The organism is Streptomyces sp. NPDC107522, from assembly GCF_055657525.1.
Map to the genome: position 1 here is coordinate 57,672 of NZ_JBVKAU010000022.1, position 54,229 is coordinate 111,900.

58 protein-coding genes and 1 pseudogene (1 of these 59 running past the window's edge) are annotated in these 54,229 nt (G+C 71.0%); 26 read left to right on the top strand and 33 right to left on the bottom strand.

Features of this window, described 5'->3' with window-relative positions:
* Positions 1–735, top strand: partial view of an EamA family transporter gene (locus ACZ7L6_RS39210; protein WP_471932563.1) — the 3' portion only. The gene continues 123 nt to the left of window position 1, outside the view; only the last 735 of its 858 coding nucleotides appear in the window; the start codon falls outside the window, past its left edge; its stop codon occupies positions 733–735.
* 1 nt (position 736) lies between these two features.
* Here the strand turns inward: ACZ7L6_RS39210 and ACZ7L6_RS39215 are convergent, their stop codons facing one another.
* A complete protein-coding gene (locus ACZ7L6_RS39215; RefSeq protein ID WP_471932565.1) occupies positions 737–1,534 on the bottom strand; it encodes an acyltransferase in 798 nt (265 codons plus the stop codon).
* A gap of 158 nt (positions 1,535–1,692) precedes the next feature.
* Here ACZ7L6_RS39215 and ACZ7L6_RS39220 point away from each other — a divergent pair, with 158 nt between their 5' ends.
* From ACZ7L6_RS39220 to ACZ7L6_RS39230, 3 genes are all read left to right on the top strand, one after another.
* Positions 1,693–2,304 carry a hypothetical protein gene (locus tag ACZ7L6_RS39220; protein WP_471932567.1) on the top strand — a complete coding sequence of 204 codons (612 nt, stop codon included), beginning with the start codon at positions 1,693–1,695 and terminating at the stop codon, positions 2,302–2,304.
* Positions 2,305–2,308: 4 nt separating this feature from the next.
* Positions 2,309–2,758, top strand: a complete 450-nt coding sequence (locus tag ACZ7L6_RS39225) for an RDD family protein (protein ID WP_471932569.1) — start codon at positions 2,309–2,311, stop codon at positions 2,756–2,758.
* Between the two features lie 198 nt (positions 2,759–2,956).
* A complete protein-coding gene (locus tag ACZ7L6_RS39230) occupies positions 2,957–3,484 on the top strand; it encodes a gamma carbonic anhydrase family protein (RefSeq protein ID WP_471932571.1) in 528 nt (175 codons plus the stop codon).
* Between the two features lie 58 nt (positions 3,485–3,542).
* On the opposite strand, the gene ACZ7L6_RS39235 is transcribed toward ACZ7L6_RS39230, so the two are convergent.
* Together ACZ7L6_RS39235 and ACZ7L6_RS39240 are read right to left on the bottom strand one after the other, a co-directional pair.
* Entirely contained in the window at positions 3,543–4,193 is a 651-nt protein-coding gene (locus ACZ7L6_RS39235) for a DedA family protein (protein ID WP_471932573.1), read from the bottom strand.
* Positions 4,194–4,551: 358 nt separating this feature from the next.
* Complete coding sequence (locus ACZ7L6_RS39240) at positions 4,552–6,387, bottom strand: ricin-type beta-trefoil lectin domain protein (RefSeq protein ID WP_471932575.1); 1,836 nt, start codon at positions 6,385–6,387, stop codon at positions 4,552–4,554.
* A gap of 361 nt (positions 6,388–6,748) precedes the next feature.
* On the opposite strand from ACZ7L6_RS39240, the gene galU reads away from it, so the two are divergent.
* Positions 6,749–7,696 (top strand): UTP--glucose-1-phosphate uridylyltransferase GalU, encoded by a 948-nt coding sequence (gene galU / locus ACZ7L6_RS39245; protein ID WP_471932577.1) that lies wholly within the window; start codon positions 6,749–6,751, stop codon positions 7,694–7,696.
* Positions 7,697–7,763: 67 nt separating this feature from the next.
* Here the strand turns inward: galU and ACZ7L6_RS39250 are convergent, their stop codons facing one another.
* A complete protein-coding gene (locus ACZ7L6_RS39250) occupies positions 7,764–8,225 on the bottom strand; it encodes a DUF4442 domain-containing protein (RefSeq protein ID WP_471932579.1) in 462 nt (153 codons plus the stop codon).
* A 244-nt stretch (positions 8,226–8,469) separates the two neighbouring features.
* Between ACZ7L6_RS39250 and ACZ7L6_RS39255 the strand changes: the two are divergent.
* A pseudogene (locus ACZ7L6_RS39255) lies at positions 8,470–8,745 on the top strand (MFS transporter); the annotation flags it as partial.
* Here the strand turns inward: ACZ7L6_RS39255 and ACZ7L6_RS39260 are convergent.
* The 3 genes from ACZ7L6_RS39260 to ACZ7L6_RS39270 all read right to left on the bottom strand — a co-directional run bounded on the left by ACZ7L6_RS39260 (position 8,707) and on the right by ACZ7L6_RS39270 (position 11,826).
* Complete coding sequence (locus ACZ7L6_RS39260; RefSeq protein ID WP_471932581.1) at positions 8,707–9,552, bottom strand: spermidine synthase; 846 nt, start codon at positions 9,550–9,552, stop codon at positions 8,707–8,709. The pseudogene ACZ7L6_RS39255 and the gene ACZ7L6_RS39260 overlap by 39 nt on opposite strands.
* 114 nt (positions 9,553–9,666) lie before the next feature.
* On the bottom strand, positions 9,667–10,836 hold the full coding sequence (gene tuf / locus ACZ7L6_RS39265; RefSeq protein ID WP_471932583.1) for an elongation factor Tu: 1,170 nt from the start codon (positions 10,834–10,836) through the stop codon (positions 9,667–9,669).
* Between the two features lie 267 nt (positions 10,837–11,103).
* Positions 11,104–11,826: a DNA alkylation repair protein gene (locus tag ACZ7L6_RS39270; RefSeq protein ID WP_471932585.1), complete on the bottom strand. Its 723-nt coding sequence runs from the start codon at positions 11,824–11,826 to the stop codon at positions 11,104–11,106.
* 49 nt (positions 11,827–11,875) lie between these two features.
* On the opposite strand from ACZ7L6_RS39270, the gene ACZ7L6_RS39275 reads away from it, so the two are divergent.
* Entirely contained in the window at positions 11,876–12,649 is a 774-nt protein-coding gene (locus ACZ7L6_RS39275) for a TVP38/TMEM64 family protein (protein ID WP_471932587.1), read from the top strand.
* A 4-nt stretch (positions 12,650–12,653) separates the two neighbouring features.
* Here the strand turns inward: ACZ7L6_RS39275 and ACZ7L6_RS39280 are convergent, their stop codons facing one another.
* Positions 12,654–13,823 carry a thiolase family protein gene (locus ACZ7L6_RS39280; protein WP_471932589.1) on the bottom strand — a complete coding sequence of 390 codons (1,170 nt, stop codon included), beginning with the start codon at positions 13,821–13,823 and terminating at the stop codon, positions 12,654–12,656.
* A gap of 164 nt (positions 13,824–13,987) precedes the next feature.
* Here ACZ7L6_RS39280 and ACZ7L6_RS39285 point away from each other — a divergent pair, with 164 nt between their 5' ends.
* Complete coding sequence (locus tag ACZ7L6_RS39285) at positions 13,988–14,458, top strand: winged helix-turn-helix transcriptional regulator (RefSeq protein WP_471932591.1); 471 nt, start codon at positions 13,988–13,990, stop codon at positions 14,456–14,458.
* A gap of 69 nt (positions 14,459–14,527) precedes the next feature.
* Here ACZ7L6_RS39285 and ACZ7L6_RS39290 read toward each other — a convergent pair whose 3' ends face one another.
* Both ACZ7L6_RS39290 and ACZ7L6_RS39295 read right to left on the bottom strand, forming a co-directional pair.
* The gene (locus ACZ7L6_RS39290; RefSeq protein WP_471932593.1) at positions 14,528–15,454 is read right to left on the bottom strand and encodes a DUF6807 domain-containing protein; all 927 of its coding nucleotides are present in this window, start codon (positions 15,452–15,454) and stop codon (positions 14,528–14,530) included.
* Positions 15,451–16,692 (bottom strand): Gfo/Idh/MocA family protein, encoded by a 1,242-nt coding sequence (locus ACZ7L6_RS39295; protein WP_471932595.1) that lies wholly within the window; start codon positions 16,690–16,692, stop codon positions 15,451–15,453. The genes ACZ7L6_RS39290 and ACZ7L6_RS39295 overlap by 4 nt, the downstream gene beginning before the upstream one ends.
* Positions 16,693–16,969: 277 nt before the next feature.
* Here ACZ7L6_RS39295 and ACZ7L6_RS39300 point away from each other — a divergent pair, with 277 nt between their 5' ends.
* Positions 16,970–17,845, top strand: coding sequence for an undecaprenyl-diphosphate phosphatase (locus tag ACZ7L6_RS39300; protein WP_471932597.1), 876 nt, complete (start codon positions 16,970–16,972; stop codon positions 17,843–17,845).
* 10 nt (positions 17,846–17,855) lie between these two features.
* Here ACZ7L6_RS39300 and ACZ7L6_RS39305 read toward each other — a convergent pair whose 3' ends face one another.
* Entirely contained in the window at positions 17,856–18,518 is a 663-nt protein-coding gene (locus ACZ7L6_RS39305) for a hypothetical protein (RefSeq protein WP_471932599.1), read from the bottom strand.
* A 270-nt stretch (positions 18,519–18,788) separates the two neighbouring features.
* On the opposite strand from ACZ7L6_RS39305, the gene ACZ7L6_RS39310 reads away from it, so the two are divergent.
* A complete protein-coding gene (locus ACZ7L6_RS39310; RefSeq protein ID WP_078504336.1) occupies positions 18,789–18,968 on the top strand; it encodes a hypothetical protein in 180 nt (59 codons plus the stop codon).
* A 42-nt stretch (positions 18,969–19,010) separates the two neighbouring features.
* On the opposite strand, the gene ACZ7L6_RS39315 is transcribed toward ACZ7L6_RS39310, so the two are convergent.
* On the bottom strand, positions 19,011–19,664 hold the full coding sequence (locus ACZ7L6_RS39315; protein WP_471932601.1) for a DUF4291 domain-containing protein: 654 nt from the start codon (positions 19,662–19,664) through the stop codon (positions 19,011–19,013).
* Positions 19,665–19,724: 60 nt separating this feature from the next.
* Here ACZ7L6_RS39315 and ACZ7L6_RS39320 point away from each other — a divergent pair, with 60 nt between their 5' ends.
* Together ACZ7L6_RS39320 and lnt are read left to right on the top strand one after the other, a co-directional pair.
* Positions 19,725–20,210 carry a nuclear transport factor 2 family protein gene (locus ACZ7L6_RS39320; RefSeq protein ID WP_471932603.1) on the top strand — a complete coding sequence of 162 codons (486 nt, stop codon included), beginning with the start codon at positions 19,725–19,727 and terminating at the stop codon, positions 20,208–20,210.
* A 94-nt stretch (positions 20,211–20,304) separates the two neighbouring features.
* Positions 20,305–21,876, top strand: a complete 1,572-nt coding sequence (gene lnt, locus ACZ7L6_RS39325; protein ID WP_471932605.1) for an apolipoprotein N-acyltransferase — start codon at positions 20,305–20,307, stop codon at positions 21,874–21,876.
* Here lnt and ACZ7L6_RS39330 read toward each other — a convergent pair.
* Together ACZ7L6_RS39330 and ACZ7L6_RS39335 are read right to left on the bottom strand one after the other, a co-directional pair.
* Positions 21,800–22,705, bottom strand: a complete 906-nt coding sequence (locus ACZ7L6_RS39330) for a Gfo/Idh/MocA family protein (protein WP_471932607.1) — start codon at positions 22,703–22,705, stop codon at positions 21,800–21,802. The two genes, lnt and ACZ7L6_RS39330, sit on opposite strands and share 77 nt — an antisense overlap.
* Before the next feature lie 13 nt (positions 22,706–22,718).
* Positions 22,719–23,966 (bottom strand): FAD-dependent monooxygenase, encoded by a 1,248-nt coding sequence (locus tag ACZ7L6_RS39335; protein ID WP_471932609.1) that lies wholly within the window; start codon positions 23,964–23,966, stop codon positions 22,719–22,721.
* Positions 23,967–24,077: 111 nt separating this feature from the next.
* Here ACZ7L6_RS39335 and ACZ7L6_RS39340 point away from each other — a divergent pair, with 111 nt between their 5' ends.
* The 3 genes from ACZ7L6_RS39340 to ACZ7L6_RS39350 all read left to right on the top strand — a co-directional run bounded on the left by ACZ7L6_RS39340 (position 24,078) and on the right by ACZ7L6_RS39350 (position 25,934).
* Complete coding sequence (locus ACZ7L6_RS39340) at positions 24,078–24,668, top strand: TetR/AcrR family transcriptional regulator (RefSeq protein WP_471932611.1); 591 nt, start codon at positions 24,078–24,080, stop codon at positions 24,666–24,668.
* A gap of 138 nt (positions 24,669–24,806) precedes the next feature.
* Entirely contained in the window at positions 24,807–25,325 is a 519-nt protein-coding gene (locus tag ACZ7L6_RS39345; protein ID WP_471932613.1) for a DinB family protein, read from the top strand.
* Between the two features lie 111 nt (positions 25,326–25,436).
* Complete coding sequence (locus ACZ7L6_RS39350) at positions 25,437–25,934, top strand: hypothetical protein (RefSeq protein WP_471932615.1); 498 nt, start codon at positions 25,437–25,439, stop codon at positions 25,932–25,934.
* A 312-nt stretch (positions 25,935–26,246) separates the two neighbouring features.
* Here the strand turns inward: ACZ7L6_RS39350 and ACZ7L6_RS39355 are convergent, their stop codons facing one another.
* The 7 genes from ACZ7L6_RS39355 to ACZ7L6_RS39385 form a co-directional block, all read right to left on the bottom strand.
* Positions 26,247–26,702: a hypothetical protein gene (locus ACZ7L6_RS39355; protein WP_471932617.1), complete on the bottom strand. Its 456-nt coding sequence runs from the start codon at positions 26,700–26,702 to the stop codon at positions 26,247–26,249.
* 187 nt (positions 26,703–26,889) lie between these two features.
* Positions 26,890–27,573, bottom strand: coding sequence for a uracil-DNA glycosylase (gene ung / locus ACZ7L6_RS39360; RefSeq protein ID WP_471932619.1), 684 nt, complete (start codon positions 27,571–27,573; stop codon positions 26,890–26,892).
* Between the two features lie 200 nt (positions 27,574–27,773).
* Positions 27,774–29,354: an ABC transporter substrate-binding protein gene (locus ACZ7L6_RS39365; protein ID WP_471932621.1), complete on the bottom strand. Its 1,581-nt coding sequence runs from the start codon at positions 29,352–29,354 to the stop codon at positions 27,774–27,776.
* A 204-nt stretch (positions 29,355–29,558) separates the two neighbouring features.
* The gene (locus ACZ7L6_RS39370; protein ID WP_471932623.1) at positions 29,559–30,320 is read right to left on the bottom strand and encodes an SDR family oxidoreductase; all 762 of its coding nucleotides are present in this window, start codon (positions 30,318–30,320) and stop codon (positions 29,559–29,561) included.
* Between the two features lie 20 nt (positions 30,321–30,340).
* Complete coding sequence (gene fabG / locus ACZ7L6_RS39375) at positions 30,341–31,102, bottom strand: 3-oxoacyl-ACP reductase FabG (RefSeq protein ID WP_471932625.1); 762 nt, start codon at positions 31,100–31,102, stop codon at positions 30,341–30,343.
* A 114-nt stretch (positions 31,103–31,216) separates the two neighbouring features.
* Positions 31,217–31,666 carry a DUF3037 domain-containing protein gene (locus ACZ7L6_RS39380; RefSeq protein ID WP_471932627.1) on the bottom strand — a complete coding sequence of 150 codons (450 nt, stop codon included), beginning with the start codon at positions 31,664–31,666 and terminating at the stop codon, positions 31,217–31,219.
* Positions 31,663–32,427, bottom strand: a complete 765-nt coding sequence (locus ACZ7L6_RS39385; protein WP_471932629.1) for a HipA family kinase — start codon at positions 32,425–32,427, stop codon at positions 31,663–31,665. The genes ACZ7L6_RS39380 and ACZ7L6_RS39385 overlap by 4 nt, the downstream gene beginning before the upstream one ends.
* Positions 32,428–32,648: 221 nt before the next feature.
* Between ACZ7L6_RS39385 and ACZ7L6_RS39390 the strand changes: the two genes are divergently transcribed.
* Positions 32,649–33,125, top strand: a complete 477-nt coding sequence (locus ACZ7L6_RS39390) for a Rieske (2Fe-2S) protein (RefSeq protein WP_471932631.1) — start codon at positions 32,649–32,651, stop codon at positions 33,123–33,125.
* Here ACZ7L6_RS39390 and ACZ7L6_RS39395 read toward each other — a convergent pair.
* Positions 33,112–33,762, bottom strand: coding sequence for a cysteine hydrolase family protein (locus tag ACZ7L6_RS39395; protein ID WP_471932634.1), 651 nt, complete (start codon positions 33,760–33,762; stop codon positions 33,112–33,114). The genes ACZ7L6_RS39390 and ACZ7L6_RS39395 overlap by 14 nt on opposite strands.
* 182 nt (positions 33,763–33,944) lie before the next feature.
* Between ACZ7L6_RS39395 and ACZ7L6_RS39400 the strand changes: the two genes are divergently transcribed.
* On the top strand, positions 33,945–34,415 hold the full coding sequence (locus tag ACZ7L6_RS39400; protein WP_471932636.1) for a pyridoxamine 5'-phosphate oxidase family protein: 471 nt from the start codon (positions 33,945–33,947) through the stop codon (positions 34,413–34,415).
* Between the two features lie 6 nt (positions 34,416–34,421).
* Here the strand turns inward: ACZ7L6_RS39400 and ACZ7L6_RS39405 are convergent, their stop codons facing one another.
* A complete protein-coding gene (locus ACZ7L6_RS39405) occupies positions 34,422–35,324 on the bottom strand; it encodes a LysR family transcriptional regulator (protein WP_471932638.1) in 903 nt (300 codons plus the stop codon).
* Positions 35,325–35,398: 74 nt separating this feature from the next.
* Between ACZ7L6_RS39405 and ACZ7L6_RS39410 the strand changes: the two genes are divergently transcribed.
* Entirely contained in the window at positions 35,399–36,334 is a 936-nt protein-coding gene (locus ACZ7L6_RS39410) for a DMT family transporter (RefSeq protein ID WP_471932640.1), read from the top strand.
* A gap of 119 nt (positions 36,335–36,453) precedes the next feature.
* Here ACZ7L6_RS39410 and ACZ7L6_RS39415 read toward each other — a convergent pair whose 3' ends face one another.
* The gene (locus ACZ7L6_RS39415) at positions 36,454–37,788 is read right to left on the bottom strand and encodes an aminotransferase class I/II-fold pyridoxal phosphate-dependent enzyme (protein ID WP_471932642.1); all 1,335 of its coding nucleotides are present in this window, start codon (positions 37,786–37,788) and stop codon (positions 36,454–36,456) included.
* Positions 37,789–37,835: 47 nt separating this feature from the next.
* Here ACZ7L6_RS39415 and ACZ7L6_RS39420 point away from each other — a divergent pair, with 47 nt between their 5' ends.
* Both ACZ7L6_RS39420 and ACZ7L6_RS39425 read left to right on the top strand, forming a co-directional pair.
* A complete protein-coding gene (locus tag ACZ7L6_RS39420) occupies positions 37,836–38,519 on the top strand; it encodes a pyridoxamine 5'-phosphate oxidase family protein (RefSeq protein ID WP_471932644.1) in 684 nt (227 codons plus the stop codon).
* Entirely contained in the window at positions 38,519–39,151 is a 633-nt protein-coding gene (locus ACZ7L6_RS39425; protein WP_471932646.1) for an FMN-binding negative transcriptional regulator, read from the top strand. Before ACZ7L6_RS39420 ends, ACZ7L6_RS39425 begins: the two co-directional genes overlap by 1 nt.
* 155 nt (positions 39,152–39,306) lie before the next feature.
* On the opposite strand, the gene ACZ7L6_RS39430 is transcribed toward ACZ7L6_RS39425, so the two are convergent.
* A complete protein-coding gene (locus ACZ7L6_RS39430) occupies positions 39,307–40,311 on the bottom strand; it encodes an EamA family transporter (RefSeq protein WP_471932648.1) in 1,005 nt (334 codons plus the stop codon).
* 387 nt (positions 40,312–40,698) lie between these two features.
* Positions 40,699–41,256 carry a Clp protease N-terminal domain-containing protein gene (locus tag ACZ7L6_RS39435; protein ID WP_471932650.1) on the bottom strand — a complete coding sequence of 186 codons (558 nt, stop codon included), beginning with the start codon at positions 41,254–41,256 and terminating at the stop codon, positions 40,699–40,701.
* A 198-nt stretch (positions 41,257–41,454) separates the two neighbouring features.
* On the opposite strand from ACZ7L6_RS39435, the gene ACZ7L6_RS39440 reads away from it, so the two are divergent.
* Both ACZ7L6_RS39440 and ACZ7L6_RS39445 read left to right on the top strand, forming a co-directional pair.
* Positions 41,455–41,643, top strand: coding sequence for a hypothetical protein (locus ACZ7L6_RS39440; RefSeq protein ID WP_471932652.1), 189 nt, complete (start codon positions 41,455–41,457; stop codon positions 41,641–41,643).
* A 177-nt stretch (positions 41,644–41,820) separates the two neighbouring features.
* Positions 41,821–42,252: a type II toxin-antitoxin system Rv0910 family toxin gene (locus ACZ7L6_RS39445; protein ID WP_471932654.1), complete on the top strand. Its 432-nt coding sequence runs from the start codon at positions 41,821–41,823 to the stop codon at positions 42,250–42,252.
* 153 nt (positions 42,253–42,405) lie between these two features.
* On the opposite strand, the gene ACZ7L6_RS39450 is transcribed toward ACZ7L6_RS39445, so the two are convergent.
* On the bottom strand, positions 42,406–43,020 hold the full coding sequence (locus tag ACZ7L6_RS39450) for a PadR family transcriptional regulator (protein ID WP_471932656.1): 615 nt from the start codon (positions 43,018–43,020) through the stop codon (positions 42,406–42,408).
* Between the two features lie 300 nt (positions 43,021–43,320).
* Between ACZ7L6_RS39450 and ACZ7L6_RS39455 the strand changes: the two genes are divergently transcribed.
* Both ACZ7L6_RS39455 and ACZ7L6_RS39460 read left to right on the top strand, forming a co-directional pair.
* Positions 43,321–43,776 carry an HAD family hydrolase gene (locus ACZ7L6_RS39455; protein ID WP_471932658.1) on the top strand — a complete coding sequence of 152 codons (456 nt, stop codon included), beginning with the start codon at positions 43,321–43,323 and terminating at the stop codon, positions 43,774–43,776.
* A 573-nt stretch (positions 43,777–44,349) separates the two neighbouring features.
* The gene (locus tag ACZ7L6_RS39460; protein WP_471932660.1) at positions 44,350–45,159 is read left to right on the top strand and encodes a PhzF family phenazine biosynthesis protein; all 810 of its coding nucleotides are present in this window, start codon (positions 44,350–44,352) and stop codon (positions 45,157–45,159) included.
* Between the two features lie 105 nt (positions 45,160–45,264).
* On the opposite strand, the gene ACZ7L6_RS39465 is transcribed toward ACZ7L6_RS39460, so the two are convergent.
* Together ACZ7L6_RS39465 and ACZ7L6_RS39470 are read right to left on the bottom strand one after the other, a co-directional pair.
* A complete protein-coding gene (locus tag ACZ7L6_RS39465; protein WP_471932662.1) occupies positions 45,265–46,065 on the bottom strand; it encodes a CPBP family intramembrane glutamic endopeptidase in 801 nt (266 codons plus the stop codon).
* Positions 46,066–46,260: 195 nt separating this feature from the next.
* Positions 46,261–47,778 carry a glutamate-cysteine ligase family protein gene (locus ACZ7L6_RS39470; RefSeq protein ID WP_471932664.1) on the bottom strand — a complete coding sequence of 506 codons (1,518 nt, stop codon included), beginning with the start codon at positions 47,776–47,778 and terminating at the stop codon, positions 46,261–46,263.
* Positions 47,779–48,338: 560 nt separating this feature from the next.
* On the opposite strand from ACZ7L6_RS39470, the gene ACZ7L6_RS39475 reads away from it, so the two are divergent.
* Together ACZ7L6_RS39475 and ACZ7L6_RS39480 are read left to right on the top strand one after the other, a co-directional pair.
* Positions 48,339–48,950: a hypothetical protein gene (locus tag ACZ7L6_RS39475; RefSeq protein ID WP_471932666.1), complete on the top strand. Its 612-nt coding sequence runs from the start codon at positions 48,339–48,341 to the stop codon at positions 48,948–48,950.
* 504 nt (positions 48,951–49,454) lie between these two features.
* The gene (locus tag ACZ7L6_RS39480) at positions 49,455–49,661 is read left to right on the top strand and encodes a DUF5999 family protein (RefSeq protein ID WP_398824564.1); all 207 of its coding nucleotides are present in this window, start codon (positions 49,455–49,457) and stop codon (positions 49,659–49,661) included.
* Positions 49,662–49,872: 211 nt separating this feature from the next.
* On the opposite strand, the gene ACZ7L6_RS39485 is transcribed toward ACZ7L6_RS39480, so the two are convergent.
* The 4 genes from ACZ7L6_RS39485 to ACZ7L6_RS39500 all read right to left on the bottom strand — a co-directional run bounded on the left by ACZ7L6_RS39485 (position 49,873) and on the right by ACZ7L6_RS39500 (position 54,111).
* Positions 49,873–50,922, bottom strand: a complete 1,050-nt coding sequence (locus ACZ7L6_RS39485) for an endo-1,4-beta-xylanase (protein ID WP_471932669.1) — start codon at positions 50,920–50,922, stop codon at positions 49,873–49,875.
* A 55-nt stretch (positions 50,923–50,977) separates the two neighbouring features.
* Positions 50,978–51,742, bottom strand: coding sequence for a carbohydrate ABC transporter permease (locus tag ACZ7L6_RS39490; RefSeq protein WP_471932705.1), 765 nt, complete (start codon positions 51,740–51,742; stop codon positions 50,978–50,980).
* 62 nt (positions 51,743–51,804) lie between these two features.
* A complete protein-coding gene (locus tag ACZ7L6_RS39495) occupies positions 51,805–52,809 on the bottom strand; it encodes a carbohydrate ABC transporter permease (RefSeq protein ID WP_471932671.1) in 1,005 nt (334 codons plus the stop codon).
* 6 nt (positions 52,810–52,815) lie between these two features.
* Complete coding sequence (locus tag ACZ7L6_RS39500) at positions 52,816–54,111, bottom strand: extracellular solute-binding protein (protein WP_471932707.1); 1,296 nt, start codon at positions 54,109–54,111, stop codon at positions 52,816–52,818.
* Positions 54,112–54,229 lie beyond the last annotated feature (118 nt).

The window sequence follows — 54,229 nt, forward strand, 5'->3', positions numbered from 1 at the left end:
GGCGTGCTCGGCGTGATCGTGGTGGCCACCGGCGGCTGGAGCGAGGCCGGCTCCCAGCTGTGGTTCGCGGTCGCCGCCGGTGTGGTGGGCCCGGTCGCCCTGCTCTGCTTCTACAAGGCGCTCGCGCTGGGCCCGATGGGCGTGGTCTCTCCGCTCGGCACCGTGGGGGTGGCCGTCCCGGTCGGCATCGGCCTCCTCGTCGGCGAGCGGCCCGGCCTGGTGCAGGTCGCGGGCATCGCGGTCGCCGTGTTCGGTGTCGTACTCGCGGGCGGACCGCAGCTGCGGGGTGCCCCCGTCCAGCGGCAGGCCATCCTGCTCACGCTGGTCGCGGCCTTCGGCTTCGGCACGGTGTTCGCGCTGATCGCGGAGGCGTCGACCACCGTCACCGGTCTGTTCCTCGCGCTCTTCGTCCAGCGCGTGGTCAACGTCGCGGCGGGCGGCCTCGCGTTGTACGCCGCCGTGCGGCGGGGCCGCGCGGCCCTCCCCGACGACGGTTTCCCCTGGCGCTCGCTGCCGGCGCTCGCCTTCGTCGGCCTCGCCGATGTCGCGGCGAACGGCACGTACGTGGTCGCCGCCCATCACGGCCCGGTCACCGTGGCCGCCGTCCTGGCGTCGCTCTACCCCGTGGTGACCGCCCTGGCCGCGCGCGGTTTCCTCAGGGAGCGGCTGCGGGCGGTGCAGGCGGCGGGTGCGGGGCTCGCGCTGGTGGGCACGGTGCTGCTGGCGGCCGGCTGACTCAGGACTCCGCCGCCGGCTCGGCGAGTTCCACGGCCGCCTTCCCGTCCAGCTCCGCCAGCTTCGCCGCCGTCTCCTCGTCCAGCTCGGCCAGCGCCTGGAGCTGCTCGGGGGTGATCCCGTCGGGGATCGGCACCGGCGCCGGCGTCCGCAGCGGCGGCTGCCAGCCGTCGTCGGGCGTCCAGCGCCGTACGACCCGGGCGGGCGCCCCCGCCACCACGGCATGGTCGGGCACCGGGCCCCGCACCACCGCACCGGCCGCCACCACCACGTTCCGCCCGATCCGCGCCCCCGGCAGGATCACGGCCCCGGTGCCGATCCAGCAGCCCGGGCCGATCTCGACCGGCTCCATGCGCGGCCACTGCTTGCCGATGGGCTCGTGCGGATCGTCGTACGAGTGGTTGGTGGACGTGACGTAGACGTACGGCCCGAAGTAGCAGTCGCTGCCGATGGTGACCGTCGTGTCCGCGATGACATGGCTGCCGCGGCCCAGCACGACGCCGTCCCCTATGCGCAGGATCGGCTCCGGGCCGAGGTCGAGGTCGGGCATCAGACCCGCGGTCAGCGTCACCTGCTCGCCGACGATGCAGTGGGAGCCGAGGTGGATCCAGGGTTCGCCGAAGACCGTGCCGAGCGGGAAGGCGAGGCGGGTGGCTTCGCCGATCGAGCCGAAGTGGAAGCGGCCGGGGCTCTCGGCCGTCACCGAACCCGTGCGCTGCGCCCAGGCCCAGCCCGCGTGGACGGCGCGTTGCGCCAGTCGGCGTCGCCAGGATGAGAACGTGTTCTTGCGCTTGGGCACGCGCTCACCGTACTGAGCATTCGGTGCCCATATGAGGTCGTGGATCTGTGATCTTCGCCCCACGGAGGTACCTGTAGCCGCCCCGCGCTTCACCCGCGACGGGTGATCCGACCGGGTCGGCGCCGTGGTGGGCTGGTGAGATGACCTGGAGCGCCACCATGAACCCCCTCAATGTCGTGGGGCGCCTGACGCGGTATGCGCTGGGATCCGCCGGCTCCGTCGCCGACCTTGTCCTTCGCAGTCTGACGGCCGCGGTCGTGGACCGTCTGGACCTGGACGGCCTGGCCGCTCGGATCGATGTCAACCGGGTCGCCGACCGCGTGGACGTGATGCGCGTCGCCGGTCGCGTCGACGTCGACACGATCGTCGAGCAGGTGGACGTGAACCGCGTCGCCGATCGGTTGGACGTGAACCGGGTCGCCGATCGGCTGGACGTGGCTCAGGTCGCACGGCGCATCGATGTGGACGCCATCGCGGCACGCATCGACCTGGACGCCATCGCGGCGCGCGTCGACATCGACCGCATCGCCGCGCGCGTGGACGTCGATGCCGTGATCGCCCGCGTCGACCTGGTGACGCTCACCAGGGCTGTGCTGGAGGAGATCGACCTGGGACGGATCGTGCGGGAGACGAGCGGCGGGATGGCCGAGGAGACGGTCGACGCGCTCCGGTCGCGGAGCATGCAGGCCGACCGGGTGGTCAACCGCGTCGCCGACCGGCTGATGCACAGACCCGTCGCCGCCCCGGCGCGGCACGACGCCACGGACTGACACCGTGGCACGGGAGGACCGGGCACAGGGCCGCGAGGGCGAAGCCGCCGGGCTCGTGTCGCGGTGCCTCGCGGGGGTGATCGACGCCTTCGTGCTGTTCGGGATCGGCATCGCCGTCCAGCTCGCGATCGGCGGTCTGCGGCTGGCCGTCGCCGGGCCGCCGTATCGCTTTCCCGATCCTCCCGTCTGGCTGACGGGTGTCGGGGGCTGGGCCCTCGCCGTGCTGTATCTGGGCATCAGTTGGGCCGTGACCGGAGGGACCGTCGGCGACCGAGTGCTTGGTCTGCGGGTCGCCCGGCTCGGCGGGCGGCTGCTCGGCGTCCTGCGCGCGCTGCTGCGTGCCGCGCTGTGCGTGGTCTTCCCGGTGGGACTGCTGTGGGTCCCGCTCAGCCGACGCCGTGCGTCGCTCCAGGACCTCGTCTTCTCCAGCGCCGTCCGGTATCACCGGTTCTGACGTACGGGATCGTCCCGGTGTCAGGGAGGACAGCCCGGACATCTCTCCCTGCCCCCTGCAGCGCCCGCACCCTCTCGCCGGACCTGGCGTCCTTGCTGCGCCCGGAGCGGGTGACGCGCCGCCCCGGCGGGCGGCTCGCCGGGTTCATCGCCTACGGTGCCCGGTGTACCGAATGCAGATGGGGTTGGTGAGTTCGCGATGACACACAAGGCGCTGATCAAGGGCATCGGCGGCAGAGAGCCGAAGATCGACGGGGACGCCTTCGTGGCGCCCACGTCCACGGTGATCGGGGACGTGACGCTGGAGGCGGGGGCGAGCGTCTGGTACGGCGCGGTGGTGCGCGGGGATGTGGAGCGGATCTCCGTCGGGGCTCGGTCGAATATCCAGGACAACTGCACGCTGCATGCCGATCCCGGTTATCCCGTGAGTATCGGGGAGCGGGTGTCGGTCGGCCATAACGCCGTGGTGCATGGGGCGACCGTTGGGGACGACTGTCTGATCGGGATGGGAGCGACCGTGTTGAACGGTGCGGTCATCGGGGCGGGGTCCCTGGTCGCCGCTCAGGCTTTGGTGCCGCAGGGGATGCAGGTGCCGCCGGGTTCGCTGGTGGCCGGGGTGCCGGCGAAGGTGAAGCGGCCACTGACGGAAGAGGAGCGTCAGGGCGTCACGCTGAACGGAACGATGTACGCAGAATTGGCCAAAGCCCACCGGCAAACCCACGGATAGTGCAACGCCCCAGGGGCGCGGGGAACTGCGCGACCGCCCCACCGGCCCGCGGCCGAAACTACTCGGCAGCGACCACGGTCTCCGTCTCGACCTCCCGCGCAGCGCCCTGCGCCTTCTTGGCCTTGCGCTTGATGATCAGCATCGACGTCAGGCCGATCAGGACCGCTGCCACCAGGCCCAGCCACGAGAAGCGCTTCAGCCAGGACTCGGCGACCACGCCCACGTAGTAGATGACCGCCGTCGTACCGCCCGCCCAGAGGATGCCGCCGAGGACGTTGGCCGTCAGGAACTTCCAGTACGGCATCCGCAGCACGCCCGCGAGGGGGCCCGCGAAGATGCGCAGGAGGGCGACGAAGCGGCCGAAGAAGACGGCCCACATGCCCCACTTCTGGAAGGACCGCTCGGCCGTGGCGATGTGGCCCTCGCTGAAGTGCTTGGGGAACTTCTTGCCGAGCCATGCCAGCAGCGGACGGCCGCCCTTGCGGCCGATGGCGTAGCCGATCGAATCGCCGATGATCGCGCCCGCGGTCGCGCAGGCACCGAGCACAACGGGGTCGATCTCACCGTGCTGCGAGGCGAGCAGCGCCGAGGAGACCAGGATGATCTCGCCGGGCAGCGGGATGCCCAGGCTCTCCAGGCCGATGACCACGCCGACCAGCAGATAGATGGCGAGCGGGGGCACCGTTTCGAGCCATTCCTGGACGTGCAACGCCGCTTCCTCCCAAGTCCTGCACCGTGCGTTCCCGGCGCGCGCTCGGCTGCGAGCGTGCGCCGGGGAAGCCTACCTGCTCTGAGTGACGGTCCCGGAGTCCCAGAGGTTGCACTGGTGCTCACTGTGCACGGTGGTACTCAGGGCATTCCCTCCGGCGGATGGGGTGCGGAGGGCCAGCACCGTCCCGGAGCCGCCGGGCATCGCCGGCTGTCCCGCGGCGCGCGGCACACCGTCCCGGACGAAGGAGCCCCAGTACTGGACCATCTCTGTGCCGGCCTCCGCTGCTCGCAGCGGTGACTCCAGGCCGAAGTACGCACGCCTTCCCAGAGGGGACCGGCCGTGCGGTGGTCCCTGACTAGGGGAGGGCGGAGTCGAGTGTCGTCGTGGCGGCGCCGAGGACCGTGGACACGGTGGCCGGCACCCCCGCCGGGAGGGCGACGGCGGCGGCGACAGAGGTGGCGGGCTCGGTTTCGGCGCCGGAGTCGTCCTGGACGTATCGCGTCTCGTACTGCGGCTCCGCAGGGTCCGGCGGCCGGTTCGGCTCGTCCCTCGGGGAGTGCCCCTCGGGCGGCTCGGGGACGGCGGCGTCCGGCGCGTCGTGTTCCGGCGCGGGGCCGGGGTCCGCGGTCGTGCCACGCTTCCCCTTCTCGTCCCGGCGCTCCCCTTCCTTCTGCCCGGGCTTCGCCTCGCCCGTGTCCGTGAGCCCGCCGTCGAGCAGCCAGCGCTGCGCCTGGGAGCCGTCCCGTTCGGCTAGCACCACGCTCTCACCGTCGGCACATGCGACCGCCAGCCCGCCCGACCTGCGTGGGAGAAGCTCTCCGTGGACGGTGAGGTCGTAGCGCACCTCGCCGGCGTGCGCGAGACAGTTCGCCAGGACGACCGTGCCCTCGGCGGCGTCCGAGTCGAGGCAGAGGGTCGGGTCGGCGGCGCTGCGCAGCAGGCCGCTGCCCTGGTACGACCACTGCTGGGAGGCGGCGGACGAGCACTCCGCCAGCTCGGCCGGCGAGCCGGTGCGCAGCTCGCCGTCTCGGAGGTCCAGGCACAGGCCGTGGTCGAGGTTGCGGAGTCTGCCCTGGGCGATCTCGACGGGGTCCTCGGCCGAGGCCGCCGACGGCGAGCCGCCGGACGAGGGGCGGGTCACGCCGCCCGGGCCGAGGGACTTGCCGCTGGGCGCGCCCCAGGTGGCCCGCGCGCCCGGAACGCCGTTCTCCTCGGACCAGCCCTTGGCGGTGAGCACGGTCACGAGCAGGGCGAGCGCGGCCACACCGACGCCCACGGCGACGGCCTTCGCGCGTGCGCTCGGCGCGGCGGGACGCGCCGGGCGGTGCCGGCCGCCGCGTCCCGGGCGGGCACCCGGCGCCGCCCCTGAACCGCCTCGTCCGGGCCGGGAGTCGAGATAGCGCCGGGCGCCCCAGCCGAGCACGGTCTCGGCGAGCAGCACTTCGAGGCCGCCCTCGAAATGGCTCAGCTGCTCGGCGGCGTGACGGCAGTAGCGGCACTCCGTCAGATGCTGCTGGACATCGGGCAGCAGGGCGCCGCCCCGGCGAATGGGAACATCGAGGAGACGGTTGTAGAAGCGGCATTCCCGGGTGGGCGCGAGTTCGCGATGGGCACGCACACAACCCGACCGGAATTGCTCACGCACTCCCTCCCGCGCCGCCGACGCGGTGCCCGTGTCCACCCCCAGCAGACCAGCGGGTACGGTTATCGGTTCCGCCTCGACCTCGGTGTGCCACAGGAGACATTGCGAGGCGCCCGGGAGAGCCCGGAATGCGCGCTCGGCGATGTGACGTCTTTCGGGTGTCACGGACCGCGCGGCACGCAGGCCGCGCCCTCCGGTCGGTTTGTCGAGTTCCGGCAGCAGGGCGGAAATACGTCCGTCGGCCGCCCACTCCTTCACCAGGTCCCTGACGGCGGTGAGGAGTTGGGGACGCAGGGCGCCGCCGGCCGGGCGGTCGAGCACGCGATGGAACGCCGCGGCGGCCACCATCGAGGCCGAACTCGCCGTGGAAACCAAACAGATGGCCGCGTAGTCGTAGGTGGCGCGCCAGTGCCGCGCCATGAGCAGCGCGACGGCCTGGCCGTCCGCACCGGCCTTGCCCAGGCTCGCGAGGAGCTCGCGGTCGGATGTGCCGGGGCTCGCCCCGGGTCGTGGCGGATACGGCGGGCGTGGGGGGTAAGGGGATTGCACTGAACCATTTCCTTCCCAGCCGACGGACGCGCCGGGGAATGCGCGTCCGTCGGAAAGCAGGTGCGTGATTGGTGCATACCTAGGCCGTGTCGCCTGTGGACCGGCTCTCGGGGCCGCTCACTTTCGCACAAGCGACGCACAGGAAACAAGAAGTTCGAGTGACCGATGTTCAAAGAGCGGCGAATTCAGAAAAGTTACCGCCGGTATCCGCAGCCGCATTCGACATCGCGGTCGCAACGGGCGCCAAGTTGTGTGCAGCCAAAGACCATTGGTCCACGGAACCTTCAATTCCGCATGCCGCACAGCGAGCTCCGAGGTTTCTCTCGGTGCGCTCTCATCCCCGTGCGCCAGCATGAGCCGCATGATCGTCCCCCACACGACACCCACCCCCGATGCGCCCCGTACCGTCCGCAAGGCGGTCGTACCGGCCGCGGGACTCGGCACACGGTTCCTGCCGGCGACGAAGGCGACACCGAAGGAGATGCTGCCGGTCGTCGACAAGCCGGCCATCCAGTACGTCGTCGAGGAGGCCGCGGCGGCGGGGCTCGGCGACGTCCTCATGATCACAGGCCGACACAAGCGGGCCATCGAGGACCACTTCGACCACGCTTTCGAACTGGAGCAGGCGCTCGCCGCGAAGGGCGACACCGTACGGCTGGACGCGGTGCGCGACCCGGCCCGCCTCGCCGACATCCACCACATCCGCCAGGGCGACCCGCTCGGCCTCGGCCACGCGGTCCTGTGCGCCCGCCACCACGTCGGCGACCAGCCGTTCGCCGTCCTTCTCGGCGACGACCTCATCGACCCGCGCGAGACCCTGCTGAGCTGGATGCTGGAGGTCCGCGACCGCTACGAGGGCAGCGCGGTCGCCCTGATGGAGGTCCCGCCGGAGCAGATCCATCTCTACGGCTGCGCGGCCGTCGAACCCTCCGGCGAGGACGGGGTGGTCCGCGTCACGGGCCTGGTGGAGAAGCCGTCGCGCGAGGACGCGCCGAGCCACTACGCGGTCATCGGCCGCTACGTCCTCGACCCTGCCGTCTTCGGCATCCTGGAGCGCACTCCGCCGGGCCGCGGCGGCGAGATCCAGCTGACCGACGCGCTGCAGGAGATGGCGACCGGCGGGACCGTCCACGGAGTCGTGTTCGACGGGTTGCGGTACGACACCGGCGACAAGGCGGACTATCTGCGCACGGTGGTGCGGCTGGCGTGCGACCGGGCCGACCTGGGGCCGGAGTTCGTGGCGTGGCTGAAGGAGTTCGTGACGGAGCTGGAGGACGCCGGGCAGGAACGGAACCGGCTCGCGGCCTGAGCACGCACGGCCGGGACACGGAACAGGGGCCCCGGTCGGGGCCCCTGCCTGCTTCCGTACGGCCGGTTCAGCCGTTCGGCCGCAGCGTCCAGACGACAGTCATCTCCCCGGTGACGGCCCCGTCCGCGCGCCGGATCTCGATGGCGACCGGGAACTCGGGCCGCTCCCCCGCGTCCAGCTCCGCGACGACCTCGGCGGCCGGGCGGCCCAGGGTCGCGGTGGCGGTGACCGGGCCCATGGCGAGCTTCTTGTAGGCGATGTCGGCGCGCACGGCGAGCGGCACGGCACGCGAGAGCTGCTCGCCGAACGCGGCGAGCACGATCGCCCCGCTGGCGGACTCCCCGAGCGTGAACATCGCACCGGCGTGCGGCCCGCCCACGTGGTTGTGGTACTCGCTCTGGTCCGGCAGAGCCACCACGGCCTTCTCCGGCGTGGTCTCCAGGAACTCGAGGTTCAGGGTCCGGGCCATGGGCACGGTGGCGGCGAGCATCTCGCCGATGGACATCTGGTCTGCGCTCATGGCAGTCATGTTACCCATGAGTAGGGTGCAGGGACAGGTAGATGTGACGAGCGTCGTACCGCCTGCTGAGCAAAGTGGCGCCACCTACCGGGCAAAGTGCTGCACCCGGCCCCTGACCTGCAGAGATTTTGGACAAGACATGGTCCGGCGGCGATAGTCGCCCGGTGACTCCCGCCGCCGATCCACACCGCCCCGCCGGGGCAGGCCGCAACTACAGCCTGCTGACCGCCGCGGCCTTCGTCACCAACCTCGTCAGGAGATACCGGAGGACAAGCTGTCCCGGGTCGCAGCGTACGACCCGGCTCGGTCGCCCTGGTCCCGCCGGCGACGGCCCCTGGCGGGCCCGGCGGCGGCCTCGTTCGGGTGCACCTCGGCGCTGTGGGGCTGCGCCACGCTGGTCGTGGTCGTCCCTGTGGCGGTCCTGTGCGTACCGGACGTGCGGAACCTCCGCCGCCGCACCAGGAAGGTGACCGCACGAAGCCCGGCCGGCTCAGCCGATGCCGAAAGCCCCGTCGGGGGGCTCGGGTGACGGCACGGCATCCTCGTCCCGCACCGGCCGCGCCCTGCCGATGAACTCCAGCAGCCCCGGCCCGTGTTCGACGCGGGCCGGGAAGACGTCGGAGGCGGTCAGCCGGGCCAGGGCGGCCGTGTCGACCGGGTGGTGCGCGGCGACGAGTACCGCGTTGCCGAAGCGGCGTCCCCGCAGCACGCCCGGCTCGGCGATCAGCAGGAGCTCCTCGAACAGCGTGGCGCAGGTGGCGAGTTGGGAGCGCAGGAAGGCGAACGGTGCCGCATCGGCAAGGTTGGCCAGGTAGACGCCGTCGCGCCGCAGCACCCGCTCGGCCTGACGCACGTACGCGACCGACGTCAGATGCGCCGGCACCCGTGACCCGCCGAAGACATCGGCGACGAGCACGTCGACCGAGTCGTCCGGGGCCTCCTCCAGCCAGGCCCGGGCGTCCCCGGCATGCAGCCGGATGCCGTCCCCGTCCGCAACCGGCAGATGCTCGACGACCAGCTCCATCAGCCCCCGGTCGGCCTCCACGACGTCCTGCCGCGAACCGGGCCGGGTCGCCGCCAGATACCGCGGCAGCGTGAGCGCCCCGCCCCCGAGATGCAGCACGTCCAACGGCCGCCCCGGCTCGGCCACGGTGTCCAGCACATGCCCGAGCCGCCGCGCGTACTCGAACTCGAGGTGCGTGGGCTCGTCGAGATCGACGTACGACTGAGGCGCCCCGTCGACGGTCAGCAGCCACGCCCGCTTCCGATCGATGTCCGGCATCAGCTTGGCGGTGCCGTAGTCGACGGACCGGGTGACGGGTATGGGGTCATTCACCTGCTCATTGTGCCGGGGACTCTCCACGAGGGGCACGGGAGCGCCCCGACAGGGGCGCGGGGAACTGCGCGACCAGCCACAACGGCCCCGCAGTCCCCTCGAACCGCACCACCCTCACACGACGACAGTCACGGTCCCCGCCCCGACGGTCCTGCCACCCTCACGGATGGCGAATCCGAGCCCGGGCTCCAGTGGAACGTCCCGCCCCAGCTCAACGGTCATCGTGACCGTCTCCCCAGGCCGCGCGACACCCACCTCACCGAGGTCGATGTCCCCCACCACATCCGCCGTACGGATGTAGAACTGCGGCCGGTACCCACTGGAGACCGCCGTCGTACGACCGCCCTCACGCCCGGACAGCACATACACCTGCGCGGTGAAGCGGCGGCGAGGCACGACGCTGCCCGGCGCGGCAACGACGTGCCCCCGCCGGACGGCGTCCCGCGGAACCCCGCGCAGCAGCAGCGCCACGTTGTCCCCGGCCTGCGCCTCGTCCATCGGCTTGCCGAAGGTCTCCAGGCCGGTGACCACGGTCTCCAGCCCGGCCCCGAGCACTTCGATCCGGTCACCGACCCGCACGGTGCCCCTTTCCACGGCCCCGGTCACCACGGTTCCCCGCCCGGTGATGGTGAGCACGTTCTCGACCGGCAGCAGGAAGGGCGCGTCCACATACCGCTCCGGCATCGGAACGTACGTGTCCACCGCGTCCAGCAGCGCCTCGATCGACGCCGTCCACTTCGGGTCCCCCTCCAGGGCCTTCAGCCCCGAGACCCGTACGACGGGCGCGGCGTCGCCGCCGTAGCCGTGCTCGCTGAGCAGGTCGCGGACCTCCAGCTCGACGAGGTCGATGAGCTCCTCGTCACCCGCGTCGGCCTTGTTGAGGGCGACGACGATGTGGTCGACGCCCACCTGCCGGGCGAGCAGCACGTGTTCGGCGGTCTGCGGCATGATCCCGTCGAGCGCGGAGACGACGAGGATGGCCCCGTCGAGCTGCGCGGCCCCGGTGACCATGTTCTTGACGTAGTCGGCGTGGCCCGGCATGTCGACGTGCGCGTAGTGACGGGTGTCGGTCTCGTACTCGACGTGCGCGATGTTGATGGTGATGCCGCGCGCGGCCTCCTCCGGCGCCCGGTCGATGCGGTCGAACGGCACGAACGTGCCGGATCCGCGCTCGGCGAGCACCTTGGTGATGGCGGCGGTCAACGTGGTCTTGCCGTGGTCGACATGACCCATCGTGCCGATGTTCAGATGCGGTTTGGTGCGCACGTATGCCGTCTTGGACATGGCTGTACCTCGAAGTCTCTGCGTCGGAGATCTCACGTGGGAGATGGGGACCCCAAGGACTCGCCGACCCTCCCCCTGCGGGGTCCGCCGGAGTGTCCGGAGAGGGTCAGCTTCGGGCGCCGTCGACTGCGGCCAGGAAGATCGCGACGGCAGCCTTCGGAGCATCCGCGACTGCGGATGCTGCAACGACGAAGGCGTACCGGAACATGGCGTCGATCATTGCCGACGCTTTGCCCGACGTCGAATGGTTTTTCGCAGTACGGGACTTCAGGCCCCGATGTTCTTCAACGCCTCCCGCACCGACAGCGGCGCGAACCGCCCCCGCTCCCGCTCCAGGAAGTCCCGTACGGCGTCCGGGTCGGTCTTGGCGTACTCGCGCAGGCACCAGCCGATCGCCTTGCGGATGAAGAAGTCGGTGTGCCCGGACTGGCGCAGGCAGTAGGCGAAGAGGCGCCCGGTGTCGGTGCGTTCCTTGTAGCGCAGCTGGTGGAGGAGGGCGGTGCGGGCGACCCACAGGTCGTCGTCCACGATCCAGGCGTCCATGTCCGCCTTGAGCTTCGCATCGGCCGCGACGAGCCCGCCGACCACGTGCGCGGCGAGTGCGTCGACGGTGTCCCACCAGGAGACGGTGGTCACCAGGTGCCGGGCCACCGGAAGGAAGCCGGAGGAAAGGCGCCCCACGTGCCGGCGCAGATAGTCGACGGCGAAGTAGTGGTACTCCCGCTCGGGCAGCTGCCAGCAGCGCAGGGCGACGGCGGTGCAGTCGGCCTCGTCGGGGCGGGGTGCGCCCTGGACGACGATGCGGGAGAGGGCGCGGCGCGCGGGTGTGGCGATGCCGAGGAAGGGGGCCACGTCCTTCATGTACGCCTGGGCGACGACGGCCCGCTCGGGGTCCGCCGCGGCGGCGTACGTGGTGGTGAGCCGCTCCATGACCGTGTCGGCCAGGGCACTGGACGGAACTCCCGGTGTTCCCTCACCTGTGACGCGCATGAGACGAACCATACGGCGATCACACATCTTTGTCGGTTACTGTCGCCGAATGCCCGATGCCACCACCCGCTCTGGGGGCACCGCAACGGCCTCTCCCCGGGCCGCCGCCACGGAGCTCACCGTCCCCGCACCGCCGCCCGCCCCTGCGGGCCTCGCAGTGCGCTGCACGAGAGTGCTCCTGTCGCCGTGGTCGCGGCTGTCCCTGCTCGTGGTCCTGCTCGCGGCGGCCGCGTCCTGCGTCCTGCTCTTCGAGCCGCACAAGCTCCTGGCGCACGGCTGGCCGCCGCAGGTCGCGGGCCCGGCCGCGGTGGTGTTGTTCGCGCTGGCGTACGGGCTGGTGACGGTGGCGTTCGTGCCGCGGCCGCTGCTGAACCTCGCGGCGGGCGCGCTCTTCGGCTCCGAGTGGGGCATCGGCGCGGCCCTCGCGGGCACCGTGCTGGGGGCCGGGATCGCCTTCGGGCTGGGCCGGTTGCTCGGCCAGGACGCGCTGCGCCCACTGCTGCGCGGCCGGTGGCTGAAGGCGGCGGACGGCCAGTTCAGCCGGCACGGTTTCCGCTCGATGCTGGCGGTGCGGCTGTTCCCCGGGGTGCCGTTCTGGGCGGCGAACTACTGCGCCGCCGTCTCCCGCATGGGCTACGTCCCGTTCCTGCTCGCGACGGCGCTCGGGTCGATCCCGAACACCGCCGCGTACGTCGTCGCCGGCGCTCGTGCCTCCGCGCCGACCTCGCCCGCCTTCCTGATCGCGCTGGCCTGTATCGCCGTACCGGCGCTGGCGGGCGTGGTGGTGGCCTGGCGCAAGCGCCACCACCTGCGCCTCAAGTGATCTCTCAGGCCGCTTCCAGCACCATCGCGTTGGCGAGGCCGCCCGCCTCGCACATCGTCTGCAGCGCGTAGCGGGCGCCGCGCTCGCGCATCGCGTGCACCAGGGTCGTCGTCAGACGGGTTCCGCTGGCCCCGAGCGGATGGCCGATCGCGATCGCGCCGCCGTGCACATTGACCTTGGCGAGGTCGGCGCCGGTCTCCTGCTGCCAGGCCAGGACGACGCTGGAGAAGGCCTCGTTGACCTCGAAGAGGTCGATGTCGTCGAGGCGCAGGCCCGCCCTGCGCAGCACCTTCTCGGTCGCCGGGATGACTCCCGTGAGCATGAGCAGCGGGTCGGAGCCGGTGACGGCGAAGCTGTGCAGCCTCGCGAGGGGGCGCAGGCCCAGGCGGGCCGCGGTCTCGCTGGAGGTGATGAGCACGGCGGAGGCGCCGTCGTTGATGGGGCTGGCGTTGCCCGGGGTGACGTTCCACTCGATCTGCGGGAAGCGCTCGGCGAACGCCGGGTCGTAGTAGGCGGGCTTGAGGCCGGCGAGGATCTCGGGGGTGCTGCCAGGTCGTACGCACTCATCACGCGCGACGCCCTCCAGGGGCGCGACCTCGGCGTCGAAGAGGCCCTTGTCCCAGGCCTCGGCCGCCTTGCGGTGCGAGGAGACGGCGAAGGCGTCCATCTGCTCGCGCGTGATCGACCACTTGGCGGCGATCAGCTCGGCACTGATGCCCTGCGGGACGAGGCCCTCCGGGTAGCGCTCTGCGATACCGGGGCCGAAGGGGTCCTTGCCGGGCGGCACGTTCGACCACATCGGCACCCGGCTCATCGACTCGACACCGCAGGCGACGACCAGGTCGTACGCGCCGGCGACGACACCCTGGGCGGCGAAGTGCACGGCCTGCTGGGAGGAGCCGCACTGCCGGTCCACGGTGGTCGCCGGGACCGTCTCCGGGAAGCCCGCCGACAGGGCGGCGTAGCGGGTGGTGTTCATGGCCTGCTCGCCGACCTGGTCGACGGTGCCGCCGATGACGTCGTCGATCAGCGCCGGATCGACGCCGGAGCGCTCGACGAGGGTGCGCAGGGTGTGGGCGAGGAGCTCGACGGGATGGACGTGTGCCAGGGAGCCGTTCGGCTTGCCCTTGCCTATCGGGGTGCGTACGGCTTCGACGATGACTGCGTCTCGCATGGTGCGGGCCTCCTTGGCCGGCGGGCGACGACCGGCACGTCGGCCGGTGTGGCGACCGGCGCGATTACCGGTGAGTAGGAAATCCAAACTCACCATAGCCTGATGGGTTGGAAAATCAAACCCGTCAAGTTGGAAAGTCGAACGCTCCCCCTACACTGAGCGTCATGGCCGCCACCAAGGACCCGCGCCCCTGTTCCATCGCCGACGCCCTGGCGCTCGTCGGCGAGAAGTACTCGCTGCTCGTCCTGCGCGAGGTGTGCCTCGGCAACGGCCGCTTCGACCAGCTCGTGCGCAACATCGGCGCCCCGCGCGACATCCTGGCCACGCGGCTGCGCCGCCTCGTCGACGCCGGCATCCTGACCAAGCGCACCTACAGCGAGCGCCCGCAACGCTTCGAGTACCGGCCCACACAGGCGGGACTGGAGCTGGAGCCGGTCCTGATGACCCTCATGGCGTGGGGCGACCGCCATCTCCGCACGGACGACGACCGCCCCATGGTGATCGAGCACATCTGCGGCAACGAACTCGTCCCGGTCGTCACCTGCCAGGCCTGCGGCGGCGCGGTGCACCACGAGGACCTGAAGGCGCACCCCCAGGCGCCCGGATGGACGGTGGCGGGACCGTCGGCCGCGTGAGTCACGCTCTGGCACACATGAGTGCCGGGGTGTCAATGAGCGCCAGGGGGTCAGTGAACTCCCCGGCTCTCACCAGGGGTGCATCTCCAGGTACTTGGCGATCTCCTCCCGCTCCCACGCCCCGTCGGCCACGACGACCCGGTAGCGGCGGGTGAGGGTGTCGCCGGGCGCCAGCTCCAGTTCGTCATGAAACGCCCAGGAGGGGGCCACGCCCGCGAAGGGCTCGTTGCGTACGAACCAGTGGGCGGGGTGGGCGCCCAGGTCGCCGGCGTGGTCGTTCTCCGGGGCGTGGACGAAGACGAGGGTCGCGTGGCCGTCGGTGCCGTCGTGCTCGCCGGAGTAGGCCAGCCAGGGCGCCTGCTCGCCCATCAGGGCGGGGCCCTCGGCGTCGGGGGCGATGATCCGGCCGCCCTGGAAGGCGCGCGGGCCGCGCCAGAACAGGCCGGTGTAGCCGGCCATCGCTCGCCCTGCGGTGGTGGGGCTACCGAACCGCAGCGGCTCGTCGCGCCGGTTCGTCACGGCGCTCGTCCAGGTCAGGGCCCACGAGCCGGACTCCGGCTCGACGTCGTGCACCTCGATCCGGCGCCGCTCGTCGGCCCACAGCTCACCGCTGTGGGGGTGCCAGGTCAGCCGCTCGACGATGACGACACGGTCACCGTCCGAGGAGACCTCGTCGAAGGCGATGTGGGCCATCGACCCGACGCGCTCGGGGAGTTCGAGATACCCCTCTCCATGGACGTAGGAATTGCCGCCCCACAGGTTCGCCCCCGACAGATGCGAGGCCGTCAGCGACAGGCCCTTGTGCCAGCGGTGGTCGTTGGGGCGGTAGTCGGTGACGACGTCACCGGCGAGCGTCCGCAGAGGGTGGACGTACGGCTTCGGGGCCTCCCATGCGGCCTCGGGACGGTAGACGTAGGCGAGCAGTTCGACGCCGGCGGCCGGCTCGGTCACCGTGATGCGGTCGCCGTGCTGGTGCAAGACCCGCAGCCCGGTCACGCGGCGGCCCCCTCACCCGCGACGGCCCGCTCGCCGTCGGTGACCCGCTCACCCACTACGGGCGCCCAGCCGGGGGCACCTCCGTGCATCGCCGTGTAGAACGGATCACCGGGGCCGATCTCCCCCGCCCTCACGGTTGCGTCCGTGAACGCCGACTTGTACAGCGCGGCGATCAGTTCCAGGCTCGTCCGCCCGTCCGCGCCGCTGCTGCGCGGCCGCTCCCCCGCGCGCATGCTCGCCACCAGTTCCCGCAGCTGCTCCAGGTGCGAACTGGGTACGTCCGCGCCGAAGTCCTGCCAGGCCGCGGCCTCGGCGGCCGGCACGTCGCGGGCCGGGACGATGCGCCAGTCGTCGTTGCCGTGGCCGTAGAGGTGGGTGAGTTCGACGGTGGCGCGCTCGCAGTCGATGCGGATGCGGCTGACCTCGTCGGGGCTCAGCACGCTGTTCACGACGGTCGCCATCGCACCGTTCGCGAAGCGCACGAGGGCGGTCGAGACGTCCTCCGTCTCCACGTCGTGCACCAGACGGCCGGCCATGGCGCGCACCTCGCTCCAGGGTCCGAGCAGGTCGAGCAGCAGGTCCATCTGATGGATCCCGTGCCCCATCGCGGGACCGCCCCCCTCGCTCCGCCAGCGGCCGCGCCAGGGCACGGCGTAGTAGGCGCTGTCGCGGTACCAGGTGGTCTGGCAGTGGGCGACGAGCGGGCGGCCCATGGCCTGCCCGGCGAGCAGACGACGTACGTGCCGGGTGCCCGAGCCGAAACGGTGCTGGAAGACGATCGAGGCGTAGGGCCCGCCGTCCTTGCCCCCCTCGGCCTCGACGGCGTCGAAGTCCGCGAGGCTCGGCACCGGCGGCTTCTCGCACCACACCCAGGCGCCGGCGCGCAGCGCGGTGACGGTCTGGTCGCGGTGCAGGGTGGGCGGGGTGCAGATGGTGACCAGGTCGGGCCGCTGCTCCCGGAGCATCCGGTCCAGGTCGGTGTAGGCGCGGGCTGTACCGGCGCCGGCCTCGTCCACGAGCGCACAGAAACCCTCGACCGACTCCGCGTCGACGTCGACGGCGGCCACGAGCTCCGTCTCGCCCGCCTCGGCGAGCCTGGCGAGCGCGGGCAGATGGGAGTCGCGCGCGATCGCGCCGGTGCCGATCACGGCGACCCTGATGCGGCGGCCGGTGAGCGGAGCGGGCCGGGGGTGGTCCGTCTCCGGAGCGGTCCCGGATGCTGTCTCGGATGCAGTCATGGATGGGATCGGACTCCTCCGGGACACGGGCACGAGCAGACGCGGGCGCCAGCGGAACCAGGACAGCAAGCGCTTTCAGCTCGCAGCAACGTAAGCGGCGGCCCCGCCGCAGGTCAACACCGGTATGGCCGCGGTCGGCGAGCTCCCCCACCGAACCCCTGTGCCGGAGCTGTCGGCGCGGGACGCTACGCTGCCCCTCGACACTCGCGATCACTGCGCCGCCGACGCGGTTGTCCCTCATCCCTTGCCACGATCAGCACTTGGACTCCGTAACTTCATGTCTTGGTTTGAATCGCTCATCCTCGGACTCGTCCAGGGGCTGACCGAGTTCCTCCCCGTCTCCTCCAGCGCGCATCTGCGGCTGACCGCGGCGTTCTCGGGCTGGGAGGACCCGGGTGCGGCCTTCACGGCGATCACCCAGATCGGCACGGAGGCCGCGGTGCTGATCTACTTCCGCAAGGACATCGGGCGGATCATCTCGGCGTGGCTGCGGTCGCTGACCGACAAGGAGATGCGGCAGGACCACGACGCCCAGATGGGCTGGCTGGTGATCGTCGGCTCGATCCCGATCGGTGTGCTGGGCCTGACGCTCAAGGACCAGATCGAGGGCCCCTTCCGCGACCTGCGCATCACGGCGACGATGCTGATCGTCGCGGGCATCATCATCGGCGTCGCGGACCGCCTGGCGGCCCGCGACGAGACGGGCGGGCGGCACCGCGCCGCCAAGCAGCGCAAGTCGCTCGAGAGCCTGAACGTGAAGGACGGCCTGATCTTCGGCCTGTGCCAGTCCGCGGCGCTCATCCCCGGCGTCTCCCGCTCCGGCGCCACCATCAGCGGCGGCCTCTTCATGGGCTACAAGCGCGAAGCCGCGGCCCGCTACTCCTTCCTGCTCGCCATCCCGGCCGTCCTCGCCTCCGGGCTCTTCGAGCTCAAGGACGCGATGGAGAGCGACCACGTCTCCTGGGGCCCGACGATCTTCGCCACGGTGATCGCCTTCGCGTCCGGTTACGCGGTCATCGCCTGGTTCATGAAGTTCATCTCGACCAAGAGCTTCATGCCGTTCGTCTGGTACCGCATCGCCCTCGGCATCCTCATCATCGTCCTGGTGGCGGTCGGCGCCCTCAGCCCGCACGCGGCGGAGTCGGCGGGCTGACCGGTCCGGCTCAGCGGAAATCGAGGCTGCGCAGCATGCCCTCGAACCGCGGGAAGGCGACCTTCCGGTCCTGAGGCCGGGTGGCGTCGATCGTGGACCAGGCCAGCAAGGGCCTGCCGGGAGCGTCGATGACGGCGACCCGCAACTCGTACCCCGGCTGGAGTCCGTAGCAGCCCTCGGCGGCGTCCCCGTCGGGCGTGGGGCAGCCGAGGGACCCGTCGAGCGGTTCGTCGGTGGTGCCCGTCAGCAGGGTCGCGTCACGGCCGTCGACGGTGGTGGATGTCTCGTCCTGCCACCTGGCGTGGTGCCGGGTCTGTGCGTGGAGGTACTTCAGGTACTCGTCGTAGGTGCGGGGCGGCCGCTCGGGAGTGTCGTCGCCGCCGGGCCGGTACACCGCCTCCGGCAGCAGGAACCGGACCTTGTTGGCCGGCCCCACCCAGGTCAGGAACGTGCGGGTGTCCGACGCCTTCCAGGCGTCCAGGGCCGCGGGGAGGGTCAGGCTGAGCGGCATGGCGAACGACCGGGTCGTGTAGGTGCGTGAGGTCGGGGCGGACGTCGAGGGTTCGGCGCCTTTGCCCGCTCCGCCGCCGCAGGCCGCCGCGAACACCAGCGCACCGGCGACCGCGAGCACGGCCACCACTCGACGCAAGAGCACGTCTCTCATTTCGGCCACCGCCAAAGGGTTGCGTGACACGACACTGAGGCAGGCGCGTCAGGCGCGGCAAGCGTACGGACGTACACGGCGATCACGACCGCTTCAGTGCCGCAGCGGACGGTCACGCAAACGCCGTGTCACACGTACGCACGCATCGGTGCGGCGATGCACCGAAACAACTGACCCATCAGTCAGTACACCTCCGCGGCGAAATCCGTGACCAATCACATACGTTGTGAGTAGCCGTCCGGTAGCGCACTGTCAGTCCTTGCCCCTAGGCTTGTCCGCATGTCCCCCCATTCCTTAGGCCCTGGTTCCGTGCGGTCTGCTGCCGAGGTGAACGAGGAAATACGCGCCCTGTGGCTGCGCGCGGGCGGCTCGCTGTCGGCTCAGGAGCGCGCGGAGTACGAGTTGTTGGTGGTCGAATGGGCGGCCGCCATCCGCGGCGAGGTCATCGAGGCGGCCTGAAGCCGCACACCGGCGCGGTCGCCGTTTGACGCTTCGCCGTCTCTAGGCCCGTAGGTGCGCGAGGGCCTCCTCCTCCAGCGGATACGGCCGCTCGTGAGGCAACAGCCGGGCGGCACGCTCCAGTTGACCCGCCCGCACGCACGCGTGGATCTCCGTGGCGAGCGACGTCACGTCCTCGATGCCGACGATCCACTCGTCCGCGTACCGGGCGGCCGCCTCGCCTGCGAGCCCCAACTGCAGGGACCGGTACGGCAAGGCGTTGAGGTGCAGATCGCGCTCCGGATCCCACTGCACGCGCGCGGGTGCCGACTTCAACTGCCGCTTCCAGGCCCCCTGGTCGCCGTGCAGGACGGGCACGTAGTGCGAGAGACACGCGTTGCGCAGCGCCCACAGGAATCCGTCGCGGCTGATCTCGACGGCGAGGACGGTCTCCTGCCCCTCCTTCGTCGCCCAGCCGCAGCGGTACATCATCCAGAGAAACGACGGCTTGATCCATGTCATGCGCTCGCGGCTCCAGGAGGACGGGAAGCGGCCGTCGCGGGCCGCGGCCAGGCCGATCCCGGGCCGGTAGGCCTGGTAGACGGTGACCGTGGACTCGGTGTGCTGGGCCCGTACACGGAATCTGGTTTCCTGCCCGACGGGCCGGTCGTTCTGCTCGTTCACGGGGACAGCCTCGCCGCCGACTCCGTCCGACATCCACCGAATATCGCTGCACGCCCTCTTGGCTCGGCCCACCTCATGCTCAACACTGAGCCGATGACGCAGCGTGTGGAACTCGCCACCCTGAGGGACCGCCTCGCGGTCGACGAGCTCATCACCGACTACGCGGTGGCCGTCGACGACGCCGACTGGGCGGCGTACCGGAGTCTGTTCACACCCGACGGTCGTGCGGACTACCGCTCGGCCGGTGGCATCGAAGGGGACGCCGGAAAGGTCGCCGCCTGGCTCGCGGAGAGCATGCGCCTGTTCTCGATGCGGCAGCATCTCATCGTCAACCGCCGGGTGCGCTTCGGGATCCTGGAGCAGGACACCGGCGACACGGCCAGTGTCCAGGCCGACTACGTCAATCCGATGCGGTTCGCCGAGACCGGCGAGCACTCCTCCGCCCCCGACTTCGTGTGCGGCGGCCGGTACACCTTCGCTCTGCTGCGGACGTACGACGGCTGGCGGTTGCGCGAGGTGGTCGTGGCGGAGAAATGGCGGCGCCTGCCCGAACCGACCGCCCCGGCCATGATCGACTGAACCGCCGCGGCCATGATCGAGTGAGCGGACGCCGACTGTCCCACTGTCAGTGCCGGCGAGCACACTGGAGAGACCACGGGGTAGGAGACACCGCATGAAGACGATCAGCCACTGGCTCGCCTCACCGTGGCGGCGCTCGACCGCCGCCGCGCTGGCCGGTGCGCTGCCCGTGCTCGCCTTCCCCGAGCCGTCGCTGTGGTGGTTCGCGTACGTCGCCCTCGTCCCGTGGATCGCGCTGCTCCGCACCGCGCCGACCGGGAAACGGGCGCTGTACGACGGCTGGTGGGGCGGCTTCGGCTTCATGCTGGCGATGCACCACTGGCTGCTGCCGAACCTGCATGTGTTCACTTTCGTCATCGCCGCCCTGCTCGGCGCGCTGTGGGCCCCGTGGGGCCTGCTCGTGCGCCGCTTGCTGGCCGGGACGCCGCCCACGGGCCGGGTCGCGGCGGCCCTTGTCGTCCTGCCGTCGGGCTGGCTGCTGATCGAGCTCGTCCGCTCCTGGCAGGGGCTCGGCGGGCCGTGGGGCGTGCTGGGCTCCAGTCAGTGGGAGGTGGAGCCCGCGCTGCGGCTCGCGTCGGTGGGCGGCGTGTGGCTGATCAGCTTCCTCGTCGTGGCCGTCAATGTCGCGGTCGCCGTACTGGTGGTGGTGCGCAACTCCCGGACACCGGCCGTGGCGGGCCTGCTCGCCACGGCCGTCGCCACGTCGGCCGTGTGGGTGTGGTCACCGCGCCCGGACGTCGGCGACCGGGTCCGGATCGCCGTCGTGCAGCCGGGTGTCGTCCCTGGTCCCGACCGGCGTTTCGACCGGGAGGAGCAGCTCACCCGCGAGCTGGCCGGCCAGGACGTCGACCTGGTCGTCTGGGGCGAGAGCAGCGTCGGCTTCGACCTGCGTGACCGCCCCGACTTCGCCCGGCGGCTCGCCGCGCTGTCGCGGGAGACGGCGACGAACATCCTGGTCAACGTGGACGCGCGGCGCTCCGACAAGCCCGGCATCTACAAGAGCTCGATCCTGGTCGGCCCGGACGGCCCGACCGGCGCCCGCTACGACAAGATGCGGCTGGTCCCCTTCGGTGAGTACATACCGGCCCGCTCGCTGCTGGGCTGGGCGACCTCGGTGGGCGAGGCGGCGGCCGAGGACCGCAGGCAGGGCACGCAGCAGGTCGTGATGGACGCCGGGCACGGGCTGCGCATCGGACCGATGGTCTGCTTCGAGTCCGCGTTCTCCGACATGGGCCGCAACCTCGTCGACGACGGCGCCGAGGTGCTGATCGCCCAGTCGGCCACCTCGACGTTCCAGCAGAGCTGGGCACCCGAGCAGCACGCCTCGCTCGCCGCGCTGCGCGCCGCCGAGACCGGCCGGCCCATGGTGCACGCGACGCTGACCGGCGTCTCGGCCGTGTACGGCCCGAGCGGGGAGCGCGTCGGTTCCTGGCTGGGCACGAGCGCGAGCACGAGCACGGTCTACGAGGTGCCGCTGGCCGGCGGCACCACGCCCTTTGTCCGCTTCGGCGAGTGGCCGGTGTACACGGCACTGCTGATCATGGCGGCATGGTGCGGCAGCGAGGGCATCCGGACCCTGCGGCCGCGGCTCAGGCGGAGCGATCCTGAACCGCGCGTACGACCCGCTCGCACAACTCATGAGTCGCCAGCGCGTCCCGGGCGCTGAGCACCTTGCCCCCGCGCACGGCGTCGAGGAAGGCCAGCACCGCCTGCTCGATGCCGCGCTGCCGGGCCACCGGCACCCAGTCCCCGCGCCGCCGGACGGTCGGCTGCCCCTTGTGGTCGACGACCTCGGCGAGGTTGAGCACCTGACGCTTGGTGTCCTGCCCGGACACTTCGAGGATCTCCTCGGCCGAGCCGCTGAGCCGGTTCATCACGCCGAGCGCGGTGAACCCGTCCCCGGCGAGCTGCAGCACGACGTGGTGCAGCAGGCCGCCCTCGACGCGGGCACGCACGGTCACGTCGTCGACCGGGCCCGGCACCAGGAAGCGCAGCGTGTCCACGACGTGGATGAAGTCGTCGAGGATCATCGAGCGCGGCTCCTCCGGCAGCCCGATCCGGTTCTTCTGCATCAGGATCAGCTCGCGCGGATGGTCGGCGCACTGCACATAGCCGGGGGCGTAACGCCGGTTGAAGCCGACGGCGAGGCTCACGTCCCGCCGCTCGGCGAGCGCCACCAGCCGCTCGGACTCGGCGAGCCGATAGGCGAGCGGCTTGTCGACATAGGTCGGCACGCCCGCCTCCAGCAACCGGGTCACGATCTCCGGGTGCGCCACGGTGGGCGCGTGCACGAAAGCGGCGTCGAGGCCCTGGGCGAGGAGCGAGTCGAGGTCCTCGTGCCGCTGCCGGGGCGGAAGGTGGAGGCTGCCGGCCACCCGGGCGAGCGTCGCGGGCGTACGGGTCTGCAGATGCAGTTCCACACCGGGCTGGAAGGCGAGCACCGGAAGGTAGGCCTTCTGCGCGATGTCACCGAGTCCGATGCAGCCGACCTTCACGGGGTGTTCTCCTTCACGGATTGCCTGCGGGGGTCTTCTGACGGTTGCCTGCCGGGGTCTGCCCGGCAGCATACGGCGCCTGCGGCGGCCGCCAGTCGGCGATGCCCTCGAAGCTCCGCAGGAACATCAGGGGCGCTGCCTTGGACACCGCGGCGAGCGCCGTGTTCCGTACGGCGATCCCGGTGCGGCTGGTCGTCATGTTGAGGCGGCTGATCCTGACGGCCTGGCGGGCGATGGCGGTCGTACGAGGGAGGCGAGCCGCCGTGTAGGCGGCGAGGCCGTCGCAGACGGGGTTCCCGGACGTGGGAGGGGAGCCGGGAACTTGGCTGAGGGCGAGGACGATCGCGTCCTCGATGGCCTGGTTGCCGCCCTGCCCCAGCGTCGGCGGCATGGCGTGCGCGGCGTCTCCGACCAGGGCGACCCGGCCCCGGTGGTAGGCGGGCAGCGGGTCGGCGATGTGGTGGACGTCGTGGCGCAGGACGTCCTCGGGGCGGGCGGCGGCGAGGATCGCGGGGATCGGGTCGTGCCAGTCGCCGTAGCGGCGCAGCAGTTCGGCCTTCTCGTCGTCGGGCGCGCGCTCACCGGCGGGCGTGCGCGCGGCGGCGTACGCATAGACCCGGCCGTCCTTGAGCGGGTGCGAGCCCCAGATGCGGCCCCGCCCCCAGCTCTCGTGCGAGGCGAACTCGACACCGGGCACCGGAATGACGACCCGCCATGTGGTGAAACCGGAGTAGACGGTCCCGGGGTGCTCCGGGAACAGGACGCGCCTCACGGCGGACTGGATGCCGTCGGCGGCCACCACGAGGTCGGCCTCCAGTTCACCGTCCGGGGTGCTCACGCGCGCGGCCCGGTTGGTGTCACCCGGGTCGGCCACCGTGGCGGCGACGCCCGTGCGGATGGCGTGGGACGGGAGCTGTGCGGCCAGGCTGGTGATGAGGGTGGCCCGGTGCAGCAGGACGAGAGGCCCGCCGAAGCGTGCGGCCACGGCGTCGGCGTCCGTGCGGGAGAGCCAGCGCCCGGACGGGGTGCGCAGTCCCCCGTCGCCCTGCCATGCCGCAAGGTCGCGGATCTCGTCGCCGAGCCCGATGACGTCCAGTGCGCGCAGGGAGTTGGGCGCGAGGGAGATGGCCGCGCCGACCGGCTCCAGGGAGGGGGCCCGCTCCAGCACGGTGACGTCCCAGCCGCCTCGGTGCAGTGCGGCCGCCGCGGTCAGGCCGCCGATGCCGCCGCCGATCACGATGGCCCGCCTCAGCTGTTCCATGGCTCCTCCTCGCATCGGATCCCACTGCGGACGAGCGGATCCAACTACAGATGTAGTGAAGCAGTGCCTCGACCGTACTACAGACGTAGTGTCACGGGTAGGTTGATCTCCATGTCCGAACGCACCGCCGTCGGCTCCCGCGCCGATCTCGTCGCCGACACCGCCCTCGCCCTGCTCGCGGAGCGCGGCATGCGCGGGCTCACGCACCGGGCGGTGGACGAGGCGGCCGGGCTCCCTCAGGGCTCCACGTCGAACCTCGCCCGCACCCGCCAGGCGCTGCTGGAACTGGCGGTGCGCCGGCTCGCCGACCGCGAGGCACGCGTCCTGGCGCTGGACGAGATGCCGGACCCGCGCGGCGGCCTCGACTCACTCGTGCACGGCCTGGCCCTGGCGACGCACCGCGCCCTGACCCGCGGCCGCGAACTCACCCTCGCCCGCTACGAACTGGCCCTGGAGGCCACGCGCCGCCCCGAGCTGCGCGCCTACTTCGACGCCACGGGCGCCCGCTTCCGCGACCAGCTCACCGCCCTCGTCACCGCGATGGGCTCGACCGACCCGGCCCGGCACGTGCTGTCCCTGGTCGCCTGGGCGGACGGGCTGATGTTCAGCTGCGTGGCGGGGTCCTACAACGCGGAGGTGCCGAGCCTGGAGCAGGTCCGGGCCGGGCTGCGCGAACTGCTCGACGGGATGTTCGGCCGGTGAATCCGGTGAGTTCGGTGAGTCCGGTGAATCCGGTGAATCCGGTGAATCCGGTGAATCCGGTGAATCCGGTGAATCCGGTGAATCCGGTGACCGTGAAAACTCCTCGTGATCGAGCCGGAGTTGGGCGAGGATGCGGGGATGACGACCGAGACCGAACGCCATGAGCCCTCAACCACCGCCGACGAGCGCACGATGCTGGAGGGCTGGCTGGACTACCACCGGCAGACCCTCGCCTGGAAGTGCGAGGGCCTGACCGACGCCCAGCTCAGGACCGCCTCCGTGGAGCCGTCCGAGCTGTCCCTGATGGGGTTGGTGCGGCACATGGCGGAGGTGGAGCGCGGCTGGTTCCGCAAGGTGCTCATGAACGAGGACGCGGGACCGATCTACTACTCCGACGAGGACCCCGACGGCGAGTTCCATCTCACCGAGGCGGACACCTGGGAGGAGGCGTGCACGACCTGGCAGGCCGAGATCGACACCGCCCGGCGCAACGCGGCCGGCTTCGGCCTGGACGACCTCTCCAAGGGCAGGCACCGGCGCAGCGGCGAGCAGTTCAACCTGCGCTGGATCTACACCCACATGATCGAGGAGTACGCCCGCCACAACGGCCACGCCGACCTGATCCGCGAGCGCCTCGACGGCGCCACCGGCGACTGACGTCAGCCGCGGCGGGCGACGCCGCCCGTACGGGGTCAGAGATCACTCGTGTGGATCAACCTCTGCTGGTCTGCCGTCCCAACGGCCGTCGGAACCAGCAGAGTTGCGCGCGTGCATCGAACGACGACCACCGCAACGCTCCTGGTCACCGTGGCCGTCTCGGCCCTCTCCGGCTGTGTGACGGTCCAGCAGGCACCGCCGCCCGGCCCACCGCCACCGTCCCAGCCGCCGGCGCCCGGACCGAGCAGGCCGGCGGAACAGCCCATCGTGCAGGCGCCGGCCCAGGAGGCCCTGACCCTGATCGACCCGTCCCACCGCCCGAGCCCCACGCCGTCCACCGCCCACTCCGCGCCCTCGACCACCCCGCCACCGGCCCACGAACCCCCGGGGCGTCGAGCGCACCCACACCCACGTCCCGAGCACCACGAACCCCGCCGTCCGGCCGCCGACATCCCGAAGAGGCCGTCGGTGAAGGTCCCCGACATACCACAGCCGATCCGCCCGGAGGCCCCGAAGAACGCGGACGTCTGCGCGCTGGGCAGGCAGTACGGCGGTTGGAAGGCGGGCAGCCCGGAGTCGAAGATCTGCGACCAGACGTACGGCCGCTGAGGTGTAGGGAGGGGGCCGGGATGGGGCGGGGCAGTACGTGCGCGTCCCTGCGGAGCCGGCGCGGCCCGCGCAGCCGACGAGCCACGTGTCCTGCACAGCCCGCGCAGCCGGTGGGCCACGTAGCGCGCACAGCCCGCCTGGCCCGCACGCAGCCCGCCCAGCCGCAGCTCGCCCAGCCTGCGGGCGGTCGTGCCGCAGGGGCGGCACCCGTCCCAAAGAAGGCGACACCCGCCGGCGCCGGGCTGCGCGACCCACCCCCGCCCAGCCCCCACGCCGGCCAACCGGAAAGCGCGCCGGCCGAACTCGCGGAACCTACACCCCGTCCCCCAACCACGCCTCCAACCGCCGGATCTCCGCCCGCACCCCGTCCCCGTACCTGTCGTCCCCCAGCACCCCCGCCGCCCCCCGCGCCCGCCGCAGATGCACACGCGCGGCCTCCGCGCGGTCGAGCTTCACATAGTCGGCGGCCAGGTTCAGATGCAGCGAGGGATACAGCGCCCGCACGGCAACCGCGCCACTGGCACTCTCGGCCTCCGTCAACGCCCGCAGATCCCACGCCAGCTCGTCCGAGGGGTCGTCCTGCGTGTCCGCCAGGTAGTGCGCCAGAGTGCACCGGTGCAGTGGGTCGCCGTCCTCGCCGAGCTCCGTCCACAGGTCCAGCAACCGGCGCCGGGCCTCCTCCCGGTCACCCGCGTGATGGAGGATCACGACCTGCCCGATCCGCGTCAGCACCGCATCCGGCGCCGCCTGCTCCTGTTGCTCCGCCACCGCGTCCTCCGGACCCTCGTCGGATGATCTCTTCGACGCTAACGGCCACCACCGGCAATCCGGGGCAGGCGGCTCCGTACGGCACCGGACCGGTCCGGCGAGGGACCGGCCCGGCACTGGGTCGGCCGAGATCCGGCGAGGGACCGGCCCGCGGACGGGTCAGCCGAGGGACCGGTCCGGCGCCGGATCAGCCGAGGTCCGGGATCCGCCAGTCGATCGGCTCGTGCCCCTGCCGGGCCACCGCCTCGTTGATCTGCGTGAACGGGCGGGAACCGAAGAACTTCTTCGCCGACAGCGGCGAGGGGTGCGCCCCCTTGACCACCACGTGCCGCGTCTCGTCGATGAGCGGGAGCTTCTTCTGGGCGTAGTTGCCCCACAGCACGAACACCGCGGGGTCGGGCCGCTCGGCCACGGCGCGGATCACCGCGTCGGTGAACTTCTCCCAGCCCTTGCCCTTGTGCGAGTTCGCCTCGCCGCCGCGGACCGTCAGCACCGCGTTGAGCAGCAGGACGCCCTGCTGGGCCCAGGGCATCAGATAGCCGTTGTCGGGGACGGGGAGGCCGAGCTCCTCCTTCATCTCCTTGTAGATGTTGCGCAGCGAGGGCGGCGTCTTCACGCCGGGGCGGACCGAGAAGCACAGGCCGTGGCCCTGGCCCTCGCCGTGATACGGGTCCTGGCCGAGGATCAGGACCTTCACCTTGTCGTACGGCGTCGCGTCGAGCGCCGCGAAGACCTCCTCGCGCGGCGGATAGACGGGACCCTTCGCCCGCTCCTCCTCGACGAACTCCGTCAGCTCCTTGAAGTAGGGCTGCTGCAGCTCGTCACCCAGAACCCCGCGCCAGGACTCGGGCAGCATGGCGATGTCGGTCACGTCAACTTCCTTACGATGTGCGGCAGACGATGTGCGGTCCACGACCAGAGGCCGCTTCCAGGTCTCAGAACCTACAGGCGACCACTGACAATCGCCCCGCGGACCGCACATCCCGTCCAAGCACCGCGCATCCCGACCGGCGACGCACACGCCGACCGGCAACGCACACGCCGACCGGCAGCCGAAGCCGGTGGGACGGCCTACCAGCTCGTCTTGCGGTACAGCTCGCCCACCATCATGATCGTCGACGGGTCCAGCGCCCGCTCAGCGCCCGAGATCTCCGCGCTCGCGGCCACGTACTGCCGGCCCTGCCACAACGGCAGCAGCCGCGCGTCGTCGACGAGGATCCGCTGGGCGTCCTCGAAGTCCTTGACCACGTTGGCACGGTCGCTCTGGGCCCGGGAGTTGGGCAGCAGGGTCTCGGTGATCTTGGGCACGACGTACGGCGTACCCAGCGCGTTCTGCTTGCCGACGAACGGCGCGATGAAGTTGTCCGCGTCCGGGAAGTCGGGGAACCAGCCACGGCCGAACACCGGGTACTCGCCGTTCTGGTAGCCGGTGACGTAGGTCTTCCAGGGGCGGCTCTTGAGGGTGATCTCGAAGAGGCCGGACCCTTCCAGCTGGCTCTTCAGCTCCTCGAACTCCGCCTTGGTCGCCGAGCCGTAACGGTCGCTGGTGTACCAGAGGGTGAGCGGGACGGGGGTCGTGATGCCCGCGTCGGTGAGGATCTTGCGGGCCTTGGCCTTGCTGGGGTCGCCGTAGTCGTCGAAGAAACCCGTGGTGTGTCCGGTCAGGCCCTTGGGGACCATGGAGTACAGCGGCTCGACGGTGTCCTTGTAGACCTTGTGGGCGATGGCCGGGCGGTCGACGACCTGGGCGATGGCCTTGCGGACGGCCTCCTTGCCGGCCATGGGGTCCTTGGGGTTGAAGACCAGGTAGTTGATCTCGGTGCCGGAGCCCTCGATCAGCTGGAGCTCGTCATCGTCGTCGGCCTGGAGGTCGACGATGTCGTCGGCGGCGAGGCCACGGAAGGCGACGTCGAGCTCCTTGTCGCGCAGGGCGCCGACCATGGTCGGCGAGTCCTGGAAGTACCGGATGGTGACCGCGTCGTTCTTGCGCTCCGCGTATCCCTGATACGTGTCGTTCTTGACGAGCTCGGCCTTCTCGCCCTCGTCGTAGGACTCGAGGGTGTACGGGCCGGACCCGACGACACTGTCGTCCTCGCGCAGCTTGTCGGCCGGGTACTCCTCGGGGTCCACGATCGACATCGCGGGCGTGGCGAGCACGAACGGGAAGGTCGCGTCGGCCTTGTTGAGGTGGAAGACGAGCTCGCGGTCGTTCAGCACCTGGACGCGGTCGAGGCTGTCCAGCAGAGGGGCGGGACCACCTTGGACCTTGATCGTCCGGATCCGGTCGATCGAGAACTTGACCGCCTGCGCGTCGAGCGTGTGCCCGTCGGAGAACTTCAGGCCCTCGCGCAGCTCGCACTTGTACTTCATGTTCGAGCCGTCGGTGAACTGACAGTTCTCGGCGGCGTCCGGCTCGGGCGCGGTCGCGCCGGAGGGGTAGCTGAGAAGCGTCTGGTAAATGTTGCGGAACAGTTCCCACGAGCTGTCCCAGGCAGCGGCGGGATCAAGGGTGCTGGGCGCCGCGGTCGTCCCCACGACGATCGGGCCTTCCTCCTCCGTCGCATCGGACGAGAGGACGCCGCACCCTGCCACCAGGGCCGATATGGACGCGGTGGCCGCCACCTGCCGCAGGCGTCGGATCCGGTTGAACACGCGCACGCTCCTCGATCTGCCATACCAAGGGTCGGCAGACGATACCGCAGTGTTCCGGGCCGTGGACCTCCCGTCTCAGGTAGCGCTTGCCCGACCTGGCGGTGACTACGTTGTCAACGGCCGGTGATCTCCCGAAACGTCGACACGGGCGCCGCTCGTGTCCAGCGGCGCCCGTGCCCTGAGTCGTGGTCCTACGTCGGCGCGTCAGCCGACGCCGGCGTTGAGGAAGATGCCGCCGTCGACGACGAGCGTCTGCCCGGTGACCCAGTCGGACTGGTCCGAAGTGAGGAACGCGGCGGCGCCGCCGATGTCGGAGGGCACGCCGAGCCGGCCCAGCGGGTAGGCCGCGGCGGCCTCCGCCTCCCGGCCCTCGTACAGGGCCTGGGCGAACTTGGTCTTCACCACGGCCGGGGCGATGGCGTTGACCCGCACCTTGGGCGCGAACTCGTGCGCCATCTGCTGGGTGAGGTTGATCATCGCGGCCTTGCTGACGCCGTAGGCGGCGATGAACGGCGAGGGCGCGATGCCGGCGACGGAGGCGATGTTGACGATCGCGCCGCCGTTGTCCTTCTGCCAGGCGTGCCAGGTCTTCTGGGCGAAGCCGAGTGCCGAGATCACGTTGGTCTCGAAGACCTTGCGCGCGACGCCCAGGTCGAGGTCGGCGAGCGGACCGAAGACGGGGTTCGTGCCGGCGTTGTTGACCAGGTAGTCGACCCGGCCGAAGGCTTCCATGGCGCGCTCGACGGCGGCGGCCTGGTGGGCCTCGTCGTGCGCCTTGCCGGCCACGTAGATCGCGCGCTCGGCGCCGAGCTGTTCGACGGCCTCCTTGAGGGCGTCCTCGCCCCGGCCGGTGATGACGACGCGGTCACCGCGGGCGACGAGCGCCTCGGCGACGCCGTAGCCGATGCCGCGGCTGGCACCGGTGACGAGGGCGACCTTGCCGGAGAGTTCAGGCAGTGCAGTCATGTCCGTGTGTCCCCAGTTCCCTAGTCGAGCGGTCCGCCGGCGACGTACAGCACCTGGCCGGAGACGAAGCCGGCCGCCTCGCCCGTGAAGAAGGCGATCGCGTTGGCGATGTCCTCCGGCTCGCCGACGCGCGCGACGGGGATCTGGGTGGCGGCCGCGGCCTTGAAGTCCTCGAAGCCCATGCCGACGCGCTCCGCGGTGGCCTTGGTCATCTCGGTGGCGATGAAGCCGGGGGCGACGGAGTTGGCCGTGACGCCGAACTTGCCGAGTTCCTTGGCGAGGGTCTTGGTGAAGCCCTGGAGACCGGCCTTGGCGGCGGAGTAGTTGGCCTGGCCGCGGTTGCCGAGCGCGGAGGACGAGGAGAGGTTGACGATACGGCCGAAGCCCGCGTCGACCATGTGCTTCTGACACGCCTTGGACATCAGGAAGGCGCCGCGAAGGTGCACGTTCATGACCGTGTCCCAGTCGGCGACGCTCATCTTGAACAGCAGGTTGTCGCGCAGCACGCCCGCGTTGTTGACCAGGATCGTCGGGGCGCCGAGCTCCTCGGCGATCCGCGCGACGGCCGCCTCGACCTGCGCCTCGTCGGAGACGTCGCAACCGACCGCGATGGCCTTGCCGCCGGCCGCGGTGATCTTCTCCACGGTGTCCTTGCAGGCGCCCTCGTCGAGGTCGATCACGGCGACCGCGCGCCCTTCGGCGGCCAGGCGTACGGCGGTGGCGGCGCCGATGCCGCGCGCTCCGCCGGTGACGACGGCGACCCGCTGCTCAGTGGTGGACATCAGTGACTCTCCTCAGGTGAGCGACCGCTTAGTACCTTCGATGGACGTGACGCTAGAAGTCCTGGCACGCGGTGTCAACGGCCACCGCGCGCATGTGATCCATTACCTGATCCGTCACTTCACCAACCGATCGAGCAGCCGCTCCGTCTCGGCCGCCGGATCGGAGGTGAGCCCGGTGTGCACGGGCCCCGGCTGGACGACCGTCGAGCGGGGCGCGATCAGCCAGCGGAAGCGCCGCCCGGCGTCGTCGCCGGAGGCCTGCCCCGCCGCCTCAGTGCCGCCGCAGACGCTCTCGACGGCCCCGAGGGCGGCCCGCACGCCGGCCACGTCCGCGTCCGGGTCGAGGGCGAGCAGCCGCGCCTCGTCCAGGTGGGTGCGGGCACCGACGTAGCCCCGGGCCCGGCAGTACACCAGTACGCCCGCGTTGATGCACTCGCCGCGTTCGACACGGGGTACGACACGCAGGAGGGCGTACTCGAAGACGTCCCGGTCGCTCGAATCGCCGCCCCGGATGATGTGGCGTTCGACCACATGGCCGGCCATGTGAATGTGGCGCTCGCTCACTTGCTTCCCTCGATTCCGGTGACGCGCTCGTGGACGGTGGCCGCCCGTGCCAGCAGCGGCCTCGCGTAGGCCCGCCTGAGGTCGTCCGCGGTGTCGAAGCCGGGTTCGCCGGCCAGCCAGACGTCCGGGATCTCGGCGGTCACGTCGGCGAGCAGTTCCTCGGTGACGAGCGGCGCCAACTCGGCCGCGGCGGCCCGCACATCCGGCGCGAACGGGGCGAGGGCGTGGTCGGAGGCGTCGTAGGGCCGGGCCGCCGATCCTTGCGCGCCGGGCCAGTTGTGGTGCCAGATCATGGTCGCGCCGTGGTCGATGAGCCACAGCTCGCCCTGCCACATCAGCAGGTTGGGGTTGCGCCAGGACCGGTCGACGTTGTTCACCAGCGCGTCGAACCAGACGATCCGGCCGGCCTCCTCGGCGCTCACCCGGAAGGCAAGGGGGTCGAAGCCGAGGGCGCCGGAGAGGAAGTCCATGCCGAGGTTGGTGCCGCCGCTGGACCTGAGCAGCTCCTGCACCTGCTGGTCGGGTTCACCGAGCCCCAGCACCGGGTCGAGCTCCACCGTCACCAGCCGGGGCACCCTCAGGCCCAGCCTGCGGGCGAGTTCACCGCAGACGACCTCGGCGACCAGCGTCTTGCGGCCCTGTCCGGCGCCGGTGAACTTCATGACGTACGTCCCGAAGTCGTCGGCCTCGACGAGCCCCGGCAGCGAGCCGCCCTCACGCAGGGGCGTGATGTAGCGGGTCGCGATGACTTCCTTGAGCATCGCCCCAGGTTACTGGCGCAGGGGCGGGGGGCCGGGACGGCCGGGGCGGGCGGCGATGCGTTCGCGCCGACAGCAGACCGACAGCCATGGACAGGGAACCGACAGCTCCGCTTTACCCGCGTCCTCGCCGGACCGGGTCAGGATTCCGACAACGTCTGAACAGCCGGTCCTCACGGACCGTACATCTCGGCAGATCACGAATGACGGGAAGGAACGTCCGCATGAGCAGCGAATCAGTTCAGCCGATGTCGAAACCGAGCCGTCGCAGCGTCGTGGCGGCAGTCGGCGCGGCGGGGCTCGCCGTTGCGCTGACCGCGTGCGGGTCGGAGGACGACGCGTCCGGCTCGTCCACCGAACAGGGCGCCGGCGCCGGGGAGACCACCGAAGCGGGCGGCTCGTCCGGCGCCGGCGGGGCGGCGCTCGCGAAGACCAGCGACATCCCGGAGGGCAGCGGCAAGGTCTTCAGCGACGAGAAGGTGGTGGTGTCGCAGCCGACGGCGGGCGAGTACAAGGCCTTCTCGACGATCTGCACCCACCAGAAATGCCCGATGACCGATCTGGCGGGTGACACCATCACCTGCGCCTGCCACAAGAGCCAGTTCTCCGTCCTGGACGGCAGTGTGAAGAAGGGGCCCGCCACCGAGCCGCTGGAGGCCAAGCAGATCAGCGTGTCGGGCGACTCGATCACGCTCGCCTGACGCCGCGCGGACGCCTGAAGCCGTCCAGCACCTCGTCCGTGGTCGCGACCGTGGCGACCAATGCGAGGGTGTTGCGGATCATCGCGGGGGTGTAGTCGGACGGCACCCCCGCGATGGCGTCCGAAGGCACGACGGCCGTGTAGCCGCGGTTGACGGCGTCGAACACCGCGTTGGGGACGGCCACGTTGGCCGAGACACCGGCGATCACGAGCGTGCGGCAGCCCAGGTTGCGCAGCAACGCGTCGACATCGGTGCCCTGGACGGGCGACAAGCCGTGCAGTCGCCGTACGACCAGGTCCTCCTCGGCGACCTCGATCGGCTCCGCCACGCACACCGCCTCGGTACCGGACAGCTGCTGGACGGGGAGTCGGGCGGCGGCGCGGAAGAGGCGGGCGTTGCGGTTGGCGCCGCGACCGTCAGGGCGGCGTTCGGCTATCGCGTGGATCACCTGGACGCCGCTCTCGTGGGCCGCTGCCACCAGTCGCGCCACGTTGGCGAGGGCGCCCGAGTCCCGCGCCTCCTTGGCGAGTTCGGGCAGGGCGCTGTCCGGTCCGACGACGCCCTGCTGGCACTCGACGGTGAGCAGGACGGTGGTCTCGGGGTCGAGGAGTTCGCTGAGCTCTGCGTACGACGGCATGGTTCCCCCTGTGACCGACGGCGGCATGGGCGGGCGAGCGTAGCCACCCTCACGTGAGGACGGAACCACCATGACGTGTGGACGGAACCACCATTGCGCCGTGACGGAAGACGACTCATCCTTTTCTGACGTGATGTCAGAGGATCTCTCCTCTGGCACGACGTGAGAGAAGAGGGGGCCGCATGACCGTCACTCAGCAGCGCCGGGGCCGGAAGATCATGATGACGCCCGGGGAGCTGGACGAGTTCCTCACCGAACAGCGCACCTGCCGGGTCGCCACGGTGTCCGCCGACGGGTTCCCGCATGTCAGCGCCCTGTGGTTCGCCTGGGACGGCACCTCGCTGTGGCTGTACTCGGTCGTCCGCAGCAAGCGGTGGACCGACCTGCGCCGCGATCCGCGGGTCGCGATCGTGATCGACACGGGTGAGGAGTACGAGCAGCTGCGCGGCGTGGAGCTGTCCGGCACCGTCGAGTTCGTGGGCGAGATACCGCGCGTCGGCGAGCTGCGGGCCGAACTCGACGTGCCCGAGACGCTGTTCGCCCGCAAGAACTTCGGCATCGACGAGATGCCGCACGACGGCCGGCACGCGTGGGTGCGGCTGACGCCCGAGAAGATCGTGTCCTGGGACTTCCGGAAGCTGGGGTCCCTGTAGGGCGCGTCAGCCGACCTTCTCGGCCGCCGCCTGCAGAGCTTCGACCGCCGCCCGGATCGACGGGCGGCGGTCGGCGTCCGCACGCCACACCGCGTAGACGTACCGGTGCACCCGGTGCCGCACGGGCACGGCCCGCACCCCGAGCGGCATCGGGTCGCGGCCCAGCCGGGGCGCGACACAGACGCCCAACCCGGCGGCGACCAGCGCGAGTTGGGTGTGATGCTCCTCGGCGCAATGGGCGATACGGGGCTCGATGCCCTTGGTGCGCAGCGTGTAGAGCAGCCACTCGTGGCAGAACGCGCCCTCGGGCCAGGCGACCCACTCGTCGTCCGCGAAGTCCTCCAGGTCGACCTCGCGCCGGTCGGCGAGCGGGTGTTCCTCGGGCATGGCGATCTCCACGCGATCGTCGAGGATCGGTGCCTTGGCGAGCCCTTCCGGCATGGGCAGGGGCTTGTTGTACCAGTCCAGGACGACGGCCAGGTCGGCGTCGCCGCGGATCACGGCGTCCACTCCCTGCTCGGGCTCCAGCTCTCGCGACCGGAGCCGCAACCCCGGGTGGTCGGCCCGCAGCGCGGCGAGCGCGGAGGGGAACAGGCCCCGCAGCGCCGTCGGGAACGCGGCCAGCCGTAGCTCACCGACCACCTGCCCGCGCTGCGCCTCCAGGTCGGACTGGGCCAGCTCGACCTGCGACAGGATGCGCGCGGCATGGTCGGCGAGCAGCCGGCCGGCGTCGGTGAGCCGCACACCCCGGCCGTTCTTGGCGAGGAGCTGCTGGCCGACCTCGCGCTCCAGCTTGGACATCTGCTGCGACACGGCGGACGTCGTGATGTGCAGCCCTTCGGCGGCGCCGCTGACCGAGCCGTGGCGGGCGAGGGCGTCGAGGGTGCGCAGGCGCTCCAGGTTCAACATGTAAGCAATGCTACGAGATATCGGGTGCGAAATCTCGATTGTGCTACGAGATCGTCTGCGTCATCGTTGCTGCCATGACCACCGTCACCCCCTCTCGCGTCCCGGCCGAAGCCGCGCCTCGTCCACGTCCCCGCGCCCGTTTCGACTGGCGTCTGCGCTTCGCCGCGCTCTCCCTGATCTGGGGCTTCAGCTTCCTGCTCATCAAGGTGGGCACCGATGGGTACGCCCCGTTCCAGGTGACGCTCGGGCGGCTGGTGTTCGGTACGGCGGTACTGGCGGCGGCGATGGCGGTGAAGCGGGAGCGGCTGCCGCGCGGGGCGCGTACGTGGGGGCATCTGGCGGTCGCCGCGTTTTTGTTGAACGCGCTGCCGTTCTCGCTGTTCGCGTACTCCGAGTTGACGATTCCGTCCACGCTCGCGGGGATCTGCAACGCGACCTCGCCGCTGTGGGGGATGGCGCTGTCCCTGGTCGCGCTGTCGGAGGACCGGCCGACTCGGGTCAGGGTCGCCGGTCTCGGTATCGGGTTTCTCGGGGTGCTGACGGTACTGGGGGCCTGGCAGGGATTTCACGGGCTCGATGCGACGGGGACGGTGATGGCGCTGCTGGCCTCCTTGAGCTATCCCGTCGGGTGGATATACGTCCGGCGGACGCTTGCCGGGTCGAGCGAGTCCCATCTGTCGTTGACCGGGGCGCAGTTGCTGTTGGCCACGGGGCAACTGGCCGTTGTGACACCGCTGTTCACCTCTGCGCCGGCGCGCTTCCCGGTGTTGCCGTTGCTGGCGATCGTGGCGTTGGGTGCGCTCGGTACGGGGATTGCCGTGCTGATTCAGTACGGTCTGGTGGCTGAGGTCGGGCCGACCACGGCTCAGATGGTCACGTACTTCATTCCGGTCATCGCGACGGGTGCGGGGGTCGCTCTGCTGGGGGAGTCGCTGAACTGGTCGACGCCGGTGGGTGCGGTGATCGTTCTTGCGGGGGCCGCGCTTACTCAAGTGCGGCGGGGCGCCTGATGGGTGGGGGCGTGGGGATTCTCGGCGGCTGCGGGACGGATCTGGCTGGTCGCGCCCACGCGGCGGAGCCGCATATCGAAACAGCCCCGCGCCCCTTCAGGCAACTGCAGGGCGCGTGGTCATACGTAGCTCCTCGTCGGGGCCGGCCCTCCCACCGCCGTTGCCACCGCGTCCCCCAAGGGGGCGGCCTGCTCCTCGGTGAGCGTCGAGATGGTGATCCTGATGCCGGGCCGAGCGCTCGACCGGAAGCGGGCCCCCGGCGCCACCGCCCACCCGGCGTGCAGCAGTCGGGCCACCGCTCCCGTCTCGTCGGGGACCGGGATCCAGACGTTCAGGCCGCTGCGCCCGTGCGCCTCGATCCCTCGCTCGGCAAGCGCGTCGATCAGCAGGTCACGGCGTTTGCCGTACGCCGCCGCCACCGCCCTCGGGTCGTGCCCGCCGTCGGTCCACAGCCGGACCACGGCCCGCTGCACCAACCGGCTGACCCAGCCTGCGCCGAGCCGCTGCCGTCCGCGCACCCGGTCCACCGTGACCTCGTCCCCGGTGAGCACGGCCAGTCGCAGGTCCGGGCCGTAGGCCTTGGCCACCGAGCGGACGAAGGCCCAGGTGCGGGTGGTGCCGGACAGGGGGTGCAGGGGGAGGTCGACGATGCCGTGGCCGTGGTCGTCCTCGATCAGGAGGATGTCGGGGTGCTCGCGGAGCACGGCACGCAGGGCACGCGCGCGCGAGGCCGTCACCGCCGCGCCGGTGGGGTTCTGGGCCCGGTCGGTGACGATCAGGGCGCGGGCCCCGGCGTCGAGGGCCCGCCCTACGTCGTCCGGCAGCGGCCCCTCGTCGTCGACGGTGACCGGGGCCGTGCGCAGCCCGAGGGCCGGGATCAGGTCGAGGAGGCTGCCCCAGCCGGGGTCCTCGACGGCGACGGTGTCGCCCGGCTTGAGGTGGGCCACGAGGACGCGCTCGATGGCGTCGAGGGAGCCTGAGGCGACGGCGAGCGGCCCCGGGGGCACCCCGTCGGCGTCGAGCTCGGTGCGCGCGATCCGCGCGAGCTGCGGCTCCAGGGGGTCCTCTCCGTAGAGCACCGGTTCCCGGTCCGCCTGCTCGGCCGCGGCGGAGAATGCCTTCGCCAGGGAAGGCAGCAGCGCCGGGTCGGGGTTGCCGCTCGCCACGTCCTTCACGCCCTCGGGCACGTCCACTCGGACGTACTCACGCCCGGTCGTGGCCGGTCTGGGCCGCACCCGGCTGCCCCGTCGGCCCGCGGTCTCGATCACCCCGCGCTCACGCAGGGTGCGATACGCGGCGGCGACCGTATTGGGGTTCACACCCAGCTCGACCGCCAACTCCCGCATAGGGGGCAGCAGTTGCCCCGGCTCCAGCTCCCCGGCAGCCACCGCATGCTCGACGCTCGCCGCAATCTCGGCTGCGCGTCGACCTTCGATCCGATATCCTCCTAGCACAAAACACATTATGCACTAGTGCAATACATCTTGCAAGGGAGAGGGCCATGCAGGGGACCCAGCAGCCGACGTCGCCGCCCGCCGCCTACACGCCGACCGACCGCACCGTCCCCACGCGCTCCGCGGACCGGGCGTCGTATGACAAGGAACTGGTGCACGCGATACTCGACGAGGCCTACGTCTGCCACCTCGGCTTCGTGCGCGACGGCGCGCCGGTCGTCCTGCCCACGCTGTTCGGCCGGGTCGGCGAGACCCTGTACGTCCACGGCTCGACCGGTTCGCGCCCCCTGCGGATGACCGGTCAGGCCGACCCGGGACTGCCGGTGTGCCTGACGGTCACGCATGTCGACGCACTGATCCTGGCGCGCTCGGCCTTCCACCACTCGATCAACTACCGCTCGGTGGTCGTGCACGGCCTCGCGTACGACGTGACGGACCCCGAGGAGAAGCGGGTCGCCCTCGACGCCTTGGTCGACCATGTGGTGCCGGGCCGGTCGGCCGACTCCCGCCCCGCGAACAAGAAGGAGCTGGCCGCCACCGCCGTGATCCGCCTCGACCTGAACGAGGTCTCCGCCAAGCTGCGCACCGGCGGCGTGAACGACGAGCCCGAAGACCTCGCCCTCCCCCACTGGGCCGGCGTGGTCCCGCTGCGCAAGGGCTACGAGGCGCCGGTCGGCGACCCGGACCTCGCCCCCGGCACCGAGCTCCCCGGCTACCTCGGAGCCCTGTGATGCTGATCCACCCCTGGGACGCGCCGCATGCGGACGCGGAGTGGCAGCAGTGGCTGGCCGTCCACGACTTCGGACAGCTCCTCGTCAACGGCCTGGACGGCGAGCCGCCGTACGCCCAGCCGCTGCACTTCTTGTACGACGCCGAGCGCGGCGAGGTCCTGACGCACCTGGCCCGCCCCAACCCGATGTGGGCCGCGCTGCTCGCGAACCCCGAGGTCGTGCTGAGCGTGGTCGACGACTACGTGTACGTGCCCGGCCCGTGGCAGGCGGCACCTCAGGACCCGCCCGAGCACGGCACGCCGACCAGCTTCTACGCCGCGGTCCAACTCCGGTGCCTGGCCCATGTCGTGGACGACCCCGCCGAGAAGGCCGAACTGCTCAACCGCCAGGTCGGCCACTTCCAGCCGGAGGGCGGCTCGGCGGCGGTCGCGGTGGGCGAGGTGCCGTACGGCCGCATGCTGTCCGGGCTGCGCGGCGTGCGGCTCGAAGTGACCGGCGTACGGGCCAAGTTCAAGTACGCCAATCACCGGACCGAGGAGGTCAAGGACAGGATCGCGGCGAATCTCGTGGCTCGGGGCGGTCCACGCGACGCGGCGGCACGCGAGCACCTGCTGCGCCGACGCCGGGGGTGAGCGAAGGGGCCCTGCACCTCTGCGGTGCAGGACCCCTCGGCGTCATGCCGGCAACGGCTCCCGCTCTCGCTCCCGCGTCGCCCCGGGTGACTCCGCCACCGCGAGGCCCGCGACCGACCCGAGCATGAGCAGGGGGCCGGCGAGGGTCGGTGCCGTCAGACGACGTTTCCGCGGGCGGACAGCTCGCGTTCCGGGCCGCCGCTCGCCACCGGCTCGGCAGAGGTCTTGGCGGGCGCGGACGACTGCGCGATGAACGCCCCGACCAGGACGACCGCGCCACCGATGATCTGCGGCGCCGAGAGGTGCTCGCCGAGCAGGAACCAGGCGAGGACGGTGGCGATGACCGCTTCGAGACAGGCCACGACTCCGGCGACCTGCGGCGAGAGCCGGCGCACGGAGAGCACGCCGGTGACGTAGGCGACGACCGTCGCGACGAGCACGATCCAGGCCAGCAGCACGGCGGACGCGACCGGGGTGCCGTTCATGTCGGCGGTGTTCGCGAGGACCGACCACTCCATGCTCCAGGGGCGGGCCACGACAGTGAGGACAGCGGCGCCGACGAGCAGGCCGTAGGCGATGACGCCGAGCGGGTCGGGTGCGGCGTCACCGGAATCGCTGCCCTGGTCGGACAGGACGAAGTAGCCGACCTGGCAGCAGGCCGCGCCGAGCGCGAGGAGCAGTCCGAGCGCGTCGAAGCTCAGGCCCGACCAGACCTCGACGACGCAGGCGAGACCGCCGACAGCGAGGACCACGCCGAGCGCTGCGGCCCGCGTCACCGGCCGCCGCTGCACGAACCGCACCCAGCCGAGGACGAGGGCGGGCGCGAAGTACTCGACGAGCAGCGCCACCCCGACCGGGATCCGGGATATCGCGGCGAAGTAGCAGGCCTGTACGCCGGCCACGCCGAGCAGGCCGAACCCGGCGAGCAGCGCGGGCCGGCTGCGCAGCAGGGCACGGTGGCGCACGGCGAGCGGCAGCATCACGAGGGCGGCGCCGGCCACGCGCAGCCACACCACGTGGAGCGGGTCGAGCCCCGCCTCGATCAGCGGCTTGGCCGCGACGCCGGAACCTCCGAAGGCGACCGCGGACCCGATCGCCAGACCGAGCCCGACGCCCTTGCCCCGGCCGGCCTGACTGCTCCCAGAGTTACGCACCCGCACATGATGACAGGCGCTGACAGGAGCGTCATCCCCGATGACACCTGTCTCACCGAGTGGACGCGGGTTGGGGCTCGGGGACGGGGGTGAGGAACGGCTTGCGGGCGGTTCGGGTCGTAGCCGAGGGCGAGGAATGGCTTGCGCGCGGGTTCGGCGATGGCGTGGGGGTTGGCTCGCGCCCGGGTTCAGCCATGGTGGAGCGGCTCGCGCCCGGGTTCAGCCATGGTGGAGCGGCTCGCGCCCGGGTTCAGCCATGGTGGAGCGGCTCGCGCCCGGCTTCGGCGATGGGGTGGGGATCGAATCGCGCCCGGGTTCTGCGACGGTGTGGGCATCGGCTCCCGCCCGGGTTCCGCCATGGCGGGCAAAACGGCTCGCGCGCCGCTTCGCCGGCTAGCGGGCGGCGTCGCCGCTGACGTACTCGTCCCGCCGCTCGTCGATCCGGGCCCGCAGCGCGTTCGCGTCGATGCCGGCGCGGGCCAGTACCTCGACGGCGCGCGCCTGCGGGTCCGTCACGATCGCCGCGAGGAGGTCGATGCCGCGGGCCTGTGCGTCGCCGCGCCGGGCGGCGCGTCGGCGGGCGTGCTCCATCGCGCTCGCGGCCAGGGGGGAGAAGCCCTGGCCGTCCATCACCACGGGTACGGCTCCGGAGTCCTCGACGGTGCCCTGCCAGCGCAGGCCGTAGCCGATGGTGCGCTGCACGAGATAGCCGAGCAGGCGGGCGATCTGCGGTCCCTCGCCGAAGACGGCGTACACGTCCGGGTCGTGTTCCAGGAGCGAGTGCAGCAGGTGGGCCGTGTCGATCTGCCGGTCCCCGTCCCTGACCGCCCGGCGGCGGGCACCGGCGATCACCGCTGCCAGCTCGTCACTGAGCCTGGCATCGTCCGCCGCGGCGTCCGGGCGCCGGCAGTCCTGTTCCTGGGCGGACTGCCGGGGAATACGGGGTTGCACATCCCCTACCCCATCAGCCGCGTCGCGCCAGGTCATCCCCGGGAGGAAGCATTTTCGCGTCCCACACAGAGTGGACTCGGGCGGCCGTGATCTCCTCCTTACGGATGAGATCACGGCGGAAATCCCGGAGGGGCGTGCGCCCCCTTGCCATGCGCCTCGTACGCAACCATGGCGCTCCATCGCACGTCCCACAGGGACATGAAGAGCAGGTGCTGGCTGGTGGCGCTGTCTGCCGTCGACGGCAGACAGTACGTCTACCGCGTGTACGCCCCGGAGGACGCCCTGCTCGCCGACCTGTTCTGGGAGGCGTGGCACCGCCACGAGGAGAGCGCGTTCCCGCGCGCGTGGGATCTGTTCGACGCGGCGGTGATACGGCTGGTGGGCTGACGGGCCGGGAGAAGCCGGTTGGCCGAGCCGGGGGACGAGCAGGTGGGGCGAACGGTTGACCGATCCGGTTGACCGATCCGGCGCCTCCACACTTTCTGACGGTTCATCAGTATTGAATGTTCCAGGCCCCCCGGCTACGTTCCGCGACACCGTAGCCCGAGTCGAAGGGGTGGTCGCATGGCTGAAGTCAGCGCGGAGGCACGCATCGAGGCACCGGCCGAGAAGGTCTGGAGCCAGCTGACGGACTGGTCGGCGTACGGACAGTGGAACGCCACCCATACCAGCTTCCCGGGCGGCGGCCCCGCCGTTCTCGAAGTGGGCGGGACCTTCCAGGAGAACATGAAGCTCATGGGGTTCCCGGCCGAGGTCGAGTGGACCATCGAGGAACTGGAGCCGGCGCGGGTGCTGGCCATCCGCGGCAAGGGGCCGATGGCGGTGAGCGTGGCCACGCGCTACACCCTCACGCCGGACGGCGACGGCGCCACGGACGTGCGCATCGACGGCGAGTTCACGGGCGCGGCGGTGTCGCTGATGGCGGGCAGGCTCAAGGACTCGGCGACGGCGGCACTGAACGAGTCGCTGCGCAAGCTGGCCGGATTGGTGACCTGAGCACCGTCAGCGCACGCCGACACCCCACCACCGCACACCAACAGCTCCCCACCACACCACCACACACCGACACCCGCACCACGCACACGAAGGCGCCCCGCAGATCACTCCACGGGGCGCCTTCACACACGGCGGGGAGGCCGCCGACACCGCTCAGTCCTCGTCGGCGAGGATCAGATACAGCTTCTTGCGGGCGTCATTGATGACGGCGAGCGCCTTCTCGCGCTGCTCCTTGCTGCCCGTCTTCCAGACCTGCCCGAAGGCCTCCATCAGGCCGAAGCCGGCCTGGCGGATCTCACCCAGGGCCTCCCAGTCGACACCGCGGGAGGCTTCCTCCCAGGGCGCCTCGGGCCCGGCGTCGGCCGCCTCGCGGCCCGACTCGGTGAGCGAGAACAGCTTCTTGCCGCCCTCGGTCTCGCTGGCGATCAGACCCTCGTCCTCCAGCAGCTGGAGGGTGGGGTACACCGAGCCGGGGCTGGGCTTCCACGCCCCGCCACTGCGCTCGGCGATCTCCTGGATCATCTCGTAGCCGTGCATGGGCCGGTCCTTCAGCAGGGCGAGGATCGACGCGCGTACGTCACCTCGCCGCGCCCTCCCTCGCGGTCCACCTCGCCCCCTCGGCCCCCAGGGGCCGGGCCCGAATCCGGGCCCACCGAAGCCGGGGCCGCCCGGCCCGAAGGGCCCGAAAGCAGCCCGGAGCCCCTCGAAGCCACCTCGGCCGTGGTGACCGTGCCCACCGTGTCCACGCTCGAATCCATGGGAACGCATCGCAATCACTCCATTCCATCGTTGATCTGTCGCGATGCCTCAACGATATATCGGGATAGTTCGAGAGGCAAGAGCCCGGCCGGCGAGAGGCAGCAAGGGGCAGCCAGCGGCAGGGAGCGCTGCGTCCGTGATCCACCGCGGTTCAAGGTCGGCGGCGGGCAGATCGTGTTCGGGGGAAGGCGGCGACGCTGCCACGGAGAGCCGTATCGCGGTCGACCAGCGTGTTGTCGAGGTCCAGCAGCAGTAACGGCATCGCGCCCTGAACTCGCCGCAGCCCTGGCCGACCGATACGCAGGGCTGGTGCCGGCCACCGCCGTCCGTGCCCTTCTCGACACCGCTGTCGCCGAACGCGTGGTGCTGGCGCACTCTGCTCACCGGGCACTGAGCCGGGCGCGAGCCGACGGTTGGACCTGCGTGGTCGTCACCAACGGCCGCACCGCCCAGCAGGAGGCGAAGATCCGCCGCACCGGGCTCGACCTGCTCGTCCAGGGCTGGGTCGCCTCCGAGGCCGTCGGCCACAAGAAGCCCGAGCCGCAGACCTCCCGGGCGGCCGCCGCGACCGTAGGCGTCCCCCTGCGGGGCGCGTGGATCATCGGCGATTCACCGCACGCCGACATCCCCGGCGCCTGCGCGCTCGGGCTTCGCAGTGTGTGGGCGTCGGACGGACGGTCCTGGGCACAGGATTCCTACCGGCCCACTCACACCGCCCACGAAGTCACCGCCGCGATGAACCACGCAATGGTTGCGCGACGTTGAGGGACCACCCACCCCGTTCCTCCGTGACGCGGCGCTGAGGGACAACCCACCCCCACCCTCCGGCGCGGCACCGACGGACCGCCCACGGCCGCCCGCCGCGGCGCAGCGCTGAGGGACCCCACGCCCCCACCACCTCGGCGCGGCACCGACGGACCGCCCACGGCCACCCTCCGCGGCCGGCGCCGACGGACCGCCGCCCCACCCTCCTCGGCGCCACGCTGAAGAACCACCCACCCCCACTCCTCGGCGCAGCACCGACGGACCGCCCACGGCCGCCCTCCGGGGCCGGCACTCGACGGACCGCCGCCCCACCCTCCGCGGCGCAACGCTGAAGAACCCCACACCCCCACTCCTCGGCGCAGCACCGACACACCGCCCACGGCCGCCCTCCGGGGCCGGCACTCGACGGACCGCCGCCCCACCCTCCGCGGCGCAACGCTGAAGAACCACCCACCCCCGCCCTCCACGGCGCTGCATTGACCGACGACCCGCCCCGCCCCCCTCCCCCAAGTCGGTCCAGCAGCAGCGAATTGGCCTTGGCCAGGGCCCGGGCGGAGCCTTTAGCGTCGGGCCATGCGTATCCGAATCGTCGACGCCTTCACCGACCGCCCCTTCGCCGGGAACCCGGCCGGGGTCGTGCTCCTCGACGCCTTCCCCGACGACAACTGGCTGCAGAACGTGGCCCTGGAGGTCAACCACGCCGAGACGGCCTTCGCCCACCGCCTGCCCGAGGGCGGCGAGGCCGACTGGGCGCTGCGGTGGTTCACCCCGGCCACCGAGGTCGCGATGTGCGGCCACGCCACGCTCGCCACCGCCCACGTCCTGCACTCCACGGGCACGCACGACGGGCCGGTACGGTTCGCCACCCGCAGCGGCGTCCTCATCGCCACGCCACAGCAGGACGGCTCGATCACCCTGGACTTCCCGACGGCCCCCCTCACCCCGGTCGACGTCCCGGACGGGGTCGCGGAGGCACTCGGCGCCGAGCCGCGCGCGGCCTTCGACACCGGCCCGAACGTCGGCGACCTGATCCTCGAACTCGCCGACGAGAAGACGATCCGTGCCCTCAGGCCCGACCACAAGGCACTCGCCGCCTACTCCGCGCGCGGCATCATCGCCACCGCCCGCGCCGAGAACCCCGCGCTGGGCTACGACTTCGTCTCCCGGTGCTTCTTCCCGAACGTCGGCATCGACGAGGACCCGGTCACCGGCAGCGCCCACACCGCCCTCGCCCCCTACTGGTCCGAGCGCCTCGGCAGGGCCGAACTCACCGGCCTGCAGGCCTCCCCGCGCTCCGGCCGCGTCCGCACGGAACTCCGCGGCGACCGCACACTGCTGAGCGGCCGCGCGGTGACCGTCATCGAAGGGGAGTTGGTCGCCTAGACCTGGCCCGGCCCATGCCGCGGGGATGCCGAAGGGGGCGTACGAGACCGTCGTACGCCCCCTCGATCACGCTCACGCGCCCGGCCTGGTCACGCGCCCGCCTGCTCACGCCGTCGGCAGCCAGCCCACCTTCCCGGCCAGCAGCGCATACCCGACGAACGCCCCTATGTCGAGCAGCGAATGCGCCACGACCAGCGGCCCCACACGGCCCCAGCGACGGTAGAGGTACACGAACACCACACCCATCGCCATGTTGCCGATGAACCCGCCGATGCCCTGGTAGAGGTGGTACGAGCCGCGCAGTACGGAACTGGCCACCAGCGCGGTGCCGGGCGTCCAGCCCAACTGGCCCAGGCGGCGCAGCAGATAGCCGACGACGATGACCTCTTCGAGGATCGCGTTCTGCAGGGCCGACAGGATCAGCACCGGGTACTTCCACCACACCTCGGGCAGCGCCTCCGGCACGACGGTGAGGTTGAAGCCGAGCCCTCGGGCGGCCAGGTAGAAGGCGATCCCGGTGCTGCCGATCACGGCCGCGATCGCCGCGCCACGGCCGAGGTCCGGCCAGGGCCGGGTGCGGTCGAATCCGAGCGTGCGCAGACTCGCCCCCTCCCGCAGCAGGAAGTGCGCGACGAGGGCGACGGGCACCAGCGCGGTGGTGATCCCGAAGAGCTGCCAGGCGAGATCCAGCCAGGGGCGGCCCGGTGCGGCGGAGGCGTTGAGGGTGGCGGCCTGGTCCTTGAGGCCGCCCGGTTTGGTGACCGATCCAACAAAACTGATCAGGGCGGAGACACCACTCGCCCCGAGCGAAAGCCCCAGAACGAGCAGCGTCTCGTCACGGAGGATCCGACGCGAGGGCCGCTCGTGCGGAAAGGAATCGGCCACGGGGCCTGCCTCGCCCTGCACACCTGCCTCCAGTTGAGTAAACCCCTTGCCTGTGCATCAGGGAGGGGCACCACCGTCATGGGACGTCACAGCTTGCCCGATCAGTATGGGGCGAGCGGCAGCGACCCCCGTCGATGTCCCCACGGAGGCGGGGCGGCAGCAGAGCAGGACTGACGGGAACCTCTTTCCGAGTTCCCGTCAATCACCTTCCCGCGCTCACCCGAGCAGCACCGGTTCCAGTAACCCCACCGGCCACGTGTGCACCGGATCCCCGCGACGCATCAGCTCGCGGTACCGCCGGGTCGTGGCAGCCAGCGCCGCCTCACGGGTCATGCCCGTCTCCAGCGCCCGGTGGAAGGTGGCCGCCTGCCAGGACGCCCCGTTCGTCCGCCGCCGGCACCGCTCCTCGATGACGCCCAGGTAGAGGTCCCGGTCGGCCGGCTCGACCCCCCACGCCTCCAGGCCGGCCTCGGCGAGCGGCAGCAGTTCGTCGCGTACGAGGCTCACCGCGTCGACCTCGGTCGTGCCGCCGTACCGCCCCCGCCGGGGCCAGCGCAGCCGCGCGTCGATGCCGTGCTTGCACGCCGCGTCGAAGTTGGCGGCCGCCACGTCGAAGGGCATCCGGGTCCATACGGGCCGCGACTCCTCGGCGAGGGCGCGGACGACGCCGTAGTAGAAGGCCGCGTTGGCGATCACGTCCGTGATGGTGGGCCCGGCGGGCAGCACGCGGTTCTCCACCCGCAGGTGCGGGACACCGTCGGCGATACCGTAGACCGGGCGGTTCCAGCGGTACACGGTGCCGTTGTGCAGGACGAGCTCGGCGAGCTTCGGTGTGCCGCCGGCGTCGAGGACCTCGAGCGGTTCCTCGTCGTCGCAGATCGGCAGCAGGGCCGGGAAGTAGCGCAGGTTCTCCTCGAAGAGTTCGTACGCCGAGGAGACCCACCGCTCCCCGAACCACGTGCGCGGCCGTACGCCCTGGGCCTGGAGCTCGGGCGGGCGGGTGTCGGTGGACTGCTGGAACAGGGGCGGGCGGGACTCGCGCCACAGCTCGCGTCCGAAGAGGAACGGTGAGTTGGCGCCCACGGCGACCTGGGCGGCGGCGACCGCCTGGGCCGCGTTCCACACGTCGGCGAAGCGGGCCGGGGTGACCTGGAGGTGCAGCTGCACGGAGGTGCAGGCGGCCTCGGGGGCGATGGACTTCGACGTGCACATCAGATGTTCGACGCCGTCGATGTCGAGCGTGAAGTCCTCGCCGCGGGCGGCCACGATCTGGTCGTTGAGCAGGGCGTAGCGGTCGACGTCGGAGAGGTTCGAGGAGACCAGGTCGTCCCGGTCGAGGGTCGGCAGAATGCCGATCATCACGATTCCCGCGTCGAGCTCACCCGCTTTTCGGTCGGCATATGCCAACGAGGTACGGAGTTCCTCGGCGAGCCGGTCGAATACCCGCCCCTGCAATCGATGTGGGGCTATGTTTACTTCCAGATTGAACATGGCGAGTTCTGTTTGGAAATCCCGGCTCGCGATCCTCTCCAGCACCTGCGCATTCAGCATTTTCGGCAAGCCGTCGGCGCCGGCGATGTTCAATTCGATCTCCAGCCCCATGAGGTTCTTGGGGCGGTCGAACCGCTTCTCCGCCAGCAGCCGCTCCAGGCCCGTCAGACACTGCCGCAGCTTCTCGCGGTAGCGCTGGCGATCGGACAGATCGAACCGACCTGCCACGACCTTCTCCCCCATCGAAGCTTCCCTCCTCGGATGGGCGGGCCGAAGATCCGGCCGCCGGTCTCCCGGGTCAGGTGGGATGATGCCCAGCCGAAGCGATCGATAACGTCCCGCGCGCGTCCGGCGCCCGCTAGGCTGTCGGACGTGACCGGCGGCACATTCACCGGGCATGCAGCACGGTGCAGTTTCGGTTGGCTCGCGAACTCGTGAAAAACGCCGACGAGAATTGGCCGACCGCAACCGGGGCATTTATCGAGGTCACCGCTGTATGACCGGCCGGGAGTCGGGATGATTCCCGCATATCACCGGCCGAATGTACCCTTGTCGAGTGCACCGAAAGCGGTTAGATGAAACACCGTCTGAACACTCGTCGTATAAACTCCGCAATCAAGGCAGAGAGTTGGCGCCCGCGGTCCCAGGACCTGCCGTCCAGGTGACGTACGGCAGGCCTCACCCATCCCCCTCGCGCTCCCTGACCCCGGCCCTCGCCTCTCTGACCTCCGTGAGCAGACAGCGCCGTCCGCCCCCGCCCCGCCCTCGCGCCACCGTGCCTGTCGAATGAGAGGCGACCCACCATGCCGCTGCATGTGCCCCCGGCTCCCGCGCCCGCCCTTCGCTCCGTCCTCACCGCGCTCGGCTCGCCCACCGCGGTCCTGGAGGCGCGAACCCCGTCCCTGCGTGCCGCCCAGGGGCCCGCCACACCCGAACTCCCGCTGCCCGTCCACGTCGTGGACGAGATCACCCCGGCAGGCGTGTCCGCGACCCGGCTGGCCGGCTGGCGCTTCCTGATCCGCTGCGGCGATCGCGCAGTGGCCGCCGCCGAGACCCGGCTGACCCCCGACGGCTGGGCCTTCTCGCACTTCTTCGAGGGCCCCTACATCGCCTCGACGGAACGCGCGCTGCGCCAGGCAGAGACGTTCCAGCAGCCCTACCAGCCGCGCCTGCTGTCGTTCCCGCGCCTTTACATGCTGACCCTCTGGCTGCACGGCGACTGCACCGCGGACGGCGCCGTCGGCCACCCCGACGCCGCGGACGTCCTCGTGCCCCTGGCCCCGGCCCCGCCCGGCATCGCGTCGCACCTGCCGCACCGGGTCGCCGAGCTGCTCCCGGTGCTCACTCATCGGGCGACCCCGGCTCCCTTGCCCCCGCTGCCGCCCCTGCCTCCACTCCTGGGCTCACCCGCCTGACAGCGCCCGGCGCGAGCGCCCGCGTACCCCGCCACCCCCGTCCGGGCAGCGGGGTACGCGGCTGTTCGGCAACGGGATTAGGCTCGTATCGGACAACAGGAAACGCGCGTACGAGCCGTAAAGCACGCGGTGCATTACTCGTACGAGCAGGAAAGCACTCGCCTGAGCGCGAAAAGGGCGCGACGGCGAGGAGGGTTTCGCTCGCGCGAGCGACAATGCGCTCGAACGAGCCCCTCAGGGCCCGCGGCCCGCCCGGACTAGCCCCATCCGACCACGGCGAACCACCCGAAGTGACCGGGGAGTTGGGATGAACCGTCCGCGCTCGGGATGCGTCATCAACCTGTGAGAAAGCGGTGCTGCGAAATCCCTGCGGATTGACGCCCGTGGGGCAACACTGGGTTCCGACCGACCTATCAACGGGGGGCGGCCATGAACGACGTTTCACGCCGCGAAACAGACACGACAGCCATCTCACACATCACGACAGAGCGAAAGATCCCATCCATGTGCCAGCACCAGCCACCGTGCCCCTCAGCCGACTCCGCCGACCGGGAATCCGCCCGTCTCGTGGCGCACCACCCGGAGCAGGGATGGAGCCTGCTGTGCAACGGTGTTCTGCTCTTCGAGGACACCGGTGAGCTCCTGCCGGACGGCCAGATCATCGCCCCGCACCGCCCGCTGGGCACCGGCAAGGTGGTGACCGCCGCATAACGCCTGCCGGCGGATCACGCCGGAGAGGCACCACCGGGCGGGCCCCGCCACGCCCGGCGTTCTTCCAGGGGCCGGTCGCAGACCCTGACTGCGAGCCGGCCCCCACGTGCGTCCGGGGTTGATCACTCAGCGTAGCCGACCGTGTGTCCGGCCGACTGTCCCGGGCGACCCTCGTACCGACGCCCGGGACAGTGGCGGCCTGTCCCCCGGCCTACCTCAACGCCTCCCGTATCGCGTAGTACGCCGGCTTCGGCCGCAGTTCCTCGTCCCACGGCAGCGCGGCGCCCTCGCCCGGGAAGAACGCCGGGATCCAGGAGTACTTGTCCGTGTAGTCCCAGACGGTGATGCCCACGCACCGGCGCACCGCCAGGCACGCCTCGGTCATGTCCCGGTACCAGTCGGCCTGCTGGGCCAGCTTTTCCTCGGTCGCGGGCAGCAGCATCCGTACGTCGACCTCGGTCAGCGCCGTGTCGAGGCCCAGCCGGGCGAAGCGGCGGAGGTTGTCCTCCAGCGTGGCCGGATAGCCGTACTGGAGCGCCAGATGGGCCTGGAGGCCGAAGCCGTGCAGCGGGACGCCCTGCGCCTTCAGCTCCTTGGCCAGCTTGTAGTAGGCGTCGCTCTTCGGGCCGATCGCCTCGACGTTGTAGTCGTTGAGGTAGAGCTTGGCCTTCGGGTCGGCCTGGTGGGCCCAGCGCAGGGCGTCGGCGATGTAGCCGGGGCCAAGCGTCTTGTAGAAGATCGTCTCGCGGTAGGTGCCGTCCTCGTTGAACGCCTCGTTGACGACGTCCCAGGCGTAGATCTTGCCGCGGTAGTGCCGTACCTCGGTCTGGATGTGCTTCTTCAGTACGGCCCGCAGCTCGCTCGCCGTCCACTCTCGGTCGGTGAGCCAGCCGGGCAGCTGGCTGTGCCAGACCAGGGTGTGGCCGCGCACCCGCTGGTGGTGGGCGCGGGCGAGGTTCACGATCTCGTCGCCCTGGGAGAAGTCGAATACGCCCTGCTGGGGTTCGGTGGCGTACCACTTCATGCCGTTGCCGGGGGTGATCATGTCGAACTCGCTGCCGAGGATCGACTTGTAGGGCTCGTCGGTGAGTTCGGGGTTGTCGGTGGCGCTGCCGTAGTAACGGCCGTGCTGCTGGGCGAGTTCGGCGAGAGTCGGGGGCTCTTCGCCCGCCTGGGCGGCCGGGCCGGTGGCGATACCGGCCGCGACCAGGACGGTCGCGAGGGCCCCGCAGAGTCTGAGCCGGACGGTCGTCTTGTGCATGGTGCGACTCCTCACGTGTCGGGTGTGGGGTGAGCCGTACGTCCGCCTGCGCGCCTCATCCCTTGGTGGCGCCGGCGGTGAGGCCGCCGACGAGCTGGCGCTCGGCGACCGAGTAGAAGGCGAGGGCGGGGACCATGGCCAGCACCAGGTACGCGAAGACTCTGGCGTACTCCGCGGAGTACTGCCCCTGGAACTGCTGCACGCCGATCGGGATGGTCCACCAGGTGTCCTCGGTGAACACCAGCAGCGGCAGGAAGAAGTTGTTCCAGCTGGTGACGACCGCGAGCACCGAGACGGTGCCGAGCGCGGGCCGCGCCATCGGCAGCAGCACCCGCCAGAAGAACCCGAAGGAGCTGCACCCGTCGAGCGTGGCCGCCTCCTCCAACTCACCGGGGATCTGCCGGAAGAAGCCCCGCAGGATGATGATCGTCATCGGCAGTCCGAAGGCGGCCTGCGGGAGGATCACGCCGAGCGGGTTGTCCAGGAGGCCGAGGGACCGCAGCAGCAGGAACAACGGCAGGGCGGCGACCGCGAAGGGGAACATCAGCCCCATCGTGAACAGCGTGAACAGCGCCTCCCGGCCGCGGAAGGCGAACCGGGCGAAGGAGAAGGCCGCCAGCGCGGAGACCGCGACCACCAGGACGGTCGTGCCCACCGCGATCAGCGTGCTGTTGCCGAGCAGCCGCCAGAAGTCCGTCGAGCCCAGGATCCCGGTGTAGTTGGAGGTCACCCATGATTCGGGCAGTCCCACCGGGTTGCGGGAGAGCTCGTCGGTGGACTTGAAGCCGGACAGGACGGCGTACAGCAGCGGTACGACCATCACGGCGCCGACGGCGACAAGGATCACGTGCAGCGGCAGGGTGTTCCTGCGGGACTTGGCGCTCACTTGCCGTCTCCCCTCATCGTCGTGGTGGCCCCTTCCAGGTCGCGGCGGAGCACGAACCGCTGGTAGGCGAGGGCGAAGACGAGGCTGATGCCGAACATGACGACGCTGATCGCGCTGGCGTAGCCGACCTGGTAGCGCTTGAAGCCGTACTGGAACATGGTCACGGCCATGGTCTCGGAGTGGTGGTCGGGACCGCCCGCGGTGGTCACCCAGACCAGGTCGAACAGCTGGATCGACCCGATGACGGACAGGAACACGCTGATCCGGAGGGTCGGCGCGAGCAGCGGCAGGGTGACGCTGCGGAAGCGCTGCCAGGGCCCGGCGCCGTCGATCAGCGCGGCCTCGGTCAACTCCCGGGGAACGGCCTGGAGTCCGGCGAGGTAGAGCATCATGTGGAAGCCGAAGTACTTCCACATCATCACCAGGAAGAGCGTCGCCATGACCATGGACGGGTCGGCGAACCACTCCCCGCCCAGCCCGTCCAGGCCGACGGAGCCCAGAAGGTGGTCGGCGAGGCCGTCGTCGGGCGCGAAGATCATGCTGAACAGCACGCCCGTGATGGCCTCGGACAGCACGTACGGCGCGAAGAACAGCATTCGGTACACCGCCCGGCCGCGCACCTTCTGGTTGAGCAGCACGGCCATGGCGAGCGCGAACGGCAGCTGCAGGGCCAGCGACAGCACGACCAGCACCAGGCACCGCCACAGGTCGCCGAGGAAGACGGGGTCCTGGAAGAGCCGGGTGAAGTTGTCGGTGCCGATGTAGTCGGACGGCATGCCGAAACCGCCCCAGCGGAAGAAGGCGGCGTACAGCGCGAACAGGATCGGCAGCAGGACCAGCACGAGGAAGAGCACGAGGGCGGGCACCTGGAATCCGACCGCGGTGAGCCAGTGCAGCGCGCGCCGCCGGGCCCGCCCCCGGGACGCGCCGTCGGACGGGGGCGGGAGGTCGACGCCGGGGCCGGGCCGCTTGTCGGCGTGCGGCAGGAACGTGGAGGTCATCGCCGGCTACTGCTCTTCCTTGGTGGTCTTCGTGATCGACTCGGTGACCTGCTGGGGAGACTTGGACCCGGCGATGAGCGCGGCCACGCTGTCGTTGACCTCCTGGCCGACGGCGGGCGCGTAGGCCTGGTCGAGATAGAGCTGGAAGCCGGTGGCCGCCTTCAACTGGGCCTGTACGGCCTTGATGTTGGGGTCCTTGATGGCGCTCTCGGCCGCCGGCACGACCGGGAGGACGCCGGTCTTCGCGACCAGTTCCCGGTCGGTTGCCTCCGAGGCGAAGAACTTGAGGAAGTCGACGGCGGCCTGCGGGGCTCCGCTGCGCAGGGCGTGTCCGCCGCCCCCGCCGAACACCTCGGTGATCGCGCCCTTGCCGCCCTCGACCGCGGGGAACGGGAAGAAGCCGAGGTCGTCACCGAGGCCCTTGCCGGAGTCCGCCTGGACGACCGGCGCCCACTGGCCCATGAGCTCCATCGCGGCCTTGCCGTTGCCGACGGTCGCTGCCTGGCCGGTCGGGGTGGAGTAGGCGGCGCCGAGGAAGCCCTTCTGGAAGGGCTGGAGGTCGACGAGGTCCTGGAGGTGCTGTCCGGCCTGGACGAAGACGTCGCCGGTGAAGTCCTTGTCGTCGTAGGCCTTCTGGAGGGCGGAGGCGCCGGCGGTGCGCATCGCCAGGTAGGCCCAGTAGTACATGCCGGGCCACTTCTCCTTGCCCGCGAGGGCGAGCGGGGTGGTGCCCTTGCCCTTCAACTCGCGTACGGCGTCGAGGAAGCCGCTCCAGGTGGTGGGCGGCTCGGTGATGCCCGCGTCCTTGAAAAGCGCCTTGTTGTACCAGAAGCCGATCATGCCCATGTCGAACGGAATGCCGTACACCTTCTCGTCGATGAGGTACGGCTCCTTCGCGACCGGCAGCAGGCCGTCGGCGAAATCTTTCGTGCGGTCCGTGAGGTCCTCGACGAGCCCGGCGTCGACCTGTTGCTTCAGGACGCCGCCGCCCCAGGTGTGGAAGATGTCGGGCAGCTTCCCGGAGGCGGTCAGCGCCGTCATCTTGGACTTGTAGGCGTCGTTCTCCAGCTGGACGATCTTTATCTTCACCTTGGGGTTCTGGGCCTCGAACTTCTTGGCCAGCGCCGCCCAGACGCCCTTCGTCGGCTCCGTGGTGGAGATGTTCCACCACTCCACGGTGGTCGTCCCGTCCGACGACCCTCCGTCCGAGCCGCCGCCGCAACCGCTCAGTGCCGTCATGCCCAGACCGGCCACGGCGGAGGCCGCGAGGAAGCCGCGGCGGGACAGTCCCGGGTCGCCCATCATGCGCTCCTTGGGTACGGGACGGCACGTCCACGGCCGTCCAACTGGACCGAAACTTTCGGAATTGATCCAGAAAGCTGCGTTGTTGCCGCACCCTAGAGACAGCTGATGAACGGTG

Coding starts and splice junctions, on each gene's coding strand:
- ACZ7L6_RS39220 (WP_471932567.1), top strand. CDS start 1,693: ATGAACCCCCTCAATGTCGTGGGGCGCCTGACGCGGTATGCGCTGGGA.
- ACZ7L6_RS39230 (WP_471932571.1), top strand. CDS start 2,957: ATGACACACAAGGCGCTGATCAAGGGCATCGGCGGCAGAGAGCCGAAG.
- galU (WP_471932577.1), top strand. CDS start 6,749: ATGATCGTCCCCCACACGACACCCACCCCCGATGCGCCCCGTACCGTC.
- ACZ7L6_RS39250 (WP_471932579.1), bottom strand. CDS start 8,225: ATGACTGCCATGAGCGCAGACCAGATGTCCATCGGCGAGATGCTCGCC.
- tuf (WP_471932583.1), bottom strand. CDS start 10,836: ATGTCCAAGACGGCATACGTGCGCACCAAACCGCATCTGAACATCGGC.
- ACZ7L6_RS39270 (WP_471932585.1), bottom strand. CDS start 11,826: ATGCGCGTCACAGGTGAGGGAACACCGGGAGTTCCGTCCAGTGCCCTG.
- ACZ7L6_RS39275 (WP_471932587.1), top strand. CDS start 11,876: ATGCCCGATGCCACCACCCGCTCTGGGGGCACCGCAACGGCCTCTCCC.
- ACZ7L6_RS39280 (WP_471932589.1), bottom strand. CDS start 13,823: ATGCGAGACGCAGTCATCGTCGAAGCCGTACGCACCCCGATAGGCAAG.
- ACZ7L6_RS39285 (WP_471932591.1), top strand. CDS start 13,988: ATGGCCGCCACCAAGGACCCGCGCCCCTGTTCCATCGCCGACGCCCTG.
- ACZ7L6_RS39295 (WP_471932595.1), bottom strand. CDS start 16,692: ATGACTGCATCCGAGACAGCATCCGGGACCGCTCCGGAGACGGACCAC.
- ACZ7L6_RS39300 (WP_471932597.1), top strand. CDS start 16,970: ATGTCTTGGTTTGAATCGCTCATCCTCGGACTCGTCCAGGGGCTGACC.
- ACZ7L6_RS39310 (WP_078504336.1), top strand. CDS start 18,789: ATGTCCCCCCATTCCTTAGGCCCTGGTTCCGTGCGGTCTGCTGCCGAG.
- ACZ7L6_RS39315 (WP_471932601.1), bottom strand. CDS start 19,664: ATGTCGGACGGAGTCGGCGGCGAGGCTGTCCCCGTGAACGAGCAGAAC.
- ACZ7L6_RS39320 (WP_471932603.1), top strand. CDS start 19,725: ATGACGCAGCGTGTGGAACTCGCCACCCTGAGGGACCGCCTCGCGGTC.
- lnt (WP_471932605.1), top strand. CDS start 20,305: ATGAAGACGATCAGCCACTGGCTCGCCTCACCGTGGCGGCGCTCGACC.
- ACZ7L6_RS39335 (WP_471932609.1), bottom strand. CDS start 23,966: ATGGAACAGCTGAGGCGGGCCATCGTGATCGGCGGCGGCATCGGCGGC.
- ACZ7L6_RS39340 (WP_471932611.1), top strand. CDS start 24,078: ATGTCCGAACGCACCGCCGTCGGCTCCCGCGCCGATCTCGTCGCCGAC.
- ACZ7L6_RS39345 (WP_471932613.1), top strand. CDS start 24,807: ATGACGACCGAGACCGAACGCCATGAGCCCTCAACCACCGCCGACGAG.
- ACZ7L6_RS39370 (WP_471932623.1), bottom strand. CDS start 30,320: ATGACTGCACTGCCTGAACTCTCCGGCAAGGTCGCCCTCGTCACCGGT.
- fabG (WP_471932625.1), bottom strand. CDS start 31,102: ATGTCCACCACTGAGCAGCGGGTCGCCGTCGTCACCGGCGGAGCGCGC.
- ACZ7L6_RS39385 (WP_471932629.1), bottom strand. CDS start 32,427: ATGCTCAAGGAAGTCATCGCGACCCGCTACATCACGCCCCTGCGTGAG.
- ACZ7L6_RS39390 (WP_471932631.1), top strand. CDS start 32,649: ATGAGCAGCGAATCAGTTCAGCCGATGTCGAAACCGAGCCGTCGCAGC.
- ACZ7L6_RS39395 (WP_471932634.1), bottom strand. CDS start 33,762: ATGCCGTCGTACGCAGAGCTCAGCGAACTCCTCGACCCCGAGACCACC.
- ACZ7L6_RS39400 (WP_471932636.1), top strand. CDS start 33,945: ATGACCGTCACTCAGCAGCGCCGGGGCCGGAAGATCATGATGACGCCC.
- ACZ7L6_RS39405 (WP_471932638.1), bottom strand. CDS start 35,324: ATGTTGAACCTGGAGCGCCTGCGCACCCTCGACGCCCTCGCCCGCCAC.
- ACZ7L6_RS39410 (WP_471932640.1), top strand. CDS start 35,399: ATGACCACCGTCACCCCCTCTCGCGTCCCGGCCGAAGCCGCGCCTCGT.
- ACZ7L6_RS39420 (WP_471932644.1), top strand. CDS start 37,836: ATGCAGGGGACCCAGCAGCCGACGTCGCCGCCCGCCGCCTACACGCCG.
- ACZ7L6_RS39425 (WP_471932646.1), top strand. CDS start 38,519: ATGCTGATCCACCCCTGGGACGCGCCGCATGCGGACGCGGAGTGGCAG.
- ACZ7L6_RS39440 (WP_471932652.1), top strand. CDS start 41,455: ATGAAGAGCAGGTGCTGGCTGGTGGCGCTGTCTGCCGTCGACGGCAGA.
- ACZ7L6_RS39445 (WP_471932654.1), top strand. CDS start 41,821: ATGGCTGAAGTCAGCGCGGAGGCACGCATCGAGGCACCGGCCGAGAAG.
- ACZ7L6_RS39450 (WP_471932656.1), bottom strand. CDS start 43,020: ATGCGTTCCCATGGATTCGAGCGTGGACACGGTGGGCACGGTCACCAC.
- ACZ7L6_RS39460 (WP_471932660.1), top strand. CDS start 44,350: ATGCGTATCCGAATCGTCGACGCCTTCACCGACCGCCCCTTCGCCGGG.
- ACZ7L6_RS39470 (WP_471932664.1), bottom strand. CDS start 47,778: ATGGGGGAGAAGGTCGTGGCAGGTCGGTTCGATCTGTCCGATCGCCAG.
- ACZ7L6_RS39475 (WP_471932666.1), top strand. CDS start 48,339: ATGCCGCTGCATGTGCCCCCGGCTCCCGCGCCCGCCCTTCGCTCCGTC.
- ACZ7L6_RS39480 (WP_398824564.1), top strand. CDS start 49,455: ATGTGCCAGCACCAGCCACCGTGCCCCTCAGCCGACTCCGCCGACCGG.
- ACZ7L6_RS39485 (WP_471932669.1), bottom strand. CDS start 50,922: ATGCACAAGACGACCGTCCGGCTCAGACTCTGCGGGGCCCTCGCGACC.
- ACZ7L6_RS39490 (WP_471932705.1), bottom strand. CDS start 51,742: ATGGTCGTACCGCTGCTGTACGCCGTCCTGTCCGGCTTCAAGTCCACC.
- ACZ7L6_RS39495 (WP_471932671.1), bottom strand. CDS start 52,809: ATGACCTCCACGTTCCTGCCGCACGCCGACAAGCGGCCCGGCCCCGGC.
- ACZ7L6_RS39500 (WP_471932707.1), bottom strand. CDS start 54,111: ATGGGCGACCCGGGACTGTCCCGCCGCGGCTTCCTCGCGGCCTCCGCC.